This is a genomic window from Corynebacterium sp., assembly GCF_030532195.1.
Classification (GTDB): domain Bacteria; phylum Actinomycetota; class Actinomycetes; order Mycobacteriales; family Mycobacteriaceae; genus Corynebacterium.
The window spans coordinates 1-57,671 of sequence record NZ_JAUNLP010000007.1 but is presented as its reverse complement, the minus strand read 5'-3'; the positions used below and the strand labels follow the sequence as shown (position 1 = coordinate 57,671).

Below are 57,671 nucleotides of genomic sequence, written 5' to 3'. Positions count from 1 at the left end.
ACGGTTCAGGAACTCCGGACGGAAGTGCTTCTTCAGCTCATCGTTGACCTTGTCCTTCATCCGCTCGTACTTGCCCTGTTCATCGGACTCGCCGACGCCAGAGAAGCCCATACCAACGGCCTTGGAAATGTCACCGGTACCGAGGTTCGAGGTGAAGATCAAAACAGTGTTCTTGAAGTCCACCACGCGACCCTGCGAGTCAGTCAGACGACCGTCTTCCAGGACCTGCAGCAAGGTGTTGTAAATCTCCTTGTGAGCCTTCTCAATCTCGTCGAAAAGCACGACGGAGAACGGCTTACAGCGCACCTTCTCGGTGAGCTGACCGCCCTCCTCGTAGCCGACGTATCCCGGAGGGGCACCGAAGAGACGCGATGCGGTGAAGCGATCGTGGAACTCACCCATATCAATCTGGATAAGTGCGTCTTCGTCGCCGAAGAGGAATTCTGCCAGAGCCTTCGACAGCTCGGTCTTACCAACACCGGACGGACCGGCGAAGATGAACGAACCGGACGGACGCTTCGGGTCCTTCAGACCAGCGCGGGTACGACGGATTGCGCGGGAGACAGCACTAACGGCTTCGTCCTGGCCGATGATGCGCTTGTGCAGCTCATCTTCCATGCGCAGCAGACGCGAGGACTCTTCCTCAGTGAGCTTGAACACCGGGATGCCGGTCCAGGATGCCAGCACCTCAGCGATCTGCTCCTCACCAATCTCTGCGATGGTGTCGGACTCGCCGGCGCGCCACTTCTTTTCCTTCTCGCGGCGCTCTTCGCCCAGCTTGCGTTCCTTATCGCGCAGGCCCGCTGCCTTCTCAAAGTCCTGCTCGTCGATAGCAGCTTCCTTCTGGCGGCGCACATCAGCGATCTTGGCATCGATTTCCTGTAGGTCAGCCGGTGCGGTCATGCGCTTGATGCGCATACGTGCACCTGCCTCATCGATCAGGTCGACGGCCTTATCCGGCAGGAAGCGGTCATTGATGTAGCGATCCGACAGCGTAGCTGCGGCAACCAGAGCCTTATCCGAGATGGAAATGCGGTGGTGAGCCTCGTACTTGTCGCGTACACCGCGCAGAATCTCGATGGTGAGATCAACGCTCGGCTCCGGAACATTCACCGGCTGGAAGCGGCGCTCAAGAGCAGCGTCCTTCTCGATGTGCTTGCGGTACTCATCCAGAGTGGTAGCACCGATGGTCTGCAGCTCACCGCGAGCCAGCTTCGGCTTCAGAATCGACGCAGCGTCAATAGCGCCTTCTGCGGCACCGGCACCGACCAGCGTGTGAATCTCATCAATAAACAGGATGATGTCACCGCGCTGGTTAATCTCCTTGAGCACCTTCTTCAGGCGCTCCTCGAAGTCACCGCGGTAGCGAGAACCCGCAACCAGCGAGCCCAGGTCGAGAGAGTAAAGCTGCTTATCCTTCAGGGTCTCCGGCACACGACCGTTGACGATGTCCAGTGCCAGGCCCTCAACAACAGCGGTCTTACCAACGCCCGGCTCACCAATCAGAACCGGGTTGTTCTTGGTACGGCGAGAAAGAACCTGCATAATGCGCTCGATTTCCTTCTCACGACCAATAACTGGGTCAAGCTTGCCCTCACGAGCAGCGACCGTCAGGTTACGACCGAACTGGTCGAGCACCAGCGAACCGGACTGGTGGTTACCCTCCTGCACACGAGCACCAGAGGTAGCGCCGACCGGACGCTGCTCCGGGCCACCGTCGGACTCATCGCCCTGGAAACCGCTGAGCAGCTGAATAACCTGCTGACGCACGCGCGGCAGGTCCGCACCGAGCTTGACCAGCACCTGAGCGGCCACGCCCTCGCCCTCACGGATCAGGCCGAGCAGCAGGTGCTCAGTACCGATGTACTTGTGACCCAGCTGCAGGGCCTCACGCAGTGAGTACTCCAGCACCTTCTTGGCGCGCGGGGTGAACGGCACGTGGCCACTTGGCGGCTGTGCACCGCGACCAATAATGTCGACGACCTCCGAGCGCACAGCGTCCAGGGAAATACCCATGGACTCCAACGCCTTGGCTGCCACGCCGTCGCCTTCACTAATCAGGCCGAGCAGGATGTGCTCCGTGCCGATGTAATTGTGATTGAGCTCGCGAGCTTCATCCTGAGCCAGGACGACGACGCGACGTGCTCGGTCCGTAAACCTCTCGAACATCACTGCCCCTTCTAGTGTCTCGAGTCGATATTTGTCGTAATTTCCGTAAAGGTTGTTTCACCTAGCTTAAACGCGGTGTGCCGCAGAATAATCCTTATATCCGTACGCCATTAGCGAACAGGCTGGTCAACCGCAATACAGCGTGGAGTTGGCGGCGGAATTCGAGCTATAGCTCCACCGAAGCCAGCACCTCACCGCTGGGTGCCTGAGCCCCAGCCATCGGCTCCACCGTCACCTTCACTGCCATTGTGTCGGCGGGAAGCGGCATCCACACATCCTCATGCGGCTCTTGCCCAATGACTCCCGCCGAGCGGACTCGCCCGGCACGGTCAATCGACCACACCTGCGCGCCCATTCCCCTATCGAGTTTCGGCGTTCCGTTGACCATGGCTCCGCCCTTGTCCTTATCTTCCGATACGGCAACGTCGAGTCTGGCCCCATCTGCTGTAAAGGTTGCGGATACGGCGTCGCGGGCTTCCATAATTTCGTGCAACTGCTCCGCCCCGCTTGTCTGAGATCTGTCAGCACTGACCACCGCTTCTCGCCCGGCGCGGTCTGCTCCGTCCGGCCAAGCCACGACCACGCCTACGCCCGCGACAAGCACAAGCGCCGCTGCCACCGCCGTCAGCCCCATCCAGCCCCGCTGGAATCCGCCGTCTGTTTTCGCTTTACGACGGTCACCGAGTTCCACCATCTCAGCGACATTGGACTTCGCTGAGACCTGCTGAGGGTGATTATCCAGCTGGGAAAGGATTGATTCCTTGAGTTCAGCTGATGGCTCGACCGGTTTTGCGTACTGCGCCAGTGCCTCATCGAGTCCACTGTGCTGAGTGCCGCTTGCCCTATTGTTCATTGTCACAGCTTCCTCACCTCGGCCTTTGCTTTGGGTTCCGCACTCAGCTGAGCATTGTTGCCCTGCTCCTGGCGCACAAGCTCTCTGTGCAACTTGCGCAGCCCATCGCGGAGTCGAGTCTTTGCCGTTCCCAGCGCCACACCAGTGGCTTCGGCCAGCTCACGGTTGGTCAGGCCCTGGAAATATGCCAGCAAAATCGCGGTCCTATGCGGCTCACCGACTTTCTCGAGCGCCGCGCGAACGCTCTGCCGGTCCAAAATGGTGATTGTTTCCTGCTCAACCGATTCGACGTACTTCGCCGCTTCGAGAAAAGCATCCCGATCATCTCGAGTCACCGCAGCGCGATGAGAACGAAGCCGGTCAATTGCACGCTGACGGGTCAAGCGAAAAATCCAGGCTCGCGCGGTTCCCTTCGCCGGGTCGAAGGACTGCGCCTGTCGCCACAGCTCCAGGAATACTTCCTGCGCAATTTCTTCTGCCTGCGCGCGGTCGTGCAACACGTGCACAGCCAGGCCCAGAACCTGGGCGGCTGTGACGTCGTAAAGCGAAGAAAATGCTTGTCTATCGCCTTTTTGCACCCGCACGAGTAACTCGTTTAGGAGTTCGGGTTCGTGCATCACAGGGGTCGATAATAATTGACGCGCGCCCCTGGTGAGGAATGGAAAAATTAGTTGTTTACGCGATCGTCATCGTCCATGTCGTCGTCCATGTCGTCATCGTTGTCATCGCGATCATCATCCATGTCGTCACGGTCGTCGTCGCGATCGTCGCGATCGTCGCGGTCGTCGCGATCATCATCCATCCGCTCAGTGGCAGTCTCCGTAGCGGTCTGGGTTGGAGTCATGTCGGATTCGTCATCATTGCCACAAGCTACGAGGCCGAAAGCCGCGCCGGTGGCGACTGCACCGACTACAGCGACTCGGGCTGCCGAAGTGCGCAGAGAAACTCGGGTCTTGAGAGTGGAATTCACGGATACTCCTAAGTCATATTGAATGGCTTCACCCTGCTCTCCGGAGACGAGGGCGTAGTTGGATTGGAACATTTTTTGGGAACTTTTTCCACTGAAATAGCTCTCAATCGCAATCCGATTTCCATGGCGACTCCGTATTCACAGGTGCAAATCCACCTTGAAGGGGCACTATGATTACCGAATTAATACTGATTGGCATCGTCGGAGGCCTGGTCACAGGCATTTCGCCCTGCATTCTGCCGGTGTTACCCATCGTGCTGGCAGTCTCGGCCGACTCAAGACGCAAGCCCGCCCTGGTCGCGCTCGGCATCGCACTGAGTTTTGCCACCATTACGCTGCTCGGCACATTTGTACTCTCAGCGCTGGGGCTTCCCGGCGACACACTGCGTTGGGTCGGTGTCACGCTACTGGCGATCGTGGGTCTAAGCATGCTCATCCCAGCCCTGGGTGCATTCATCGAGCGCCCCTTTGCCGCCATTCGCGTGCCGACGTGGATCTATAACCGCACCAGCGAGCACACCGACTCCAATGGTGAGACCACTCAATCGAGCGGTTTTGGAATTGGTCTTGCCCTCGGTGCGGTCTACGCACCCTGCGCTGGCCCTGTGCTCGCCGCGGTAACGGTCGCAGGTGCCACGGGCAATTTCGGCTCGCACACCGTCATTTTGGCATTGTCCTTTGCTGTTGGTGCCTGCATTCCGCTGTTCTTTTTCGCGCTCGCGGGATCAGAGTGGTCCAAGCGCGCGGACTTTGCCGCAGCACATCGCACCGCTATTTCCCGCGTGGCCGGCAGCCTGGTTTTAGTTCTTGCATTGGCGATTGCCACCGATGTGCCAGCCAAACTGCAGCGCACACTACCGGATTGGACGGCCAGTGCACAGGAAAAATTCAATTCCTCATCGAATACGCAGGATGTGCTGGATGAAATCGGTCGGGCGAACGCGCACTCGATGTCGTCGAAAAGCCTGAATACCTGCCGCAATGGTGACCCGCACGTTGCAGCGGACTGCGGTGATGTGCCCGCGTTTGAGGGGCTGACACATTGGATCAACACGGATCATCCGGTCAATCCCGCGAGGCCGGAGAAAGTTGGGAATGTCCAAACAGTTACACTTGTCGATTTCTGGGCGTACGCCTGCATCAACTGCCAGCGCGCGAATCAGCACATCACCAAGCTCTATGACCACTACCGCGATTACGGTTTGAACGTTGTCGGCATCCACGCCCCGGAATACGCCTTCGAACGCGAGCCCGCCAATGTCGCCGCCGCGGTAGAGGCTCAGAATATTCACTACCCCGTTGCGCTGGACAATAACTTCCTGACCTGGTCCAACTTCACCAATCGCTACTGGCCAGCACACTATCTCGTCGATGCGCAAGGGCAGGTCCGACAAGTCCACGAAGGCGAGGGGGCCTACGCCGCCACCGAAAAGGTCGTCCGCGAGCTGCTTATCGACGCGAACCCGGGAGCAAACCTTCCTGCGCCGATTGAGCCAAAGGACGATGGCTCACCAATCGCGACGGAGAATCGAAACTTAGAGACCTACCTCGGCACTGACCGTGCCCAGTTCCACGCGAATCCGACACGGGAATACACACCGGGGCCTCATAACTTTGCATTTGTCGAGCCCGGTGACCGCGGCTACAGCTTGGAGGGGCCGTGGGAATTGCGCGGTCAATCGATTATTCCGACTGGCCCTGGCGCAAAAATTCACCTGAATTACTACGCTGCACTGGTTCAGATTGTGGTGTCGGGCGAAGGTGAGTTGAAAGTAACGGATCAATCCGGCGCGGTGACGCACTTCCCCGCCATGGCACTTCCGGGCACTATTGACCTACTTACATCGCCGGACGGTTCCCCGCTACAAGGACAGCTTTCCATTGAAGTTCCCGAGTCAATGACCGCATACTCACTGACTTTTGGATAACTTCACAGCCCACAAGCGCTGGTCATGAACACTTTCGTAAATATTTTGTGTTTTACACTAAAAAATTTTGCTAAAACAACACAAAACGTGAGCCACGCCACTTATTCTTACTGTGAAAGAAAGTATTCAGACCGCAGGAACCACGGAAGATGAGTGACAATGACAGCAAAGTCTCAGACCTCAATCCTTAACAAGGTCCGCAATGCCTCTCGGACAACCTCGGACATGATTCTCGGCCTCGGCACGGTGACACAGGCCGGAGTCCTTGGCACCATGGGGCCCGGCGCAATCGGCAAGGCACTGAATTCCATCTACCGATGGGACTTCCTGCCTGCGGGCCTGCTCGGCATAGCCGCTGGTCGCGATCCACACCACACGGCCATCATCGATGACGGTGGCTCGCTGACCTACTCGGAGCTGCATGAGCGCTCCATGGCTCTAGCTCGCGCGCTTCGCCACGGTGACATTCGTGAGCGAGACCGCATCGGTGTGCTGGCACGTAATCACCGTGGTTTCATCATGGCGCTGTGCGCACATGGCCGCCTGGGAACTGACTTGGTACTGCTGAACACCGGCGCTTCTGCTGAACAGACTCTGGCGGTTATTCGTGAGCAGAAGATTGACTTCCTGTTCATTGATGAGGAATTCACGCACATGCTCCCGGAGGACTTTAATGAGTGCCCGGTGGCTGTGTCCTGGTTCGAAAACTACAACGACACCTCCTGCGTGCGAGAGGGCTGGACCTCGATGCAGGAGATGCTGAAGACTGCGCCGCCTGCAAACTGGCCGACTGCTAAGCTGTTCACTCGCCCACGTCGTGGCCGTGTAATCATTTTGACCTCCGGCACCACCGGCACACCAAAGGGCGCGAAGCGTCCGGAGCCAAGCAGCTGGATGCCGGCCGCGTCGATCATGAGCCGCATTCCGCTGCGCCACCGCCGCCCGGCGTACCTGACTGCACCTATGTTCCACACCTGGGGTTTTGCCACAGTACAGCTGAGTATCGCACTGCGATCGACCATGATTATGCGTCGTCGCTTCAACCCGGAAGACAGCCTGCGCATCATCGAAGCTCACTCGCCAGACACCATTTACCTGGTGCCAACCATGCTGCAGCGCATGATGGAAGTCCTCCCGGATGACTACGACATTGGCGCTACTTCCCTGCGCGTGATTGCTTCGTGTGGTTCGGCGATTCCGGAGGGCATTGTGAAGAAGACTCTCGACCGCTTCGGTCCGGTTTTGTACAACCAGTACGGTTCCACCGAGGTCAGCTGGGCCACCATCGCCAATCCGGAAGACCTGAAGGCAAACCCAACTACCGCAGGCCGTGCGCCACTTGGCACCCGTGTTCAGATTCTGGATGAAGAAGGCAACCGTGTTCCGGACGGCGAGACCGGTCGCATCTTTGTGGGCAACGACATGCTCTACGAGGGCTACACTCGCCCCGGCGCAGACAAGCCAGTTATCGATGGCATGGTTTGCACCGGCGACCTGGGCCACATCGAAAACGGTTTGCTGTACATCTCCGGGCGCGAAGACGACATGATTGTCTCCGGCGGCGAAAATGTCTTCCCACGTGAGACCGAAGACGCTCTCAGTGAGCTCGACGGCATTCGCGAGTGTGCTGTTGCCGGTGTTCCGGATGAGCGCTTTGGTCAAGCCCTGGTCGCGTGGGTCGTGCGCGAGGATTCCCCGGAGGGCCGCGCCCTGACCAATGAGCAGATTCGTGCATTCGTCAAGCGTCGCCTCACCCGCTTCTCCGTCCCGCGCGAGACCATCTTCCTGGATGAGCTGCCACGCAACGCAGTCGGCAAGGTTGTCCCCCGCCAGCTGCCGAAGCCGTGGGAAAATGCCACAGAGGAAAAGGTGGCGTAACACCTCGCAAGTGCCGTCGTAAAGCACACCAAAACGTAAAAAGGACGCGGCGCTTTCCCGCCATCAGGGGGAAGTGACTGCGTCCTTTTTCGTAGTTTCGCACCAGCTAGCCGGCGTTCAGCACGCCGAAATCAGTGACGGAATCGCGGAAAATTTCCTCGCCATTCTTCGTCACCGTCACCGCGTTCGGAGTGATGGTGTAAGTGAAGTCCCCATTTTTCGCCTCAGCGCGATTCGTGGAGAAACTCTCAACCGTGTACGCATCCGGGTTAGCGGAAATCTCACCGAAATCACCAATGTAATGGCGCTGCTGCCGATTATTGGAGTTCTCGCAGATCACGGCCTTACCCGACGACGTCTCCGCCAACATCCGCGCGTAGTATCCGCCCGAGCAGTGCGCGCTACTGCCAACCCAACCGCCCGCATCGATATCGTTACGGTTCATACCGAAGGCTCGCTGCCCGAAATTACCGCGGGGCGTCGTCTTCGGCGCGCTGCTGGACTCCGGCTCAACGGTCTCGGTGTAGGTCTCCGTGTACGTCTCCTGCGGCGCCGGCGCCACAGTGTTTGACGTGCTTGACGACGACTCCCCTGCCGCAACCGGATTGGGAGACTGCGGGTCATTGTCGGAGGAATTGCTCAAGAAATATGCTCCACCAACACCGACCAGGGCGGCTAGCACGACGCCAGCGATGCCCACAGCCACGTACAAACCGGTGTTGCTCTTCTGCGCAGGAGCCGGGTTTTGAGGGTACGCAAAATTTTGCTGAGCGTATTCTCCCTGAACAGGCCCCTGTGGTTGTCCCTGAGGCTGCTGCCAGGCAGACGTTTCATTACTGTCCATCCCCCATTCATCTGGGTAGGACGAGTGCGGATTGTAGTCGTCAGCCATCGCTAAATTTCCTTATTACTTCAGGTTCGAACCAGTGCTTTACAAAAGCACCATGCGATGCCCAGCGTACCCGGGATCAAATTTAGTTTTAAGGCAATTGATGCCTTTTACTCACAGATTGCGTGCAGCGCTGGTGGCTGGTTAGTGCCAAGTGCTGCAGCCCTGAGGTAGATCCGCGGTAAGTCTGCGGTAGATCTGCGGTTGGTCAGAGTGCGACTTTGTTTTTGAAGAAATTGACGTAATTCCGATCCGAAATCTTGCCGAGCATGAATTCTGGTTCCAACCCGAACATGGACCAGCGTGTCTTTGTCGACCACGACAGCGATTGCGGCGTCATGGTGCGGTGATAGCTGATCTGATAGCCGTCGGTGTGGACACTGATCCGTGTGTAGCCTCCCGGATACCCCAGGGATGCGCCTCGCTCACAGAAGTCAGTTGCACCAACATCAGCGACACCACGGCGGCTACGGTGAGTGTGACCAGCGAAAACGCCCTTTGCGCCGGGGGTTGCGGCGAGGATTTCCTGGAAAATCTTTGCCTGCTGAGTCTCCATCATGAATGACTCACCACCGAGGTGCGAGCGCACCGCATCCTGTGTAAATGGGTGATGCGCGAAAAGAATCGTTGGCCGCTCTGGATCTTCTGCCAGCTCAGCGCGGATTGCACGCATTTGTCGCTCATTAATACGCCCACCCGCGTACCCAAATTCGGCAGTATCAACACCGATGAGGCGTACTTCGCCGACGTGGGTAGTCCAATGCTGCTGAGTTGGCACAAGGCGCTGGCTGAAGTAATCGGGCACAGCAGTCTTGCCCTTACGAATACCGCGTCCCCGGAAACCATTGATATTTGGCAGGCCCGGAGGGTGAACATCATGATTGCCGCGAGTTACAAACCAATCCTTACCAAATTCACCAAAGGTATTCAGGATGCCAATGAGCTCGTCATATTCCTCCGGCTGATTGCTGTCTGTGCAATCACCGTTAATGACCAAGGTCTCAATCCCCGCGTCCTTGACCGTATCCACAAGACCTTGGAGCTGCATAGATGCAAATGGCTGCTCCCCTGGGGCCGAGGACAGGCCGAGATTGCCAAACCGAATGCCGTCATGATTCGGCTTACCAATATGCGTGTCATTGGTCAGTGCGAAGGTGGCCAAGTGCTTTCCCACCAGTGCCGGCAAGGTGGTGAACACACCGGTTTTCTCCGGAGCTGTCTTGTGCATGGTGATATTCAACGAAGGAACCGCACGACAGTTGCGGGACCAACACTCAAAGCGGTATTCCCGCCCCGGTTCCAAGCCGTCAATGACCACGTGGTGGTAACCGGATTCCGAGTACCCTTCATGAACAAGCTCCAGCTCACCAGCGTCCACCGGGGCGAGCAGCACTCGCTCATCCGACGGGACAGTCGACTTAATAAAGCCATACGCTGTCTGCACCCCCGGAGCATATGTTGCCCACGTAAAAGCGACCGACGTATCCGTGACAGTGATTACTTCCAGGTCACTGGCCAGCACCTGCTGAGATTTGAAATCTGACTGAGATAGACCCAACCCCGACGAGACGTACTCCAAGCCATAGGCACCCGATGTTTTTGCAACCGCCATGGAGCTAGCGGCAAGTGTGGCAACAGACAGGTAAGCCCGACGGGAAATGCTCATAGAGACAAAGCGTAGAACGCGAAAATGAAGACTAGATTAATTTTCCCTCTAATCTCAGAAAAAAGAATGCGCGATTTTGGCCACACTTCGGAGGCACTGTGGACGTTCTTGGGTCGCGCTTCGGCCGCACTTCGGCCGCGATTGAAGGGAAACCAAATACCGCGCTGCCAATGACGGCAGCGCGGTATTCGACGAGTGTGGCGTGAGCATTTACGGTGAGCTTTTATGCGCTCACCTGCATGAATTCATGCTCTGAGGTAAATTACTTCAGTTCCTTGGAGGACAGCCCCAAGGTGCGGCGAGCCACGACGAGCTGCTGAATCTGCTGGGTACCTTCAAAGATGTCCAGGATCTTGACGTCGCGGGACCACTTCTCCAGCAGGTTGCGCTCAGAGTAACCGAAGGTGCCAGCAAGCTGAACAGCGCGCAGGCAGATGTCGGTACCGGCGCGGCCAGCCTTGGCCTTACACTCGGATGCCTCGAGGGTATTCGGCTGCTTGTTGTCTGCCATCCATGCCGCACGCAGTGCCAGCAGGTACGCAGCCTCCCAGTCGGACTCCAGCTTCAGGTACTCAGCTGCAGCAGCGCTCTGGGTGTGTGCCGGTGCATCGTAGTCAATCTCAATGCCAGCTTCTTCCAGGATGCGACGCAGCTCTTCAAGCGATGCGCGGGATACACCGATGGCCATACCTGCAACCAGCGGACGGGTGTTGTCGAAGGTTGCCATTGCACCGGCGAAGGACTTCTTCACGTCGATGTCCGGGGAACCCAAGAGGTTCTCCTTCGGAACGCGGACGTTGTCCAGGCGCAGAACAGCGGTGTCAGAAGCGCGGATACCGAGCTTCTCCTCCAGGCGCTCAACGGTGAAGCCCGGGGTGCCCTTCTTCACCAGGAAAGACTTAATAGCAGCGCGGCCCTTGGACTTGTCCAGGGTTGCCCACACAACGACGGAGTCAGAACGCTCACCAGCGGTGACGAAGATCTTCTCACCGTTGAGGACGTACTCATCACCATCGAGCTTGGCGGTGGTGGAAACGGCGGAGGAGTCCGAACCGAAAGACGGCTCGGTAATAGCCATGGAAGCCCAGGTCTTACCGAAGGATTCCAGCTGCTCATCGGTAGCAACAGCGGCAATAGCTGCATTACCCAGGCCCTGGTACGGAATCGACAGAGTCAGACCGACGTCGCCCCAGCAGGTCTCGATGACATTGAGCAGCGACGCCATGTTGCCGCCATTCTTGACACCTTCACGCTTCTTCTTTTTTGCGTCACCACGTCCGCCGGCAGCGCCGGAGAAACCGCGGCCGCCTGCAGCCATGCCGTCCATCATGGAGGCAAGGGTGTCGAGCTCCTTCGGGTACTCGTGCTCAGCGAGATCGTACTTACGGGAAATCGGTCGGAAGATCTCAGCGGCGGCCTGATGCGACTGGGACGCGCCCGCCTTGAGGAACTTCGGCAGTTCGAGGTTAATCATTTTCTTTCCTCTTAATTCTTTTCGGCTGAAGTATCTAGCGGTTTACAGAACGACGACGCCTTCGGCGACACCGATTGCACGGAGGTTGCGGTACCAACGCTCGACCGGGTGCTCCTTGGTGAAGCCGTGGCCACCGAGCAGCTGAACACCGTCGGAACCGATCTTCATACCCTTTTCGGTAGCAAAGGTCTTTGCCAGGCCTGCTTCACGGGCGAAGTTACGGCCCTGGTCAGCGCGGGAGGCACCACGCAGGGTGATCATGCGCAGACCGTCGAGCTCAATTTTGATGTCAGCGACCATGAAGGCAACTGCCTGGCGGTGGGAAATCGGCTCACCGAATGCCTGGCGCTCATTGACGTAAGGAATGACGTAGTCAAGAACTGCCTGGGAAGTACCCATGGCAAGCGCTGCCCAGCCCAGGCGGGAACGGCGCAGGATGTCCAGGTAGTTTTCCTCGCGCTCTTCAGCGGAGGTGTCAGCGCCACCGAGGATGTTCTCAGCCGGAACCTTGACGTCCTTGAGAACCAGGCGACCAAGAGCAGCACCGCGCAGACCCATCGACGGATCAGCCTCAACGTGCAGGCCCTCAGTGTCGGACTCGACGATAACGAGAGTCGGCTTGCCCTCGAGCTCAACGCCGACGATGAACAGCTCTGCTGCACCAGCGTTCGGAACGAAGGACTTCACACCGTTGAGGACCAGCGAGTCGCCCTCGCGCTTTGCAGTCGTTTCAAGCTTGCGTGCGTCGAAAAGCGGGCGTGGCTCGGAGATGACGACAGCCGCTGCTGGGACATCCTCACCAGCAAACGCCGGCAGGTAGGTCTTCTGCTGCGAGTCGGACCCGTGAGCGGTCAGGGTGGCAGCGACACCGGCCGGAGCCAGAACGGTCAGCGCCAGACCCATGTCACCGTAGGAGAGCGCCTCTGCGACGAGAGCGTTGGTGGTGACATCCTCACCGGTGGCAATACCTTCGAAGGCCTCCGGGACGTTGATCATGGTCACACCGAGCTCGGATGCCTCGGAGACGAGGTTCTCCGGCGGAGTTGCCTCGTGGTCGCACTTGTACGCAACCTCGCGCAGGCGGGACTCAGCGAACTGCTTGACCGTCTCGACGATCATCTGCTGATCATCGGTCGGAGTGAGGTCAAAGAGCTTCTTTGCCTTCTCCTCTGCAGCTGCTTCCTGCGCTGCCTGTGCTTCCTCAGCTGGGCGCTGCGGCTTGCCAGAGCTGGCAATCTTCTTAAACTGACGATTTGCTGCGCCAAGAGTCTTGAAACCGGACTTGGTGGACTGGTACACCACGCGGTCGATCTTGGGCTGAAGGTCGTACTTCTGGGCGAAGTCCGAACCAGTAATCGACGTGATGAACCGCATTGCCGCTCCGATAGCGTCGCGACCTGGGTTATTGCGGCCGACGGTCGAATCTTCGCGGTTCTTCTTCTCGCTCATGTGATCATGGCCTTTCGAGTCAGAACTATTACTCGGATAACAATAAAACAATCACGTGACCGCTGTCACAAGAATTGAGAAAACTATCTCAAGTAACAGAAAACTCTCAGGTTTAGACCAAATTAGGCAATTGCACGCTTTACGACGTAGTTGCGGTCGCCCAATTCACCCAGCAGCGCTTCAGGCTCAAAACCATACATTGCCCAGCGCGCACGAGCTGTCCAAGAAAGTGCATCATCGCTGCTCACGCGGTGGAAATTGACCTGGTAGCCGCCGGTGTAGACATGTAACAAGGTATAGCCGCCCGGATATGCCTTGCATGCGCCGGTCTCCACATAATCCACGCCGGCACCGATATCACCGCGCGTGCGCTTGGCTCGATGAGTGTGACCTGCTCCCGAGAAGAAGACACCCGGGGCGTCGTTAAGCAATCGCTGCAGACGTTTGCGATCGCGGCTATTGAGAATGAATGTCGGACCACCCGCATTCGTGAGCCCTGCTTCGGTGGTGACCGGATGGTGCGCGAGAACAACCGTCGGCTGCGTGGGATTGTATTGCAGTTCTGCTTCGAGCGCGACGAATTGCGCCTCATCGATCTCGCCGCCCGATTGATCGAGCTTCGACGAATCCAGGCCGATGACGCGCACTGGCCCCTGCTGCGTCACCCACAGCTGCTGGCGTGGCCGATTAAGAATCACACCGAACGGATCGCGGTGATCATCGGTGCCTTCCAGCACCTGGAATTCGTCGTAGCCTGCTGCGGGGTCGGCCTCCGGCTTGTGTGGGCGGTCGTGATTGCCGCGCGTGACAAACCACTGCTGCCCCTGCACACCAAAGGTGTTCATGATTTCCGCAAACCTGCGCACCTCAGCAGGACGCGCCTCAGAGGTGGCATCACCGTTGACAAAGACCTTGCCGATTCCCAATGCGCTGATCTCCGCCAGCGCCCCAGTCAGCATGACCTCTGGGTAGGGCGCGGCACCCGCCTCAGGGTAAATAGGTGCCGGGAAATTTCCGACGATAATGCCGTGACCGTTTTCGCCGATATGCGTGTCATTGACAATCGCAATGGTGGTCAGGTACTCCCCCGTCGGCGCCTCCAGCGTGGTGAATCGGCCGGTCTGCTCCGGTGCGTTAGGCAGATTGCGGGTAATCAGTCCCGGCTCCGCCACCAGGCCATTGGAACGGCACTCAAACTGGTACGTCGTGCCCGGCTGCAGATTTTCAATGGTGACGAAGTGATAGCCAACCTGGCTGTCATCCTTGTGCACCACGGGCAACTCACCGCCCGCGTCAGCCGGCGCGAGGGCCACCTCCGTGTCCGACGGCGCTAGCGGAGCCAACTTGCCCCAAGCCGGATGCGGACCGTCATATGTCGCCCACGAAAAGGTGACAGACGTATCAGTCACGGTCACAACTTCCAGATCCGTTACAACGAGTCCGCTGGTCAAACCAGTAAATGGGAACGGTGCTTGGTTCGGAGCCGCCAGTGCGACAGGTCGCGTGCCGACGCCATTTGCCACCACCGCAGTGGCACTTGCACCCGCAAGAGCACCGAACCTCAATGCAGTGCGCCGATTAATCTTCTTGTTCCCATATACCAAAGCCATGGGTGAAGAAATTACGGGATAAAGATAATCCCGGTGATAACACCGGGATAACTATTAGTGAATTCAGAAGTTATGCTTCCGGCTTCACAATCGGGAACAGCACGGTTTCACGAATGCCGAGGCCGGTCAGAGCCATCAGCAGTCGGTCAATGCCCATGCCCACACCGGTCGTCGGCGGCATGCCCTGCTCCATTGCATGCAGGAAGTCCTCATCCAGGACCATCGCCTCATCGTCGCCGCCGGCGGCCAGACGAGCCTGATCCTCGAAACGCTCCCGCTGGATAACTGGGTCAACCAGCTCGGAGTAGCCGGTGGCCAGCTCGAAACCACGAACGTAGAGGTCCCACTTCTCGGTCACACCCGGCTTGGAGCGGTGCTGACGAGTAAGCGGAGATGTCTCGACCGGGAAATCGCGGACGAAGATTGGGCCGTCCAACTGATCCTCGCAGAGGTGCTCCCAGATTTCCTCAACCAGCTTGCCGTGGCCCCAGCCGCCCTTTTCTGGAACCTCAAGACCGATCACATCGGCGATTGCCTTGAGCTCCTCGACGGTCGAATCAATGGTGACCTCTGGCTGACCAGGGAACTTGCGAGCAAGTGCCTCGTTCAGCGACGGGTACATCTCAATCTGCTTCCACTCTCCGCCGAAGTCGTACTCGGTGCCGTCGGCAAGCGTGACCTTCGTGGAACCGAAGACCGCGACGCAGATTTCCTGGATGACCTCGCGGACGGTGCGAGCGGAGTCATCGTAGGTGCCGTACGCCTGGTAGTACTCGAGCATTGCAAACTCCGGGCTGTGCGACGAGTCGATGCCCTCGTTGCGGAAGTTGCGGTTGATCTCGAAGACGCGCTCCATACCGCCAACCACGCAGCGCTTCAAGTAGAGCTCCGGGGCAATACGCAGGTAGAGGTCGATATCCAGAGCGTTGGAGTGAGTAACGAACGGACGTGCCGCAGCACCGCCGTGCAGTGTCTGCAGCATTGGGGTCTCGACCTCGAGGAAGCCGCGGCGCTCAAGCGCGTGACGCAGCTCGCGGATGACCTTGATACGGGTAAGAGCGTTGGTACGAGCCTGCTCACGCATAATCAGGTCCGTGTAGCGGTGGCGCACGCGAGTGTCCTCGGACAGATCCGCGAACGACACCGGCAGCGGACGCAGCGCCTTCGATGCCATCTGCCACTTGGTGGCCATGACGGACAGCTCGCCACGACGCGAAGAGATAACGCGACCGGTAATGAGGACAAAGTCACCCATGTCCACGTCGGCCTTCCACGCTGCCAGCGCGTCCTCGCCGACCTCAGCCTTGGAGAGCATCGCCTGCAAAGTTGTGCCATCCCCCTCCTGCAGAGCGGCGAAGCACAACTTGCCGGTGTTGCGAATAAACATGACGCGACCGATAACGGTCACGACATCCTGAGTCTCCTCACCCGCTTCGAGATGACCCCACTCCTCACGGACATCCTTCAGAGAGTGAGTACGGGGAATCTCAACCGGGTACGGCTCGATGCCAGCCTCAATCAGGCGGTCGCGCTTTTCGCGGCGAACGCGCAGCTGCTCGGGAACGGTGGCGTTGTTATCAGTGGTCTTCTTCGCGTCAGTCACGGCTATAGAGGTTAGCCGACGCTACCGCCGACCTGCTAGTTGGATGCCTTTTAGACGCCGATCTTGTCGCCGTCCTTGCGGACAACCTGGACAACGGCCGGACGTGGCTGAGCCTTGCCGCCCTCAGGCCAGTGGGAGGTCGGGTTGGTCGTCGGATCCGGGTTGTCACCGACCGGGTGACCCTGATCGGTCTCGATTTCACCTGGGTGCTGGACATTGACCATCACGCGGTTGGAGAAGACCTGCGGACCACAGGTCTCTGCAGCGATTGGGACAGTCAGGAAGCACTTGGTCTCACCGCGGCGATCACCTTCAACAGCGACAGCGAAGAGGCCATCGTTGGAGTCCAGGGCGTTGCCGTCAGTGGAAATCCACAGGTTGCCGTACTCGTCGAATGCCAGGTTGTCCGGGCAGGAAATCGGAGAGACCGAGTCCTTATCAAAGCCGCCGAAGTAGGTGTATGCCTCCTTCGGATCACCACAGACCAAAAGCAGGTTCCACTTGCCCTTGGTGCCAGCGTGATCATCTTCCATCTCCAGGACCAGGCCGTTCTTGTTCTCGGTCACCGGTGCGACCTCGACTGCGTCGGCAAGCGGACGACCTGCGCCGTCGGTGCGCTCCTTGCCCTTATCGTCCTTCTCGCCGGCCTTGCCGCGGTACTTGTTGTTGGTCAGTGCGGCGTAGACCTTGCCGGTCTTCGGCGATGCCTCGATGTCCTCTGGGCGGTCCATACGAGTTGCCTCAACCTTGTCGCCGGCCAGGCGGGTGTAGATGCAGACCTCTTCAGCGGTCATGCCATCGACGTGGGACTCGTGCTTGCCGTCGGCCTTGGCGGTCATCAGCGGCAGCCACTCGATGTCACCGTCGAAGCGACCATCCTTCGGCAGCTCGCCGGAGCCGTCGATTTCGGACTCGGAGTTGCCGGTGAACTTACCGACGTAGAGGGTGCCCTCGGACAGGATGCCCATGTTGTGCTTCAGGTCGCCCTCCTTAATCTTGCGGGAGGAGACGAACTTATAGATGTACTCAAAGCGCTCATCATCGCCCGAGTAGCACACGACGGTGCCATCATCGGTGACATAAATCTGGCCAGCCTCGTGCTTGAAACGACCGAGAGCAGTGTGCTTGACCGGGGTGGAGTTCGGATCAGACGGGTCGATCTCTACACACCAGAAGAAGCGGTTCGGCTCATTCGGCTCCTTGGAGACGTCAAAGCGGTCGTAGTACTTCTCCCATGCGCGGTCGGACAGTTCCTTGTTCTTCACCGAGTAGCGCTTGAGCTTCTTGACAGCTTCTTCGTCCTTCAGCTTTTCGACGTTGCCGAAGTACTGGTCAACATTTTCCTCGCCGGACAGGTAAGTGCCCCACGGAGTCACACCGCCGGAGCAGTTGTTCAGGGTGCCCTCAATCTTCATGCCGGTCGGGTCAGCCTTGGTCTTCAGCAAATCGTGTCCAGCAGCCGGACCGTCGACGGTGAACTCGGTGAAGCCGGTAATGCGACGGTTGCGCTTGTCACCCAGGATTGGCTTCAGGAAGCCCTTGTCGTCCTCTTCCACCGCGAGGATGGTCTGACCGTGAGCAGCAAGTCCGATGTCCACCTGCTCCTTGGTGGCATCTTCCTTCTTGTAAGCGCGGAACATCATCGGCTCAGTGGTGTACTCGTGGGAGCAGACGTAGAGCAGGGTGCCGTCTTCAGCCTCAATCAGGCCAGCGAAGTCATTGTTGAAGCCGAACTGCTGCTTCTGGTTTTCCGGGGTCTGCTTGTCGAAATCGAACTCCGGGCCACCTTCATGAATCGGATCGCCCCAGCGAATCAGCACATTCTGCTCGTAGCCATCCGGGATAACGACGGCATCTTCCTTATTCGGAGCGACCGGATCAAAGCGCATACCCTCCGGAGACTCACCCTTGTCGCCAGAGCCCGCGGTCTCAGAACCGGAGGCTGCAGCACCGCTGCCGGACTGACCGCCATTATCAGAGGAACAAGCTGCCAGGACAGCTGCACCGCCGACAGCGATGGCGCTGGCACCGGAGACTTTCAGTGCTGCGCGACGGGAATATGCGCGCTGAGAAAACGCCTGCTGTGCAACATCGCCGAAGTACTCGTTGTCAGAAAACTCATTGGGAGCATCTTCAGCACATGCGTTACCGCACTTGTAAGTACAGGTAAGAGAGCTACGAGAGGTAGCAAACGGATTTGTCAGCAGATTCTTGCCAATACGAACCACGGGGGAGACCGCCTTTATCTTGCTTCTTAGTTAGAGATAGAGAGATAACTATTAGTTCTCAATCCTCATAGAAGCTAAGTTTTTTATGTAAAGGTTTCCTTACCCTTAATCAACGGCGCGGTTAGCTTTGTGTGACGGTTTTATGGCAATTACTTGAACGATAAATGAACCTGCAGGAAGAAGCCCTGTTAATTCTTCGGGCTGCGTGGGTTCTTCAAATCCGACCCCGCCGGCACATCTGCCGGATCGTTGCCGCTTTCCAGAATCTTGTTGTCTTCATCGACGAAGATGACATTCGGCTGATAGGTACGCGCCTCAGCGTCCTCCATCATGCCGTAGCCGATGATAATGACCAGATCACCCGGGGAAATTAAACGTGCGGCAGCACCATTGATAGAAATGATGCCTGAGCCACGCTCACCGGTAATGCAGTAGGTGGTAAGACGGTTTCCGTTGTTGATATCGACAATGTCGACTGCTTCGCCCTCAAGCAAATCAGCCGCTTCCATCAAATCTGCATCAATCGTGCAGGATCCAACGTAGTGAAGATCAGCCTGAGTCACCGTGGCTCGGTGAATCTTTGACTTCAACATAGTGCGGAACATGAAAAAGGTAGGTCCCTTCCTAGATGCTTTGCCCTGGATGCTTCCCTACCGCGGCACCCCTTGGCGTGGCAGGTTATTGATTGGCAAACTATAATACGACAACTTGCCAACCACGAAAAATACTGCTTTTCTTCGTCGGCGATCCCGCTAGCAGTCGGCGGTCCCGCTGGCAGATCCGTCAGCCGACTCGCCAGCCTTCTCACCGCCAAAACCAGCATTCTTAAGCTTTTCGCGGCTGGCTTCATCCTTCAACCGAGCCTCACGCGCTGCATGAACCTTCTCCTGCAGCTCTGCCAGCTCCGCAGCTTCCTCCTCCGTCAGCTCTCCATCGAGCCCAGCGGCAGACAGTGCAGCCGAAGCAATCTCAGCGTCCTTCTGTCCCAGCATTCCGTGGCCATGAATGGCATCCGGACGAGGCGCGCCCAAAATGAGGCCGACATTATCAATCAGACGTGTAGTGCCGACCTTGGCGGCAATCAGCAGGCGTGCTTCGGTCTCCTCACCGTTTCCGCTCAGCACCTCGCTGGACAGCGGAGCGAGCGCAGCATCACGCAACTCCAGGTAATCCAGCTCTACCTCAGGCTGGCTGGCAAGGACACCACGGGCGGTCTCCAGCACGGCATCTGCACCGCGATCAGCGACAAAAGCACCGGCGGTCAAGGCTGCGGACAGGGTTACTGCCAGCCCGCGCTGCTCCTCAGAGAGATAACGGTTGCGCGAGCTCATCGCCAACCCGTCGGCCTCACGGATTACAGGAACGCCGTGCAGCTGCACTGGCATATTCAAGTCCGTGACCATCTGCTGCATCAGGCACAGCTGCTGGTAGTCCTTCTCACCAAACACCGCATCCGTGCAGTTGGTGATGTGGAACAGCTTGTTGACCACCGTGAGCGCGCCCGCGAAGTGTCCCGGACGAGTAGCACCTTCCAGCTCAGTGGCCAGCGGCCCCGGCTGCACCGTCGTGCGGAAACCGTTCGGGTACATCTCACGCGCACTCGGCGCAAACACCAGCTCCGCGCCGACAGCCTTCAGCTTTTCCACGTCCGCTTCGAGCGTGCGCGGGTAGGCATCAAAGTCCTCGCCCTCACCGAACTGCAGTGGATTGACGAAAATCGACACCACAACCACCGCACGCGGCAGAGTCTTCGCAGCCGCTACCAGTTCAAGATGGCCCTGGTGCAGCGCGCCCATCGTCGGCACCAGCACCACTGGACGGCCAGTTTTCCGCAACGCACGAGTAACCTGCGAAATTCCGGCAATAGTCTTGTGAACAGTCGTCTCTCCGGCGGTAAATCCCGTCATGTTTCCTCCGCGATAAAAAGTAACGGACCTAACTTTCGCCCGACGGCAATACCTTACGCCACCGCCCGGATTCCCCGAACCGCGGCTCCCCAGATCAATCGCGCAAGTACCGCAAGACCTCCGTAGCACCGCGCAATTCAGCTATCCGCTCTGCAAGCGCCACATACGCACCGCGTATCTGTGGTGCCGCCGCTTCAATTTCGCGCTCATGCTTGACGACGGTCCCAAGGTCATCACGCGTAACGGGGCCAGTCAGCCCCCGTGAGCCCCACTTCAAAGCATTGTCCAGGGATGCTTCCAGGAGCGGTCGCAGCAGCTCGGCGGCTTGGCCTCGGCGCAGCTCCCCCAGGTCGGTATCCTCCGCAGCGACATCCTCACCGATGGTGGCGGCCAGCATCTCCACCGCGTCAACCACAACCGCGCCGAGTCCGTTGGAACCGTGTGCCATGGCCGCATGATAGAGACTGCGGTGGCGTTCGTTAATAAATACCGGGCGGCCACCGAGCTCACCAATCAGCAGTTCACTGACGGTTTTAGCCAGTTCATCGCCAACTGTGATGCCCCAGGGACAACCGGGCAACAAATCGGCGTCGTCGGCAAGCCCTGCGAATGTCATCGCGGGATGTGCGGCGATGGTGAGTGCGCCGGTGAGCGCGACGGGATCGAGGACGGCGCGGCCGAGGGAACCTGCCGTGTGCAGGACGATTGTGCCGGGACCGACGTAGCGGGCGATTTCTTCGGCGACATCCGCAATGGCACGGTCAGGCACGGCGATGATGATGAGTTCGCAGGCGGCAGCGGTCTCTGCAACGCTGCTGATGTGAGCGTCGGGCAGACGAAGATGCGCGCGGGTGGTCGATTCGCTCGAGCGCGCGACGACGTGGGTGACGCGGTGACCGCATCGCTGAAGTGCTTCACCGAGGGCAACGCCGACTTTTCCGGCAGAAATAATCCCCACCGACAACCGCGGTGCGGATGTCTGGCGGGGATGGTGTGAATGCTGGCTTTGCGTCATGACTGACAAGGTTAGACCAAAGCCTGCAGCTGCGAAGAGTCGAACTCTTAGTTGTCCTGCTTCTTCTGTCGCATCTGTGCCATCAGCTCAGCGACAGTCAGACTGCCCTTGTTGTCCTCTGCGCGACGACGACCATGTGCTGGGGCCTCCTGCGCCGGCGACTCCTCCAGGTCCTCGTCCTCGATGGCCTGCAGCTGACGAGTCGGGGAATCCGAACCTTCGTCGGTCGGCCATGCAGCAGAAGTGTCCTGGCCGCCGCGCTGCTCGTGCGCACCGCGAGGCTGATTGTCAGCGGGAGTTTCCTGCCAGTTGATGGCGCGGAAGGAATTAGTGGAGAACTTCTCCCTGTCCGCGGTCTCCTCGCCGTCGTGGGAGTCGGCGACCTCAGAGACATCCACTGGCTGACCCGATGGCGAGAAAGTGCGCTGCATATCGGTAGCCTCCGCATTCTCCACTGGCGAATCCGAATTTCCGGAGCCCCCGCCGTGCTGCGTGTGCGCGCCGACGGTGCCATTAGCGGTGACCTCGACGCGGTGCGAGGTCGCACGCGGAGTCGGGCGATCATGGCCAGTCGGGTCCTTCAGCGGCGAAGCCTGCTGCGGGGAGTCCAACTCGCGCAGACGCTCTGCCTGAGCTCGCAGTGCTACCTGCTCATCGTCGAAATCCTCGCCCATGAACTCAGCCAGCTGGGCACGCAGCGCAAAAACCTCCGCGCGCAGCGCCGCAATGTTGTCGTCATTGCTGCCCTCGAGGGAGTCCAGGTAGTTCTGCTCCAGAATCAACTCCTGCTCGCGGTGAGTTGCCAACTCGCGATCGAGCTCGACCTTGTGCAGCTCCTCAATGGTCTCCAACCGCTTGCGCTCCAGCGCGATGGTCTTGCGGTAGCGGGTAACCAACACCGCACCAATCACGGCGGCCCACAGCGCCAACAGCACCGCAATCTTCATCCACCCCGCAGAGGAGGCAAAGAGCATGACAATGCTGGCAATTACAGCAAGCACCAGCAGCACAGCCATAAGGATGACCGCAGTCTTCTCAGTCATTCCATCCTTGGATTCCTGCTCTGCCGCATCCTGGGCCTGAATACCCGCCTGATTCACCGCGCCATCCGAGCCAAATTGGTCCGAATTATCAGCGGCGTTGGGCGATTGCGAGTTCGTGTCACCGTAGAAGTACGTGGCATCATCCGAGCTCGTCGGATCATTTCCGGCGTTGGAGAGGTCAGTCATAACTCCCACCCTACCGAGTTAGTTCCCAATTCCCCGTTAGGCGGTGAATTTTTTCGCCATCTGTCGGCAATTGGCATACTTTTTCCAGCCACAGGCCTGCTAGCGCAAGCAAAATCCCTGAGATTGTTCCGACAATCATGATAGGGCCGTCGTGCTGCGCCGCCGCCAATTCCGTCCACTTGGGCAATGCCCACAGCATGCCACCGGCGTACAGCCCACCGAGGATTGCCCCCAACCACGCCGACGAGGTGCCGACCACAAGCCAGCGCGACAGCGTCAACGGCTGCACTTGACTGCGGTCTTGGCCGACGCGACCTTCTTCAAGTACCGACTTAATCCACCGCGCCGCCGCCACGCAGACTGCCGTGAGCACCCAGGGAAAGCCCAGGTCCCACCAGCTTCGCGCGCCAAGGACACCGAAAAACCGCGCCAGAATCATCCACGACGCCAGCGCCAGCACAACTGCTGTGCCGATCAGAGCAATCGGCGAAGTCGGTTTCATCTCTAGGCCCCTTCTCCATCCTCGCGGCCATCTGCCAGGCGCACCGACGCCACATCCGATGGGTCCAGCTTATCGACGAGTGCCGCGACCGCCACCTCCCCAAGACGTGCATCCGGGTCGGCATCTAACCATGGCACCAGCACGAACGCGCGCTGCGCGGCCCACGGGTGCGGCAATGTCAGCGTTGGGTCATCAGAGATAATCTCCGTGCCATCTTCCAGATCAATGACCTGAACCACGTCCACGTCCAAAGAGCGCGGTCCCCAATGAATTTTGCGTACTCGACCGGCGTCATTTTCCAGTTTCCAACCGGCCTCGAGCAGCTCCCTGGGAGTGCGGGTGGTCTCCACAATCAATACGGCATTGAGGAAATCACCCTGCTCCACCCCGCCCCATGGCGGAGTTGCAAAAATCTGGGAGGCAGCTACCAGCTCATCGGCGAAGTAGTCTCGCACCGCGACCAAGTTCTCGCGTGCGTGGTCCATATTCGCACCGATGGAAAGGACTGCCCGAATCATGACAACCGCTTCTTTCGCGAACGGCGGGCCGTAACCGCGGCATCTTCAAACTCCAGCGGAATTGGTGCATTCGGCTTGTGGATGGTCACTTCCACTGCGTGCAGCAGTGGCGATAGCCCGCGTTCCGCCCGGGCATCGTCGTCGGCAAGCACTGCCTCAGCGATATCAGTGGCGACCGTTTCAATGAGATTGCGCGGTTCACCAGTCAAAATAGCGTGCGCGGTGGCGGCGACGTCGGCATAACTGACGGTGTCGTCGAGCTCATCGGAGGCCGCGGCAGCGCGGAAGTCCAGCCACAGGGTGACATCGCAGATGAAATCCTGGCCATCGCGACGCTCGAAGTCGAGGCAGCCGTGGTAGCCGTGCGCCTTTAAGCCTTTGAGTTCGATTCGATCCGCCACAGGTTATGCCCTTTCTGTCGTGGTAGTCGCCGAGTCGGCAGCGACGTTGCCCGAGTTGCCCGAGTTGTCGGCCGCACGGTTGCCGCCGCCTTCCGGGTAATCGCCAGCGGCACTGTAACCGGTGAGTGAGCGCCCCAGCCCCCATGCCTGTGCAACGCGCACAGCGTCGAGGTTATCGGCCACATTGTGGACACGCACTGCCCAGGCACCCGCGGCGGCGGAAAGCGTTGAGATAGCTGCAGTCGCGGCATCGGCTTCCTTTGGCGCACGAGCCTCACCGCCGATGGCAGCGGCGAATCGCTTGCGAGACGCACCGACGAGAACTGGGAAACCCAAGTCAATTAGCTCCGGCAGGCCGTGCAACAGAGCCCAGTTGTCATCGGCATTCTTGGCAAAGCCGAGACCTGGGTCGAGGACAATATTTTCCTCGACGATGCCGGCAGCCAGGGCGTCGTCGACAAGCCGGAGCAGGTGCTTACGGACATCGGCGACAATGCCGTCCGGGTGTGTTTCAGCGCGCCCCGATGCCGAGCCGAAGCGGTCGGTCTTCCAGTGCATCAGACAGATTGGAACCTCACCGTCGGCGCAGACGCGATACATATTCGGGTCGGCGAGACCGCCAGAGACGTCGTTAATAAAGACCGCGCCTTCGGCGATGGCGGCCTCGGCGACACTGGCGCGCATCGTATCGACGCTGACTAGGTGGCCTTCCTTGGCCAGCTCGCGGACGACGGGAACAACGCGGGAGATTTCCTCCTCCTCGCTCACACGGTGTGCACCGGGGCGCGTGGATTCACCGCCAATGTCGAGGATGTCGGCACCTTCGGCGGCGAGCTCATGTGCATGCGCGATTGCTGCATCGAAGGTCTTATACAGACCACCGTCGGAGAAGCTGTCCTCGGTGACGTTGACAATGCCCATCACCTTGCAGCGCTCACGCGCGTTTTCTGCAAGCATGCTCTGCATGCCCTGTACTTGCGCTGCCTGCGCTGCCGACCTCGCCTCAGTCACCTTGTTGTTCCAGCCTTTCCACTTAGTCCACTAATTCTTGCGAATCAGCGCCATTGCCTCCGCACGCGAACGAGCGTCCGACTTAAAGCCACCGCGCACTGCCGATGTCACCGTGCGCGCACCCGGCTTGCGGATACCGCGCATGGCCATGCAGAGATGCTCTGCTTCAATGACCACGATGGCAGAGGTCGGATTGAGACGCTCAACCAACGCATCCGCGACCTGGCTGGTCAAACGCTCCTGCACCTGCGGTCGCTTAGCGTAGAGATCAACCAGTCGAGCCAGCTTGGACAGACCGGTCACACGCCCGTCCTCACCTGGGATGTAACCGATATGGGCAACTCCGAAGAACGGCACCAAATGGTGCTCACAGGTGGAGTAAATCGGGATGTCCTTGACCAGCACGAGTTCCTGATGGCCCTCATTGAAGGTCTTTGCCAATACCTCAGACGGGTCGACGTGCAGGCCCGCGAAAATCTCTTTATAAGAGCGGGCCACGCGCGCCGGAGTTTCCCGCAGACCCTCACGGTCGGGGTCTTCACCGACGGCAATCAGCAGTTCACGGACTGCAGCTTCAGCCCGTGCCTGATCGAATTTATCCTCCATGATGTGTTTTTATCGCTCCTCGTTAGATTCCGACTCGCCAGTATTCTTTGGTTCTTCCGTGGAACCGTCAGCGGCATGCTTGCCCGCGTCATTGGCGGGTTTGTAGTCCGGCTGCTCATTTTCCGGCAGACGGAATCCACGAAGCTCCTGCGAAGAACCGACCGACGGAATCACCGAGGTGGGAGTCGCGTCGCTGTCGGAACTCTGATCGGCATGGCGGCCTGACGACGGCGACTGCGGCATCTGCGGCGGAGCCGGAATGTTGGCCGGGCCCTGTGCCGACGGGCCAGCTGGGTAATTGGCTGCACCTGGGTGCTGACCACGCTCGCGCGACTGCTGGGCGGAATCCTCCGGGCGCGGTGCCGGTGCCGGCGCCGGAGCCGGTGCCGGAGACTGCGCGTTGTTCGAGTCCTTCGGCGGCCAGCCCGGAGCGGTCCAGCCAGCCGGCGGCGGGGTGCCACCGTAGACCGGGACATTCGGACGGCTCTGCTGGGAACCGGCCGGTGGCAGTCCCTGGTTGCCGCGCCCATTCTGATCGACCTGGCCGCCCTGGTTGCCCTGCGCATTTTCCTGCTCGCTCGGCTCAGAACGGCGAACCGGAGCGAAGATGTTGACGCGGCGTGGCGGTTCCTCACCGCGCTCAATGGCCAACTCAACCGGAGTCTTAACCGGCTCTCGACCATCAGCTGGGTGCTTTGGATCGCTGTCGAAGAAGTTCAGACGCTCACGCGGCACAACATCGGTGAAGATAACTTCCAGATCCGGACGACGCAGGGTCTCCTTCTCCAGCAGCTTCTCCGCCAGCACGTCAAGGGTGTCGCGGTTTTCCTTCAAAATCGCGTACGCCTCATCATGAGCCTTGTTAATCAGCAGTCGAACCTGCTCATCAATCATCGCTGCCACATCCGGCGAGTAGTCGAGGCTGCCGCTTCCACCGCGGCCCACAAATGGGTCGCCCTGCTCTTCGCCGTACTTAACCGGCCCCAGCTTCGGCGACATGCCGTATTCGGTGACCATAGCGCGAGCAATCTTGGTGGCCTGCTCAATGTCGGCAGAGGCACCGGTGGTCGGCAGCCCGAAGACCAGTTCTTCGGCGGCACGGCCACCCATGGCGAAGACCAAGCGGGCAAACAGCTCAGGCAGGTTGTACATGCCCTTGTCATCTTCCGGCACAGTCAGTGCGTGACCGCCAGTGCGGCCACGAGCCAGAATGGTCACCTTGTAGACGCGCTCAATATCCTTCAGCGCCCAGGCGGCCAGCGTGTGACCGCCCTCGTGGTACGCGGTAACCTTCTTCTCCTGCTCAGAAATCACCTTCGAGGTACGACGCGGACCACCAATCACGCGGTCGACCGCTTCTTCCAGTGCATCCGCAGTAATGATGTTGCCGTTGACGCGGGCGGTTAGAAGAGCAGCTTCATTGAGCACGTTCTGCAGATCCGCACCACTCATACCGGCGGTGCGCTTGGCCAGCGACTCCAGGTCCGCATCCGGTCCCAGAGGCTTGTTGCGGGCGTGAACCTTCAGGATTGCCTCGCGGCCCTTCAAGTCCGGAGCACCCACCGGAATCTGGCGGTCAAAACGACCCGGACGCAGCAGCGCCGGGTCCAGAATGTCCGGGCGGTTGGTAGCGGCCATGATGATGACACCCTGGCGGTCACCGAAACCGTCCATCTCCACCAACAGCTGGTTCAGCGTCTGCTCACGCTCATCGTGGCCACCACCCATGCCGGCACCACGCTGGCGACCGACGGCATCAATCTCATCAATGAAGATGATGCATGGGCTGTTTTCCTTGGCCTGATTAAACAGGTCACGAACACGAGAAGCACCGACACCGACGAACATCTCAACGAAGTCCGAACCGGAGATGGTGTAGAAAGGCACACCGGCCTCACCGGCGACTGCGCGCGCAAGAAGCGTCTTACCGGTACCGGGTGGACCGTAGAGCAAAACACCACGCGGAATCTTCGCGCCCAGTTCCTCATAGCGAGACGGGTGCTGCAGGAAGTCCCTAATTTCATCGAGTTCCTGAACTGCCTCGTCGGCACCAGCAACATCGGCGAACGTATTCTTCGGCGACTCCTTGCTCAGCAGCTTGGCGCGGTTGCCGCCAAAGCCGAACATGCCGTTCTTGCCACCCTGCATACGGCTGAAGAAGAACATGATGACGAAGAAGAAAATCACCATCGGCAGCAGGAAGCTGAGCGTGGACATCAGGAAGGATTCCTGAGTGACCTTGGTGTTGTACTTCTCCACGCCCTTGGCGCCTGCGACCTTGTCAAAGACCTGGTCGGTGGCACGTGCTGGGTACTTGGCCATCACCTTGGTGACGTCCTCCGTACCCTTGACCTCCACGCCCTTCTTTAGCGTCAGACGGACTCGCTGCTCACGATCATCAATCTGAGCTTCCTTGACGTTGTCCTTATCCAGCTGGGTAAGCGCGACGGAAGTATCGACTTCGCGGTAGGACCGAGAATCATCCGTCAACGTGGTGATGCCAAAGAGGATGATCAGGATAATGCCGGCAATGGTGGCAAACCGGAATACCTTTTTCTTATCCATACAGTGGGTTCGCTTTTCGCTCTCTACAATCTATTAGTTGCTTTTATTAATTGTACGCATCAACGACTGCGAGCCGAAGATACGTCAAAAGAGGGGCCAGGGCTCACAGCACCTGACCCCACACTAGGTTTAACGATGCACTACCTAAAAGAGTTTCCACCGTGAGGAATTCGTAGGTTGCACTCGCAATGCTCGTCGTAAAGCATCGGACACTCTGTACCGGTGCCGCGCGATACTAGTTCTGGTACACGCGCGGGTGGAGCGTGCCGACGTACGGCAGATCGCGGTAACGCTCTGCGTAGTCCAGGCCGTAGCCGATGACGAACTCATTCGGAATGTCGAAGCCAATGTCGGCGACCTCGATGTTAGTGCGCACAGCCTCAGGCTTGCGCAGCAGCGTGATGACCTCCAGCGAACGCGGATTGCGGTTGCGCAGGTTCTTCATCAGCCAAGTCAGGGTCAGACCGGAGTCAATGATGTCCTCCACAATCACGACATCACGATTTTCAATGTCGCGGTCCAGGTCCTTCAGAATTCGCACCACGCCTGACGACGAAGATGAGTTTCCGTAACTGGAAACGGCCATGAACTCCATCTGGCTGGGGATGGTGAGATTACGAGCAAAGTCGGTCAGGAAGAACACCGCGCCCTTGAGCACTGCGACCAGAATCAAGTCACTATCAGCGTCCTTGTACTTCTCGCTGACTCGCTGTGCCATTTCGGCAATGCGTGCATGCAACTCCTCTTCAGAGATGAGCACTGCCTCTACGTCATCGCCGTAGGGGTTTGCGGGGACGTTGAAATCCTTCACATCATGCATCGCAATTCCTTTCCGCGCTTTACTTGGCGGTGTGTCGAAGGAGCCGTGCGGACTCCCAATTTTAGGCACCACAATTTAGGTCCATTACCAATTTTAGAGTGCCATCTTTTCGCTCGACGACCAACCTGACATCTCTGGGCTCGCCGGTACCAGCTCGTTTGCTACGACTGACAGCCACCCCGCCCTGCCCGTGATAGTCCGTCACCAGCGCCAGCACCTGCTCAATCTGCACGCTCGACGGTGCCGCACCAGCACCACGCAGCCAGCGCGCAATCACCCGCGTCGCCACAGCACGCGGAAGCTTGCCGACGTCCCGAGTTTTCAACCTCGGCGCTGCTAGCGGTTGCTGACTTGTGACCGGCTTTGCGGTGCCGTCGGCGTTCCCGGCGGTGAGCCCTGCCAGCTCTGTCAGCGCCTCCTCGGCCATGTGATCGAGCGCGTCGTTGTCAGCGGCGGCAATCTGCGCGGTCTTGGCCAGATTTTCGGCAACTCCTGGCCCAAGTTGCTCCTCCAACATGGGAAGCAGCAGCTCCCGCACTCGAACCCTGGCAAAACGATGCTCCCGGTTGTGCGGATCATGCCAGGGGTCGAGGTTCAGTTCCTCGCAGCAGCCGAGAGTATCGGCTCGCCGGACGGTGAGCAGTGGCCGCACAATCCTGGTGCCATCGGACCAGAGGGAGTCCCCGCGAATGGCCGATAGCGCCTGCGGGCCACCACCGCGCGCCAGCCGAAGAATCACCGTTTCGGCCTGGTCATCGAGAGTGTGCGCTAGCAGCAGCGGCGCCTTTCGCTTAGCTGCCACGGCACGCAGTGCTTCGTGTCTGTGCAGCCGCGCCGAGGCCTCAGGCCCCGCAGGGTCGTCTTCGTCGATGTCTACCTTGATGACCTCGGCGCTGGCACCGAGTTTCTTCACCTTTGCGACCGCCTGCTTGGCCACCTCATCCGAGCCTTCTTGCAGCCCGTGGTCAATCACCACGGCATGGACGGGGCTTAGCGGTCTCGCGCCACTTCCCTGCCCCAGCTCCCGCTCCTGCCCCAGCGAATACAGCAACCCCCGCGGGCTAACTGCCTCCGCACATGTGGCAGCCACCAGCGCCAGCGAATCCGCGCCACCGGAAAGCCCGATGACCACGCCATGAGTGACATCCACGCTCCGCAGTGCAGCTTTTACGGCATTGCGAACCTTCACAAAGTGCGGACTCGGCTCTGGCCAGAACGGCTCCACACGCTTGCGGCGTGCGGATTCGGTGGAATTAGCCAATGCGTCCACCAGAGGCGATGGTTTCCATTGCGGTGAGCAAGATGTGTTCCTGAGTTGGTCGAGCGATGAGTTGAACCGGCAATCCCGTGACCGGCTCCACCACGATTCCCGCTGGGAAACCGAGGTAGTTCCACGTCGAGACAAAAGGCGTGAAGTACAGGTTGGATACCAAGTTGGCAATCCAGGGCAAACGATGCCACGGCCTGTTTTTCACGGGCTCATGTGCGAGCGCCGGGGTAATCAAAATTGTGTCACCTGGAAGCTGCTTTTCCAATCGTGCCCGGTCGCGCACCACGTGTCGATCATTGATGATGTACCTCAAAACCCGCCCCAGATAGGCATGCACGCGGTTACGCCACTCCAGATGGTCGGGCTTCGGCCCCGACCGCAGTTCATCCGCAACGCCCGCAGTCCACCGCGCCACCATCGGCAGCGGATTGAGCGGATACGGCATCTTCTTTTCCGTAACCGCAATGCCGTTATCAGCGAACACTCTCGCCGCCTGGCGAGCGGCCTCCGCATATTCATCGGCCGCCGAAATACCGAAAACTGGCGCCGAGGTATCGACATTGACTGCGAAATTTTCGGGCAACGTTGTCGCGGGATTGTAGGCGTCGACGAGACCGTCGGTAAGCACCTTGGTGATAAGGCGAAGGTCGGAGTTGTTGGTGGTCAGTACGCCGTGCACCGACATGCCGTACCAATCGTTGCCGCCCACGCGCCCGGGCATGACGCCGGGCGTGGCCTTGAGAGTGGAAAGATGGCAGCACGCGGCTGGAATGCGCAGCGACCCCATGCCGTCATTGCCCTGTGCGAAGGGCACCATGCCCGCCGCCACTGCAGCCGCTGAACCACCCGAGGAGCCGCCCGCAGTATGACCGGGCTTGATGGGGTTATTGACCGCATGCCCCGGCAGCGTCGTTGTACCCCACGTGCAGAATTGCGGATTCACCGTCGTGCCCACCGGAATGGCACCGGCCGCGGTGAGCGTGCGGATGAAAATATTCTCCGAGCTGGTGTTTTCCTTGATAGCGAAGGGCACACCCGCCAGCGGCAGCTCCGCCACATCCGCGCGCTGCGCAAGTTCCTCGGCCTGCGCCAATGCGCGCTCACGCCAGACCTCTCGGAATGCCCCAATCTCGCCATCGAGTCGATCAATCGCCTCGAGACTCCGCTCCACTACCTCAACAGCCGGCACATGCCCGGCGCGGACCTGTTCGGCAATTTCATGGACCGGCAGATTGTGGGTCAAGAAAGAGGGCTGAGTTTTCGCATGCTTCGGGGCCATGGCGTCGGGAACTCCTCACAAAATCACACAAATATGTGATTCCTGAGATTACCTTTGCCAGGTGAAATACACGGCCGTTTGCGCTAAATTTCCGCCAACTTACTAGCCGCCTTGTCCGCCGCCGCCCTCGCCGGCAGCAGGCTGGCCTCATTGGAAATCAGCACGAACGTGAGCACCTGCCCACTTTCCGTCACCACATATCCCGCCAGCGCCGATGCCTTGTTCAGCGTGCCCGTCTTCGCACGCACCACACCGGCACCCGGCGTTCCATCAAAGCGCGTGGTCAGCGTGCCCGACACCCCAGCTACAGGCAGACAATCCAGCAGCGGACGCAGGGCTTTGCTTTCCGACGTCTCCCCTGCTTCCTGTGACCCCTCCGGACCAGCTGCCGCATTCAACACTTCTGCGAGGTGTTGCGGTGTAATCCGGTTGTCCGTGCTGAGCCCACTGGAGTCCGACAGCACCGCGCCATCGAGAGGAAAACCATGCTCGGTGAGGGTATCGCGGACAGCCTGCGCCGCCCCGGCAAATGTCGGCGGCAGGTGGCGGGCAATGGCCAGCTCACGGGCAATGGACTCTGCCAGTACGTTGTCACTGAAGTTCATCATGTCGTGGACTCGAGTAATCAGCGGAGCCGAATCCACCGTGGCCACTGGGCTGGGATCCAGTGGCAACTGCGCGCCGTCCTTTTCCGCCTCGGCGAGATTGCCACCATTTTTCGCGCCCAATGCCGTGGCGAGAGCCGCACCCGCATCCGCTGCCGGCGTGGCACTGCGCTGCGAGTCCTCATCGGTCGGGTCAATGCGGCCAGCATCGACCATGACTGACTCGACCGGTGCGATATAGCCGTCCGCGAGCCCCTCGCGCTCCCACTTGTCGTGGAAGGTCTCCGTAAACAACGAGGTATCCACATAAACAGTGCCGACTCCCTCCGGAATGGCCTTAGATACCTTCTCCGCCAAATCCGCAATGGAGGCCGCGTCGTTGAAGAAGCCCTCGCCGTCGACACTCAAGGTGGGGTCGCCCGCGCCCTGCAATACGACGTCATTGGTGCCTGTGACCCGCGAAACCGAGGTGGCCACGCGATGATTCTCCCCCAGGCCCAACAGGGCTGCAGCGGAGGTGAGAATCTTCAGGCTCGACGCGGGCGTGGCCAGCGCTTTGTCATCCTTAGCCCACAACTGCTGGCCGGTGGACGCATCAGAGACAACCGCGTGCAGCTGGCCGAAGGCCGGATCCGCCGCGGAGGCCTCCATGATTTCAGTGACTTTTTGCCGCAACGTACCGTCGTCAAGCGAAGACTGCGCAGCAGCGGCAGGTGCGGCGACGTGACTGACGGCGGGTGGTGCCTCGACGACAATTTGGCGGTTGTCATTGATGACTACCGCCGCGCCGCCGCCCAGTGCGAGCACAATCACACCGGCGATTCCGCCGCCAATGCGCAGCGCGCGCGACCGCTTGGGCTTAGCCGACTTGGCCGACTTTTCCGTGCCCTTGGAGGTTTTCGAGTCGGTTGAGGCGGATTTTCCCACGGTCACAAACACCTTCTTCCTAAAAACAAAACCCCGCTTAAGGTGCACGGATGAATGATTTTGAGCGGGTTTCGCATAAGATAGCCGTCAGAGAAGTGTACACCGATTATAAGGAGTCATCGCTGTGAGCGTTGAGGTCACTATTGAGATCCCGAAGGGCCAGCGCAACAAGTACGAAGTCGACCACGAGACCGGCAAGGTCTACCTCGACCGCTACCTGTTCACCCCAATGGCCTACCCGGCCGACTACGGCTTCATCGATGAGACTCTCGGCGAAGACGGCGATCCGCTGGACGCTCTCGTGATTCTGCCGGAGCCGGTTTTCCCGGGCGTTATTGTCAAGGCTCGCCCGCTCGGCGTTTTCAAGATGACCGATGAGGCCGGTGGCGACGACAAGCTGCTGTGCGTCCTGGATGACGTTCGCTTCGATAACTACCAGGATATCGACGATGTCTCCCAGTTCACCAAGGACGAAATTGAGCACTTCTTCGTCCACTACAAGGATCTGGAGCCGGGCAAGGAAGTTTCCGGCTCGGGCTGGGGCGACAAGGCAGAGGCTGAGAAGATTCTGGCTGAGGCTGTCGAGCGCTTCAAGTAAGGCGTTTGGGCTTTTGGGGCTCGGAGAGCTTGGGCCTCTGGCTGGCGTGGATTGAGCTAAAGCTGGCGAGGGCTGGCGAAGTACGGCCAGGCCGAGGCAGCCCCAGACCCACAACAGCGGCGAAACCGTCGGAGTTTTATGCTCCGGCGGCTTTCTTTTATGTAGCACATGTGAAACTGATTAGTTTTATGGCATTTTTCAGCCAATAATCGCCCCTAAACTGCCTTAAAGGTAATCACTTTCTTAAGGGCGGCGCCGGTGTGCAGGCAAAAGCGCAATGCACCATCCCGCACCGCCACTCCAGGTTTGCCGATGCCTCGCCGCTTTTTAACCACCCCTCACCGGTTGCGTATAGTGCGCACTATGGAATCTGTAAAAGTTACTGAAGTACCTGAGGGCGCACAGATCATCGACGTTCGCTCCCAAATGGAATGGGATGACGGCCACGCAGCTGGCTCCATCCATATCCCGATGGAGGAAATCCCAGTCCGCTACGGCGAGCTGGACCTGGACTCCGACATTTACCTGATGTGCCGCTCGGGTGGCCGCTCCGCGCAGGTCGCTTCCTGGCTGGAGAAGAACGGTATCGACACCATTGTCATTACCGGCGGCATGATCGACTGGGAGCACTTCGGCCGACCAATCGAAAAGGCCAACTAGGGCCCAACTAAGAGCCATCTAGGGGTCAGAGGTTAACAGCCTTCCCAAATACAGTGAGCAAACCGGCGGTGACCAACCATTTGGTCACCGCCGGTTTATCTATCCGCAGGAAATCGCGCATTAAATGATTGGGCATGTCCCATTATTGGGTTTTCCTCAGATTGTCTATGATAGGAAGTATGTCTGATTCATCCGTACTTCCATCGGGGGAGCCTGCACCTGCAGAATCCCCCGACATAAAGGCCGACAGACCGGCCACGAAAGCTCGCAAGAGCTCGAAATCTAAAGGCAAGAACAAGTCCGCGACCACAGAGCCCGCTGTAGCTCCGGCAGCGCTGCGCAAGTCTGCCTCATGGTGCATCGCACAGCTCGACTCGATGGTGCGAACCAGCGTCAATGCCGCACTCGCTCGCACTCAGATTGAGTCCATGACCATCCGTGGTTACTGGGTGCTCGAAGCGATTGCCGACGGCGGCGACATGGCACAGACCGAGCTCAGCGCACTGCTGGGCATGGACCGCTCGGACATGGTCCGCCTCATCGACTCGCTGGAGGCCGCAGATCTGGTTGCACGCACGCGTGATGCCAAGGATCGCCGCCGCCAGCTCATCGCGCTGACGCAGGCGGGCAACACCACTCGCGCATCGCTGCGTCGCTCGCTGCGCCGAGCCGAGCGCGCCGCAGTTGCCGAATGCTCACCCGAGGTGCGCACGTTGCTCGCATCGCTTGCCGACGGCTCCGCTGCCGACCAAACCGTGAGCAGCGATAATGATGCTGAGGATGCAGCTTCCGCTGAGGACTCAAAGGTTGCCAAAAAGTCTGAGACCAACTCGGATGCCGAGGTTACTGGGACCGTCGTGAAGCAAGAGCAGCAACCCAAGCGCAAGAAGTCGAAGAAGAAAAAGGGCAAGAAAAAGAAGAAGGGAGCTGCAAAGTGATCAGCACGGAGCAGAAGTTCCTGCGCGCCACGGAGCAGCCGCTTGAGCGCACGCTGATTGATATCGTGCGAGCGACTGCACGGCGCTTCCCCGAGGCTGAGGCGATTGATGACGGCGAGGTTGTCGTCACGTATGCTGACTTGGTCGCCGAAATGGATGCAACGGCGGCCTGGCTCTATGAGCAGGGCATTCGTCGTGGTGACCGTATTGGTGTGCGGATGCCGTCGGGAAGCCGCGAGCTCTACCTCGCTATTTTGTCCATCATGGCGGCCGGTGCTGCCTACGTTCCGGTGGATGCGGATGACCCCGACGAGCGTGCAGAGATGGTCTTCGGCGAAGCGGATGTCGCCGGTTACTTCGATGCCGACGGCCTGCACCTGTCGGGCTCACTGGCGGGGCATCGCCCGAAGAACGACAGCGACTCGGACGACGAGGACGATGAGGACGATGAGGACGATGAGCCGAAGCATCCGAGTGCGCACGACGTGATTTCGCAGGAACCTACACCTGACGATGACTGCTGGATTATCTTCACCTCCGGTTCCACCGGCAAGCCCAAAGGCGTGGCCGTAACGCATCGCAGTGCAGCAGCGTTTGTTGATGCTGAGGCCCGCTGGTTCCTCGCCGATCACCCGGAGGGCCCGCTCGGCCCGGATGACCGTGTGCTGGCCGGCCTGTCCGTCGCCTTCGACGCCTCCTGTGAGGAAATGTGGCTGGCCTGGCGCAATGGTGCCTGCCTGGTGCCGGCTCCGCGCTCGCTGGTGCGCTCCGGCGTGGACCTGGGCCCGTGGTTGATTTCCCGCCACATCACGGCTGTCTCCACCGTGCCGACGCTGGCTGGCCTCTGGCCGGCAGAGGCACTCGATAGCGTGCGCCTGCTCATCGTCGGCGGCGAGGCCTGCCCGCAGGAGCTGGTTGAGCGCCTGTCCACACCGGAGCGTGAGATGTGGAACACCTACGGCCCGACCGAGGCCACGGTGGTTGCCTCCGGCACCAAGCTGGAGCCGGGCAAGCCTGTGACCATTGGTTTTCCGCTGGACGGCTGGGATCTCACGGTTATCGATGAGGAAGGAAACCCAGTACCTCCGGGAACGCAGGGTGAGCTGGTCATCGGCGGTGTGGGCCTTGCCCGCTACCTGGATCCGGAGAAGGATGCCGAGAAGTACGCACCGCTGCCGGCTCTGGGCTGGAAGCGCGCTTACCGCACGGGCGACCACGTCATCATGGACGATGCCGGGCTGATTTTCTCCGGCCGTGTCGATGACCAGGTCAAAATCGGCGGTCGCCGCATTGAGCTCGGCGAGGTCGAAGCACATCTGGCGGCACTGCCGGGTGCTACGCAGGCCACTGTTGTCGTGCAGAAGACCGGCGCTGGCGACTCCATCCTGGTCGGCTATGTCGGCGCAGGTGGCGACGCGGACGCCATGGACTACGACAAGTGCATGGCCACCCTGCGCGAGGCCATGCCCGCCGCGATGGTGCCGCGCCTGCACATCATGGATGAGCTGCCGGTGCGCACCTCCGGCAAGGTCGACAAGGCGGCTCTGCCGTGGCCACTGCCGGCACGAGCTGGTGAAGAGAACGTCGACAAGCTGAGCCCTGTCGAAAAATGGCTGTCGGATATCTGGGCGGATGTGCTCTCCGTGCCGTCGCCAGGCGCGGCATCGGACTTCTTCGCCCTCGGCGGCACGTCGCTGGCGGCGGCGAGCGTGATTGCGCGCATTCGTGAGCGCGCGCCGCAGGTCGCCGTGCGCGACCTCTACGACCACCCGCGCCTGGGCAATCTCGCCGAAGAACTGATCAGCCGCGGTTTCGTGAGCGACGAATCGCTGGCCGACGGCACCAGCGACGCCACCGCCAACCTGGAAACGGTGCCCGAGCCGACACCAGTGTCCCGCAAGACCCGTTGGGCGCAGGTCGCGCTTATGGTGCCTCTGCAGTGGGCGCGCGGTGTGCGCTGGGTGACTTGGCTGGCAATTATCAACTGGGTCATCGGTGGGCCCCTGACGGTGCCGGGTTGGTTGGTTGCGCTGCTGGCCGTGCTTTTCCTGACTCCGCTGGGTGTTATGCCGGTCAATGCGCTGATTACGCGCATGCTGACGCACAACCTCACCCCGGGCGACTACCCACGCGGTGGTTCCGTCCATCTGCGCCTGTGGGCGGCAGAACGCCTGGCCGAGAGCTCAGGCGTGCGCTCGGTTGCGGGTGCGCCGTTTGTGCTGTGGTACGCCCGAATGCTCGGTGCAACCATTGGCAAGGGCGTGAACCTGCACGCACTGCCGCCGGTGACAGGTCTGGTCAAGCTGGATGATTACTGCTCCGTCGAACCAGAGGTGGACCTGTCCGGCTATTGGGTCGATGGCGATGTCGTCCATGTCGGCGAGGTGACTGTGGGCAAGCATGCCCGCATTGGCGCGCGCTCCACGCTGTTGCCCGGCGCGCGGATTGGCAACGGTGCGCACATTGAGGCCGGCTCGACGGTCACCGGCGAGAAGAAGGTCAAGTCCGGCGCACGCTGGTCGGGCTCGCCGGCGCGCAAGGTCGGTCGCTCAAAGCACCGCTTCCCGCAGGAGGTGCCGCCGGCGCGTCGCCACTGGGTCGCAGTCTATGGCCTCACCGCTATTTTGCTGACGCTGGTGCCGCTTTCCGCCGCGGTATCGATGGCTGCGGTCATCGGCCTGGGCACGGGGCTTATCGACGGCTCCACCCAGGTGACCACCACAACTCTCTGGCCAACTGTTGGCAGCGCCCTCCTGTGGGCCATCCCTGCGGCCGTGGCTGGCATCGCGGTCTACGCGCTGCTGACCTTGATTCTGGTTCGACTGTTCAGCATCGGGCTCAAGCCGGGTGTGTATCCAGTGCGTTCACGCGTGGGCTGGCAGGCCTGGGCGACCATTCGCCTGATGGATGCAGCTCGCCATGACCTGTTCCTGATTTACGCATCCATGCTGACCCCGGTGTGGCTACGTGCGCTCGGTGCTCGTATCGGCCACGACAGCGAGGTCTCCACCGCGATTGGTATTCCAAAGTTCTTGCATGTCAAGGACGAATCCTTCCTGGCTGACGACACGATGGTCGGCAGCTACGAGCTCGGCGGCGGCTGGATGCTGGTGGGTGACTCCCGCATTGGTAAGCGCGCCTTCCTGGGCAACTCCGGCATCACGCTGCCCGAGCGCAAGCTGGCGAAGAACTCGCTTGTCGCCGTACTGTCCTCTACTCCGAAGAAGACCAAGGCCGGCTCCAACTGGTGGGGCTCCCCACCGGAGCGCATGCGCCGCGTGGGTACTGTCACCAGCGATGAGTCCGCGAATACATACCGCCCGACCAAGGGCCTGAAGTTCGCCCGCGGCGTGGTGGAGACTCTGCGCCTGCTGGCGCCGATGGTCTCTCTCATGCTGGCGGTTCTCACGCTGTTTAGCCTGCAGTGGATTGGCGTGTTCACCACAGAGCTGATTGCTGCTGGTGGCGTTGGCGCTGCTCTGCTCGGCCTGCTGGTCGCGTGGCTGCTCTCCCCTGCCGTACTACTGATTGCAGGTGTGCTGGGGCTGCTGGTCACAATCCTGGCCAAGTGGGTGTGCGTCGGCAAGCACAAGCCGGGCGATCACCCGCTGTGGAGCAAGTTCGTCTGGCTCAATGAGCTGCAGGATGCCTTCGTCGAGATGGTGGCCGCACCGTGGTACATGAACCCGGCGATGGCCACCGGCGGTATCGCCCGCGCTATGCGTCTGCTCGGCGCGAAGGTCGGCCACGGTGTGTGGCTGGAGACCTACTGGCTGCCGGAGACTGACCTTGTCACCATCGAACGCGGTGCGACGGTTGGTCGCGGTTGTGTTGTTCAGACGCACCTGTTCACCGACCGCGTGATGACGCTGGACACCGTCCGCATCGGCCGCGGCTCCGTCCTCGGCCCGCACTCGGTCGCGCTGCCGGCGTCTGTGCTTGACGACGGCTGCCGCGTCGAGCCAGGCTCCCTGGTCATGCGCGGTGACCACGTTCCTGCGCACACGTCCTGGCGCGGTAACCCGATTGAACCGGTTGTGGCCAAGAAGAAGTAGGCACACTCTGGAGAGCTCGAACTCCTTCCAAAAGGGGCGGATGCAGCACAGCATGGACTGTGTTGTGTCCGCCCTCTTTTTTGTTGCCAGGTCAACAACATTCGCTATGGTGGAGGTATGAACTCCGCGGCTTCCCACACAGACGTCGATGTCCTCATCATCGGTGCCGGTCAAGCAGGCCTTTCCGCTGCCTACAACCTACAAAAGCGCGGATTCGAGCAGACCAAACTCCGCCCGGACACGAGCACCCAGACCCCCACCTTCGACATTGTCGACGCCAACCCCGGCCCCGGTGGCGCGTGGCAGCACCGCTGGGATTCGCTGACCATGGAAACGGTCAACGGTATCTACGACCTACCTGGCATGCCACAGAAAACCATCTCCCCGCATGCCAAGGCCTCCACGACCTTGGTGGAATACTTCAGCGAGTTTGAAAAGCGCAACAATCTGCGCGTTCGCCGTCCCATCACCGCAATGTCCGTGGAAAACGCAGCCGACAACCGCCTGCTCACCTCGCTTGACGACGACTCCACCATCACCTCCTCCTACCTCATCAACGCCACCGGCACCTGGACTCGCCCACACGTGCCATATATCCCCGGAATGGAAACGTTTCAGGGACGCATAATCCATACACAGACCTACACACGCGCGGAGGATTTCCGCGACCAAAAGGTCGCCATCGTCGGCGCTGGTATCTCCGCGACAGAGCACCTAGCCGAGGTCTCGAAAGTCGCCACGACCACGTGGTTTACTCGTCGCCCACCCGAATACAACGACAACTTTGATGGCCGAGAATCGGTGGCTGCCGTCGATAAGCGCGTGCATGACGGTCTGCCGCCACAGTCCGTTGTGTCGGTGACGGGGTTGGTGTGGAACCCCTATCTCATTGACGCTCGCAAACGCGGCGTACTCGTACCACACCCCATGTTCACGCGCATGGATGCCACTGGCGTTTTCACTGCCGAGGGTGAGCATCTGGATTTCGATGCCGTTATCTTTGGCACGGGTTTTCGCTGGGAAATGCGACATCTTGCGCCGCTTCGCCTGCGCAATAGCTCCGGCGGGATTGCGATGGACCCACCGCGAGTCGTCGCCGATCCGCGGATTTTCTTGGTGGGCTATGGCCCATCGGCCTCGACGGTTGGCGCCAACAGAGCTGGCCGCGATGCGGCGATTGCCATTCGCCGAGAGCTCAACAACCACAACTGAAAACCTGTGAACACCAGTGAATTTCGGGCCTATTCTGAGAAAACCCTCGCGTCTCTAGCCTGAAACATTTACTCTTGTTCACATGTCTTATTTCCCTAACAAAAATGGTCTAGATTTGCCCGTTACACCACTGCGATTCCTCGAGCGCAGCGCCCGCGTCCACCCGAACAAGGTCGGCTTCGTCGACGGCCCTCGCCGCATCACCTTCGCCGAGATGGCAGCGGATGCTCAGGCATTCGCGCACGCGCTTATCGACGACGGCCTGAAGAAAAACGACCGCGTCGGCGTATTGGCAGCCAACAGCTACGAAGCCCTGTTGGCACAGTTTGCCATTCCACTGGCCGGCGGCGTGGTGGTAGCCATTAACACTCGCTTGGCAGCCAAAGAAGTCGAGTACATTCTCAGCCACTCCGAGATCACTACCCTGCTCGGTGAAAAACCGCTGATTGACAAGGTACTACCGACGATTGGTCACCTGCTGAGGCAAGTCATCTATATTGCCGATGAAAAGGGCATCGAGCCCGATGTGACTGACACCGCCGGTCACCAGGCGGAGAATATTCAGGCGGCGACTTTTAGTCAGTACTTGGCTGGCGACGGCGTCGTAAAGCGTGAAAAAGATCGCCCCAACCTGCCCTACACCGTCGATGACGAGCATGACCCCATTGCCATTAACTACACCTCGGGCACGACGGGCAAGCCGAAGGGCGTGGTCTACACGCACCGCGGCGCGTACCTGAATGCGCTGGGGCAGGTGCAGACGATGCACTTTGACCACTACACCGTCTACCTGTGGACGCTGCCGATGTTCCACTGTTCTGGCTGGTGTACGGGCTGGGCTGCGATGTCGACGAGCGCGCGCCAAGTGGCGATTCGCGCCGTTCGCGGCCCCGAGATGTGGCGCCTGATTCTGGAGGAGGGTGTCACGGCGATGTGCGGTGCGCCGGCGGTGCTGACCACACTTGTCGACGATGACAACAAGCGTCGCGTGACCAACCTGCGCATCATGACCGCCGGCGCGCCGCCGAGCCCGACCATCATCACGCGCTGCGAGAACATCGGTGTGGAAATCACGCACGTCTACGGCCTGACTGAGTCCTACGGCCCGTTTACCGTCTGCGAATCGCAGCCGGACTGGAAGGACATGACCGTGCGCCGCCGTGCCGTGCTGAAGGCGCGCCAGGGTGTGGCCACCGTGACGAACCAGGACGTGCGCATCGTCGGACAGACAGACGCACTCGACGCGCCGCTGATTGACGTGCCTCACGACGGTGCCACGATTGGTGAAATCATCATGACCGGAAACGGCGTCATGAATGGATATTTCAAGGATCCCGAGGCCACTGAGTACGCCTTCCGCGGTGGCTGGTTTCACACCGGTGACCTGGGAGTTATGCATCCCGATGGCTATATTCAGCTGCTCGACCGTGCCAAAGATGTCATTGTCTCCGGTGGTGAGAACATCTCCACCATCGAGGTAGAACAGGCGGTGGTCAGCTACCCAGATGTATCCGACTGCGCCGTCATCGGCGTCCCGGATGACAAGTGGGGTGAGCGGCCACGTGCCTACGTGGTGCTGCGGCCGGAAGCTTGCTGCAATGGCACCGAGGAGGAAGTCGCCGAGCACAACAAGCGGGTGGCCGATGTTGTGATTGCGCACTGCCGCGCCCACATCGCGGGTTACAAGATTCCCCGCGATGTGGTGGTGATTGATGAGCTACCGCGCACCTCCACGGGCAAGGTACGCAAGAACGAACTGCGCGACCTGGCCTGGGAGGGTGAGAAGGTGCGGATTAAGGGGTAGTTGAGTTACCGGGGGATATTCAAAAGTTCGAACAAAATCGTTCACTTTTGTGCCCTCCGCACCTGCACAAATGTGATTATGCTCGTAGTCATAAAGGCAATTCATCCCACCTCTTTTTCTAGGAGTGACCTCGAATGACACAGGCTTCCGAAACCCCGCTGAAGGGTGCCAAGATTCCGTTCGATGCCCCTGTTCAGTCCGGCATTGAGCAGCCAGGCCAGGCACATCTTCGCCTCATCGCATTCGATCTCAAGGACGGCGTCGACGCAGCAGGCCTAAAGGATTTGTTCTCCACGCTTACCGACGTCGCCCGCCGCCTCACCCAGGGCCAGGACATCGAGGGGTACCTGGAGCCGGAGATGGTCGCAGCCACTGCCAACCTGACCATTACCGCCGGTTTTGGTGAGCGCATCTTCGACATCCTGGGCAAGCCAGAGCGCAAGCCGGCTGGCCTGCATGATATTCCGGCATTCCAGCACGACATGCTTCGCCCGGAGTGGGGTCAGTCCGACTTCGCTCTGCAGCTGTGCTGTGATGACCTCGCCACTACCTCTGCCGCAGCCCGCCTGCTGGAAAAGAGCGCTGCCCCGTGGGCAACCGTGAAGTGGTTCCAGAAGGGCTTTTCCTACGCGTGGGGTTCGCAGCCGCACGGCGCTACCCCGCGTAATCCGCTCGGTCAGCTCGACGGCACGGTCAATCCCTCCACTGAAGAAGAGTGGGCCGAGCAGGTGTGGATTGACTCCGAGGACAAGGCCATCAACAATTCCTGCATCATGGTCGTTCGCCGTATTGCGCTTGACCTCAATGGCTGGGATGAGCTCGACACTGACGAGCGCTCCATTGTTATCGGCCGTGACTTCCACACTGGTGCACCGCTTTCCGGCGGCGATGACGAGTTCGACGAAGAGGACATGGACGCCGTCGATGAAAATGGCGAGTACCTAATTCACCGCCAATCTCACCTGGCACTTTCCCGTGAGCAGGAGGGCCAGCCTGACGACGCTCTGCGTCGCCGCGCCTTTGCCTACGAGGACCAGCCTGGTGAGCCGGCCTTCCCATTCGAAGGGCCAAACGTTGGCCTAGTCTGGATTGCATTCCAGAAGAACCCGGACAACCAGTTCAGCGCAATTCAGGCTCGCCTGGACCGCGGTGACCTGCTCAATGAGTGGAACCGCCACATCGGCTCTGCTGTGTACTGGATTGCCCCCGGCACGACCCCGGATTCCTACTGGGGTCAGGAACTGATTGAGGGGTAGGAGCCACTTTTACTCTCAGCGTCTGTTCTGCGTTCAGCTGGCGACGCTAAGAGCAAATGTGAAACTGGGTGGTCATCGGCCTATTTCGTTCATACGCAGTGCCCTCCCCCCCTCCCAGTTCGGCGTGGTCTACAAAGGGATAAACAAGTACCAAAAAAGAAAGTGACTAGGTTTATGGCATTTGAACTGCATTTTTTATGCAGCTTCCTGCCATAAACCTAGTCACTAACTTGGGGCGTATTGCTCGCAAACGCCTGATAGTTCCAACGCGCCTCAATTTTCAAAGGAGCAATCAACGCTTTGTGGCCAATCAGCGCTATCTGCAGATTTGGGGATGTTCAACGGTCAAAACCTGAGTCGTTCCACAACTGACAAGTAATGTTTCCTGACCGCGATTTCACTGCAGCGTAATAGTACTTTCCGTCAGAACCATGCCCGAGGCTCATTACCGGCATGGCATCGACTGAGCGGTGAAGGAGCTGCGGAGGCATCCCACACCACATCTGATGGAGGAGTGGGATTCGACATAGCAGTAGCACAGGAGCCTGCTCAACCTGCGTGGCTTACTAACACCAACCGATTGCGCCTCTGCCGTTTCCCCGCCAGCGCCACAGCCTGAAATCGGCCCGAAATGAATAGGCCACAACCTACAACGATCGCAATCGCTGAGCCGATTAGAAGTTGTAACTAGTCACCAATCTGGTCACGGCCACGCTTCACAATCTTCGGATCCGGAGTACCGACCAACTCGTGGTCCTTCTCCGTGTACTCGAACTTGCTGAGCACGTAACGCATTGCGTTAATGCGGGCACGCTTCTTGTCGTTGGACTTAATGGTGATCCATGGAGACTCATCGGTGTCCGTGTAGCGGAACTGCTCTTCCTTGGCGCGGGTGTAGTCATCCCAGCGATCCAGCGAAGCGAGATCCATCGGAGAGAGCTTCCACTGACGCACTGGGTCAACCTGGCGGATTGCAAAGCGGGTGCGCTGCTCCTTCTGAGTCACGGAGAACCACAGCTTGGTCAGCGAAATGCCGGAGCCCAAAATCATGTTCTCCAGCATCGGAACCTCACGCAGGAACTCTGCGTGCTGCGACTCAGTACAGAAACCCATCACGCGCTCAACACCAGAGCGGTTGTACCAAGAGCGGTCAAAGAAGACAATCTCACCAGCACATGGGAAGTGTTCAATGTAACGCTGGAAGTACCACGAAGTGGACTCACGAGGAGACGGCTTTTCCAGTGCAACAGTGCGAGCACCACGCGGGTTCAGGTGCTCATTGAAACGCTTAATAGTACCGCCCTTACCGGCGGCGTCACGGCCTTCGAAGAGGATGATGTGCTTCTGACCAGTTTCCTTGGTCCAGTTCTGCCACTTCAGAAGCTCAATCTGCAGCTTCCTCTTAATCGACTCGTATTCCTTGCGAGTCATTCGCTCATCATACGGGTAGCCATCGCGCCAAGTATCAACCCGCTCACCGTCTGGGGTGACCAGTACCGGATCGTCCTCATCAGAGTCATCGACGACGTAACCTTCGGTCTTCGCCAAATCGACGATGTGGAATTCCTCTTCATTCTTGTCAGCCATACCGTTAATCTTACTGAATAATTCCGCGATACGTCCCCCAAGAGGGTGTCCTTACCAGCAATTTCCCAGCATTCATCAAGATTCATTCCCGATTATGAGGGGAGATTTCCGCCCCTGTTCAGGCTCCCGATGTCTACAGTGAAAAGTATGTTGTTATCCGAAGCACTTGCCTCACGGGCAGAGACAGCCGACCGGCTTGCAGAAGTTAAGCGTCGTCTAGCACTTGTCGCGCAGGTGCAGGAAGGCGATACACCTGATGAAAATCCGCAGGAGCTCATCGCCGAGGCCGAACGCCTGATGGTTCGCTTCGAGTGGCTGGTTCGCTCCATCAACACCACGAATTCCGCCACCGCATTCGACGGCACGACGCTTAGCGACGCACTTGCGAAGCGTGATCACTTGCTCTCCCAGCGGCAGTTCTACACTTCCGTGGCCGACGAAGGTTCAGCGCGACGCGACCGTTACTCGGCCTCCGAAATCCGGTATGTCTCCACTGTGGACATTCAGTCACTTCGCAAGAAGGCTGACCAGGCAGCAAAGGAATACCGCAGTTTGGACACTCGTGTCCAGCAGGTGAACTGGTCGACTGAGCTTATCGAGGCCGACAACAAACCAGCCGAGTAAGCCAGAGATCTGACGCAGCGGTCTTGCGCTGCGGCCTAGCACTGAACAGTTTTCCGCTACATTCGAAGTAAGTCGGTAGTTGCAACTAGATTGTCGGCGAGCGTGACGGCCCGTCTCTGGCCCTAAAAGAGACACCGAGATCTCACTCACCTGTACTGAGGCGGCAGGATCCTATTACTGACAGTCCTCAGAATCGCGTACATGAGTAAAGATTATCGATTATTTGTCACTACCGAGCGCTGAGGCATCTGTTGCAACGAGGGTGGGTTCGGGGACTTAATACTTCTTTTTCGCGGGATGACTCTCCCCCACCTGGTACACCTCATTAACTGTTAATTTGAGCCCTACCGGCGCCGCCACAGACCCCAAAGTATCGGTTAAAGCCGTCCACAAACCAGTAAATGACGCAGACTCGCATGTTTGGCGCTGTTTTCACGCTTTACGACGGCCGCGACCTGGGCTTTTAGCGAGCCAAAACAAAAGCGCCGATGGAACCAAATTGATCCCATCGGCGCCCCAAAAGCTCAGCCAGCCAGCAACCAGCTGGATGTCAGCTAGGTACTCCTAGATTAGAAGCCCATGCCGCCCATCTCGTCGCCACCCGGCATTGCCGGCGCAGCCGGTTCCGGCTTGTCAGCGACAACAGCCTCGGTGGTCAGGAACAGAGCTGCAATGGAAGCAGCGTTCTGCAGTGCGGAGCGGGTGACCTTCACCGGGTCGTTGATGCCAGCTTCCATCAGGTCAATGTACTCACCGGTAGCAGCGTTCAGGCCCTCGCCCTTCGGCAGGTTGGCAACCTTCTCGGTGACGACGCCGGCCTCGAGACCAGCGTTGAGTGCAATCTGGCGCAGCGGAGCTGCGAGGGCTGCACGGACGATGCGGACACCGGTTGCCTCGTCGCCGGTCATCCCCAAATCGTCGTCAAGCACGTGCGAGACCTGCAGCAGTGCGGAACCGCCACCTGCGACGATGCCCTCTTCCACAGCGGCCTTTGCGTTGCGGACGGCGTCCTCGATGCGGTGCTTGCGCTCCTTGAGCTCAACCTCAGTTGCGGCACCAGCCTTGATAACGGCAACGCCGCCAGCCAGCTTAGCCAGGCGCTCCTGCAGCTTCTCCTTGTCGTAGTCAGAGTCGGAGTTCTCGATCTCAGCGCGGATCTGGTTGACGCGGCCTTCGATAGCGGACTGCTCGCCAGCACCCTCGACGATGGTGGTCTCGTCCTTGGTGACGACGACCTTGCGAGCGCGACCCAGCAGCGGCAGGTCAGCGGTCTCAAGCGACAGGCCGACCTCCTCGGAGATGACCTGGCCGTTGGTCAGGATAGCCATATCCTGCAGCATTGCCTTACGGCGATCGCCGAAGCCCGGAGCCTTCACAGCGACGGACTTGAAGGTGCCGCGAATCTTGTTGACGACCAGAGTGGACAGAGCCTCGCCCTCGACGTCCTCAGCGATAATCAGCAGCGGCTTGCCGGACTGCATGACCTTCTCCAGCAGCGGCAGCAGCTCCTTGATGTTGGAGATCTTGCCGGAGACCAGGAGGATGTACGGATCCTCCAGGACTGCTTCCTGGCGCTCCATGTCGGTGGCGAAGTAACCGGAGATGTAGCCCTTGTCGAAGCGCATACCCTCGGTCAGCTCCAGGTCGAGGCCAAAGGTGTTGGCCTCTTCCACGGTGATGACACCTTCCTTGCCGACCTTGTCCATAGCGGTGGCAATCAGCTCACCGATAGCCGGGTCCGCAGCGGAGATACCAGCGGTAGCAGCAATCTGCTCCTTGGTCTCAATATCCTTAGCGGACTCCAGCAGCTTCTCAGTAACAGTGGAGACGGCCTTCTCGATGCCGCGCTTGATACCCATCGGGTTGGAGCCAGCAGCGACGTTGCGCAGGCCCTCAGAAACCAGAGCCTGAGCCAGCACAGTAGCGGTGGTAGTACCGTCACCAGCGACGTCGTCAGTCTTCTTGGCGACTTCCTTGACCAGCTCTGCGCCGATCTTCTCGTAAGGATCCTCAAGTTCAATTTCACGTGCAATAGAGACACCGTCGTTGGTAATCAGCGGTGCGCCCCACTTGCGCTCGAGGACGACGTTGCGGCCCTTCGGACCCAGCGTGACCTTAACGGCGTCGGCCAGGGTGTTCAGACCCTTTTCGAGACCGCGACGGGCCTCCTCATCGAATGCAATCATCTTAGCCATGAGGTTTGAAGAACCCTCCGTATGTTTAAGTGGCACTTACATGGAAAGTTGACCCAGGTGCCCGCGACGGCATGTGATTTGAGGGAAGCGCCGCCCTCTCCATCACCGGAGTCAACACTGTACTTGTATCAACACGACTTGTATCAACACGTTTGTCGTTGAATTTGTTAGCACTCAGTTAAAGCAAGTGCTAATTCACTTTTCTAGCACTCAACCCCTTCGAGTGCAAGGTTTACGAGCCTGACAGCACGACTATTGTGCGCCTAGACTGGTCGCTCATGAGCATTATTAATAAGGAACTCACGGACTCGCTGCGCGACCACATCAGCGCGCAGCGCGACACCATCCGCACCCAGCTGACCAAGCTGGTGTCCTACCCTTCCGTGCACGGCACCGCGGAAACGAAGCAGGCCTGCATCGACGCTGCTCAGGCCGTCACCGACATGTACGCCGAGCTCGGCATTGAGCTCGAGCACCATCACACCGTCGACGGCTCGATTGCGCTGTCGGGTTTCGTCCCCGGATCGTCGGAAAGCGCGAAGACCGTACTGCTCTACTCCCATTACGACGTCCAGCCGGCCGGCGACGAATCCGCGTGGACGGCCGACCCGTGGACGCTCGATGAGCGCGATGGCCGCTGGTACGGCCGCGGTACCGCAGACTGCAAGGGCAACGTCGTCATGCACCTCGCCGCACTTCGCGCGCTGCGTGACGACGCTATATCCGACCAGGTCGAGATGCCGAACATCAAGATTATTGTGGAGGGCTCGGAGGAGCGCGGTTCTGCGGGCCTTAATAATCTCATCGCCACGCAGCCGGCGCTTTTCGACGCCGATGTCATCCTCATTGCGGATGTCGGCAACGCGGAAGTTGGCCAGCCGACTCTGGTGACCACTCTGCGTGGCACTGCCGATGTCGAGGTTCGAGTGGACGCCCTGGAGGGGCCTGTGCACTCCGGCATGTTCGGCGGCGCTGCCCCGGATGCGCTGGCGGCACTTATTCGCATGCTCGATAGTCTGCGCGATGAAAACGGCTTTACCTCTATCGACGGCCTGGACTGCAGCCAGCGCTGGGAGGGCCTTGAATACGATCCGGAGACCTTCCGCGCTGATGCGGGCGTGCTGGACAGCGTTGACCTAATCAGCGATGACAACACCTCCGTATCGGACCTGACATGGGCACGCCCCTCCGTCATTGTCACCGGCATCGACTGCCCGCCGGCGACGAATGCTGTCAATGCCATTCCGGCGACGGCGAAGGCGCACATTAACTTCCGCATCCCAGGTGGCGTTGACCCGGCCGAGGCTCAGGAGGCACTGGAAAACCATCTGCGTGCACATGCTCCGTGGGGTGTGAAGGTCACGGTCGAGCGCGATGAGCTGGCCAATCCGTTCCGCGCGAATGTGGAGGGCGAGGTTGTCCAGCTGGTGTCCGACAGTCTTTCGGCAGCCTACGGCAAGGAGACCGCCACCTTGGGCGAGGGCGCTTCCATCCCGCTGTGCGCCACTTTGCTTGAGGCTGTTCCAGACGCTGATATCGCTCTCTACGGCGTAGAGGAACCGCAGGCTCGCATTCACTCCGCCGATGAATCGGTCGATCCAAATGAGATTCGCGATATCGCCATTGGTGAGGCCATCTTCCTGGCTTCGATCAACGGCATTTAGAGATTTAGAGGCATTTCTATACGTAGTTACTGACTCGTTTCACCAGCAGACTCGAAGATACGTATTTACCCTGTTCACGGCCGCTAGGATCAACCTGGCGGCCGTTGCCATTTCTTCGAAAATTGTCAAGAAATTTGCCGAATTGACTTGTGTCACAACTTTTGCCTGTAGTACAGTGCGACTCATGCAGACGAACATTCTTAAGCGAGTAGCGAAGGCTACGAACCCCGGTGGAGGCCGACAGGACTAACCCCTCCACACGGGGTCTCTGGCCGCAACTTTTTAAAGCACCTGGTTGGTCCGCCACTTAACCGCCACAGCAACCAAGCAAAGGACCACAAAGAATGTTTACCGCTCGCACCTCCAAGAACATGTCCACTTCGACGACATTCACGGGTAAGCGCCCATCGTTGGAGAATCAGGACGAAGGCAATGTGCGAACTTATTCCGACGATCCGTTTAGGGCTCGTTTCGGCCACCGCCTCCCTCGTGGTTTGAGGCAAGAAGCTCGCGGAATGAGCTGGCGAAATTTCAAGGAAACTTATTCGCCGACCAACGGCCCGGTTCAGATTAAGAACTTCGAGGCAACTCGCGGCACTCTGGGGCGCTGGAACTGCCACGCTGATTTGTCCATTACGGACGAGGACGGCAACACCCGCACCTTCACGCAAGAAATCACCGCTATGGGTCCGGTGTCGGCTTGCACCAACCTGCTGGCTGACGCTGGCTACCGCGTAGAGATTGTGGAATTCCACCAGTTCGAGATCTTCGAGGCTACAGCTACCTTCGTCTACGCTGGCCACAACAATGACCATGTGTGGACAATGGGCTTTGGCCAGACCCCGGAGGACTCGGTGCTTACCGCTCTGGTCTGCGCTGCTAACCGCCTGCACGGTTAAGCCGCTGCAATTACCCCCGAATTTGCAGTCCATTCGGGCGGTAATTGCCCATTTCCAAAAATATAGACTCGTCCCCAGCTCAGCACATTTTCCCCCGAACGGGGTTGCACGATGGTTCGTTTTTCATCCATGATGAAATAGTGATTACTCTCCTGTGCATCCTGTTTGCGACGGCAGCGATTGCACCATGGACGATTAAGTGGTTTGGAACCCGTGGTTTCCTCCTTCTCAGCCTTCCGCTGGCAGGTGGTGCTATTTACACCGGCACGCACCTGGTGCGCATAGCGCAGGCAGGAGCAGCGGAGGTAACACCAGCTGTCACGCATTTTTCGTGGATGCCACGAATCCATTTGGACGTGACGCTTCGGCTGGGGCCAATTGAATCGCTTTTTGGCACGCTGGTTTTGACCATCGGCTTTCTCGTACTGGTGTATTGCTCCGGTTACTTCGTCAATCCGCCGCCTGGCAAGCGCCGCAGAATCGGCGCGTTTGCCGCTCAGATGGTCGCCTTCGCCGCGGCAATGTACGGCCTGGTCATCAGCGACAACATCCTGTTGATGTTCGTCTTTTGGGAAATCACGTCGGTACTGTCCTTCCTGCTGGTTGGCTACTACGCCGAACGTGCCTCCTCCCGCCGCGCCGCTGGCCAGGCACTCCTGGTCACCACACTGGGCGGCCTTGTCATGCTGGTCGGCATTGTGCTGATGGGCGTGACCACCAACTTCTGGAATTTCTCCGACCTGACCGCCCCGGATGTACTCACCACCGCACAGCTAAACTCCCCGGCTATCGCCACGGCGGCTGTTCTGCTGGTCATCGGTGCCCTGTCCAAGTCCGCTATCGCGCCCTTCCACTTCTGGCTGCCCGGCGCGATGGCGGCGCCGACTCCGGTGTCGTCCTTCCTGCACTCTGCCGCAATGGTGAAAGCTGGCGTGTTCTTGGTCGCCCGACTCGCGCCAACTTTTAGTGCCACAAACGCGTGGCATCTCACTATCATTCCGCTCGGTCTTTTGACCATGATTATGGGTGGCTGGATGGCGCTTCGCCAAAAGGACCTGAAGCTGATCATGGCGTACGGCACTGTCAGCCAATTGGGCTTCATTATCACGGTGTCGTCGATAGGCACGCGTGCGACGATGCTCGCGGCGCTGGCGCTGACACTCGGCCACGCGATGTTCAAGGCCGCGCTGTTTATGGTCGCGGGCACGATCGACAGGCTGACGGGTACGCGCGACATTCTGAAACTGTCCGGGCTTGGTTCAAAGGCACCGCAGCTGTTGATTATTTCGATTCTCGCTGCGGCGTCGATGGCGGGTGTGCCGCCATTCTTCGGCTTCGTCGCTAAAGAAGCTGCGCTCGATGCAACGCTGAAGGCATCGCCACTGCACGGTATGCCGTCGGTGTTTACCACGCTCGGCCTGGTGGTTGGCTCGATTCTCACCGTCGCTTATTCGCTGTATCTGCTGCGCGCCGCGTTCGGCACCAAACCGCGCACGCACGCCAGCGGTGGCGGCACCTCGCAGGCCGTCGCGGAGATGGACTCGCCCACGTGGGCGCAGGTCGGCCCCGCCTGGCTGCTGGCGATTTCGGGGCTTGTCTTTGGCCTGGTGCCGCGCCTTCTTAACGGCATCATCTCCCCCTACCTGGCCGAAGCATTCCCGCAGTCGGACAATCGCTCCGAACTCGCACTCTGGCACGGATTCACGCTGCCACTGGCGCTGACCGCCCTCATCCTGCTCACCGGTGCCATCATGCACTGGCAACGCAAACTGGTCCGCCAGTTGCAGTTTGATCAGCCCGCACTGGGCAATGCCGATGCGCTTTACGACGGCATCCTGGACTTCGCCCGCCGTCTTTCTCTCCGTGTCACTGCGTGGACGCAGCGCGGTTCCCTGCCTCTTAATGAGGCCGTCATTTTGCTGGTTCTCATTGCCCTGCCTATTGGCGCTCTGCTGCTCGGTGAGCGCGATGAGCTGCGAATGGAGCTGTGGGACTCCGCCCCGCAGGGTGCGGTTGCTCTGATTATGATTGTCGCGGCACTTGCGGCAACGCGTCTGAGCAACAGGCTCTCGGGTGTGATCATGGTCGGTGTCACTGGCTATGGTCTGGCCATCATTTTTGCTATGTACGGCTCTCCGGATCTGGCGCTGACACAGCTGCTGGTGGAGACGGTCTCCATGATTATTTTCGTGCTGGTACTGCGCACGCTGTCGCCAAAGGCCCCGGCATCGAATCCGAAGTGGACTCGCCAGCGCGCCTGGCTCGCCATCGCAGTGGGTGTCACGGTTCCCATTCTGGCTGCGTTTGCCATGGGGTCCCGTCGCACGGACACCATCGCCGGTGATATTCCCGCGCTGGCCCACGATATTGCACATGGCCAAAACGCGGTCAATGTTTTGCTGGTGGATATCCGTGCCTGGGATACCTTTGGTGAGATTACGGTGCTGGTAATGGTCGCTGTCGGCATTACCTCGTTGGTGTTTCGCACCCACACGGTCTATGCCCGTTCTAAGATCAAGCACAAGTCGCAGCCACGCCTCGGTAATCGCTGGTTGAAGACCACAGATACCTCCGGGCAGGCCGAGCGGATGCGCTACCCCATCATGGTTTTGGTCGCCGCACGTCTGCTCTTCCCCGCCATGATGGTGTTGGCTCTGTACCTGTTCTTCGCTGGCCACAATGATGTCGGCGGTGGTTTCGCAGGTGGCTTGGTGGCTGCATTGGCACTGACTATGCGCTACCTCATCGGTGGGCGTCATGAGTTGGCCGCCACCTTGCCAGTCAGCGCCGAGTTTTTGCTCGGCGGTGGTTTGCTGTTGGCCGTCGTCAGTGCTGTCGGGCCGCTGTTTGTTGGCTGGGCACCGCTGAGTTCGTGGTACGGCTCGGCGGAGATTCCGCTGTTCGGCGAGGTCACGGTGGTCTCCCCCATGCTGTTTGACCTCGGTGTCTTCCTCATCGTGGTGGGCACCATTGTCTACATCCTGCGCAGCTTGGGTGGCCGCATTGACGTCGAGATGCAGCGTCGCGCTGAACGCAACCGTTCACGTCGCGTCTCGCGCGCAGCCATCGGGCACTCTCGCCACCTGCGCAACAAGCTAGCTGCAACGCAACCGAAGGCAGAGCCTGCGGAGGCGGCGAAGTCAGCTATTAAACAGGCCACTTCTAAAACCGAAGGAAAGGACGCACCTCAGTGATTCTCAACTCTGTGCTTCTGGCAACCGTCGGCACGCTCCTGGCCGCCGGGGTGTATCTTTTCCTCGACCGTTCCCTGACCAGGATGCTGATGGGGCTGCTGCTGATGGGCAACGGCATCAATCTGCTGATTTTGCTCGGCTCGGACGAACCCGGGCAGCCGCCCATCTGGGATCGAAATTCGCTGGTGAGCAACGCACAGGCTGACCCGCTGCCGCAGGCATTCATCCTCACGGCAATTGTTATTTCCATGGGTATGACCGCATTCCTGCTGGCACTGGTCTACCGCCAGCATGTCTACCGCGTCACCGACCACGTGCAGGATGACCATGAGGACCGCAGCCTGGCCAAGCGAAGCGTGAGCGATCCAGCGGCCGCACCGGACCACGACAAGTCCGACGACCCCATCACTGGCCGTCCAACGGAGGCCGGCGACAAGTTCGGCCCGAAGAGCTTCGAAAAGCCGATTAGCGCCGTGCCACCGCACTCCAAGGGAGGCGACGACGATGACGACTGAGCAACTCATTCTCACTCTGATTCCGCTGCCGATTATCGTCCCGGCAGCCACCGCGGCTATCGCGCTGCTGTTTGCGCGCTTTCCCCGCTTCCAGCAGGCGCTGTCGCTAGCTTCGCTCGGCGGACTGCTGATCATTTCGGGGGCGTTGGTCTACCTGATTCACGTCCACGGCATTCACACCGTCCAAGTCGGCGGCTGGGATGCACCGATCGGCATCACTCTGGTGGCCGACAACCTCGCGGTGCTCATGATTACCGTCTCGCAGCTAGTGCTCTTTGCGGTCATGTGGTTTGGCATCGGTCAGGGTATTAGCGATGGTGACGAAGATGAGCCCATCGCGGTCTTCGTTCCGACATACATGCTGCTCAACATGGGTGTCTCCATGGCCTTTCTGGCTGGCGATCTGTTCAATATGTATGTCGGCTTCGAGGTCCTGCTCGTGGCCTCCTATGTGTTGTTGACGCTGGGGGCATCGTCGTCACGCATCCGCGCAGGCGTGTCGTACGTGATGGTCAACATGCTGTCCTCCATGGTGTTCCTGCTGGCGATTGGCCTGGTGTACCAGGCGGTCGGCACGGTGAACTTCGCGCATATCTCGCTGCGTATGGAGGACATCCCCGACGGCACCCGCACCGCGATTTTCGCGGTCCTGCTGGTCGCGTTTGCGGTGAAAGCCGCAGTGTTCCCGCTGTCGTCGTGGCTGCCGGACTCCTATCCGACCGCCCCGTCGCTGGTCACCGCTGTCTTCGCGGGTCTGCTGACGAAGGTGGGTGTATACGCGATCATCCGCACGCGCAGTGTCGTCTTCCCCGACGGCAGGCTTGACAACGTCCTGCTGTGGGCCGGTCTGGCAACCATGCTGATGGGCATTCTCGGCGCCATGGCCCAAAACGACATCAAGCGACTGTTGTCATTTACGCTGGTGTCGCACATCGGCTACATGATTTTCGGTATTGCGATTGGCAATACGCTGGGGCTTAGCGGTGCGATTTTCTACATCGTCCACCACATTCTGGTGCAGACGGCACTGTTCCTGGTCGCCGGACTCATCGAGCGCCAGGCGGGCTCGTCGTCACTACGCCGCCTGGGAGGACTGGCCAAGGCCTCGCCGCTTCTGGCCGCGCTCTACCTGATTCCCGCGCTGAACCTGGGCGGTATCCCGCCATTTTCTGGCTTCCTGGGCAAGGTCATGCTCATCGAAGCCGGCGCCCACAACGGCTCGACCACTGCGTGGATTCTCATTGCCGGATCCATCATCACCAGCCTGCTAACCCTCTACACCATGGTGATTGTCTGGTCTAAGGCCTTTTGGCGCGACCGCTCGGATGCCCCCGACGGCGACGTCGTGCTGGCGCAGCCGGCCGCACTTCGCGAACGCACCAAGATGGTTGCCATCGAAGAGCGTGACGACGTCGGTCGGATGCCAATCGGCATGGTAATGCCAACAGCCCTGCTAGTCATTGCCTCTGTCGGCGTGACCGTGCTGGGCGGCCCACTGTCCAATGTGACTTCCCAGGCCGCCAGCAATGTAGCCAATGTAGATGAGTATCGCGCGGCGGTGCTCAACATTGACACCACGGATGCTGACGGCTTGCAAGAGTTGGAAAACCCCGGTCGTAACACGCGCCCGTGGGATCCTGATTCGAAGACACAACGCCCAACAAGCGCTATCGACGAGGCGGTGACAACTCATGAGTAACGAAACCACCAGTTCGACGGCCACTTCGACGGCTTCCCCGAAAACAAGCAGGAAGACGCGCCGCCCACCGCGGATTTCAGTGATGATCTTCCTGTTCACCCTGGTTATCTGGGTAATGCTCTGGGGCGAGTTGACGATTGCCAACGTGGTCACCGGCATTATTGTGGCCACGCTGCTCAACCTCGCTATGCCGGTGCCGCCGGCCACTGACCTGGATTTGAACGTCGGCGGGCTGGTACGACTGTTCGGCTCCTGGGCCATCGACTTCGTTGTCGCCTCGGTCCACGTGGCCTACCTGGCCATTCGCCGAGCAGATCCGCCACCGACCGCAATTATCAAAGTGCCGATGCGTACAAATGCCGACATTTCGCTGGCGACGGCCATGGCCCTTATCAACCTGCAACCGGGCGGCATCATTGTGGACGTCGACAAGCAGAAGAAAATCCTGACCATGCATTTGCTCGACGCTTCTTCCACGGGCAATATCCAGCGCCAAATTGCGCAGTTGACCAGGATGGAACGGCGAGTGATTCGCGCATTTGAAAACCGTGATGTCCATGAGCCGCCGAAATCCAGGGCGGCGCAGGCCGCGCAGGCCGAAAGGAGTAACCGATGAACCCGGAAGTTTTTAACACTCTGCTCGGTGTGGCTGCTGCGGGCTATTTCATTGCGGTGCTCATCACGCTTGGCCGCATGATTGCGGGCCCGAATTCACTCGACCGCCTGGTGAGCCTCGAATCCATGGCCGCAATGCTGCAGGGCATGCTCGCGGCGTTTATGGCCTGGACGCTGGACACTTCAGTGGTCTACCCCATGCTGGTCATGGCGCTGCTGGGATTTTTGTCCTCGCTGGCAGTGGCCAAGTTCCGTGTCCCCGATGAGCGCGGTAAAGCTAGCGGACCGACTGCTGCGAAGGGAGAAACAAAATGATTCTGGTGGCAGACATCATCGCTATTGTGCTCATCCTCGCCGGTTCACTTTTGTGCGTTGCGGCATCGGTGGGCCTGGCGCGCTTCCGAGACACCATCAGCCGCATGCACGCCTCGGGTAAGCCACAGACCCTTGGGCTGATGCTGACACTGACCGGTGCGCTGATTTACGTGCTCGTCCACGGGGCCGACAGCGTTCCGACCTACAGTGACCTGGCTCTTCTTGTGCTCATCATCTTCTTCGCCGTCGGCACGTCACCGGTTGTCAGTAATCGCGTGGGCCACGAGGCGTTCAAGGAGCGCCTCGTCGACGAAGACTCTCTTGCTCGCGATGACAGCCGGGAACCGCGGGAGAAGGCCTGATGCGACACAGTTAGTGACTGCGTTTATGGCAAAGTGACTAGGTTTATGCACGGGTAGGTTCTAGCGGTGAATGCATCACCACTTTTCGACCAGGAGAAGTAGTGAAG

Annotated in this window: 44 protein-coding genes and 1 pseudogene (1 of these 45 running past the window's edge); 18 read left to right on the top strand and 27 right to left on the bottom strand. The window is 59.5% G+C overall.

Features of this window, described 5'->3' with window-relative positions; all coding sequences use genetic code 11:
- The 4 genes from Q4E11_RS08495 to Q4E11_RS08480 form a co-directional block, all read right to left on the bottom strand.
- Window positions 1-2,169, bottom strand: partial view of an ATP-dependent Clp protease ATP-binding subunit gene (locus Q4E11_RS08495; protein WP_303165181.1) — the 5' portion only. The gene continues 540 nt to the left of window position 1, outside the view; only the first 2,169 of its 2,709 coding nucleotides appear in the window; the start codon lies at window positions 2,167-2,169; its stop codon lies off the left edge, out of view.
- Between the two features lie 166 nt (window positions 2,170-2,335).
- Window positions 2,336-3,022 (bottom strand): anti-sigma factor, encoded by a 687-nt coding sequence (locus Q4E11_RS08490; RefSeq protein WP_303165179.1) that lies wholly within the window; start codon window positions 3,020-3,022, stop codon window positions 2,336-2,338.
- A gap of 2 nt (window positions 3,023-3,024) precedes the next feature.
- Window positions 3,025-3,639, bottom strand: a complete 615-nt coding sequence (locus Q4E11_RS08485) for a sigma-70 family RNA polymerase sigma factor (protein WP_303165282.1) — start codon at window positions 3,637-3,639, stop codon at window positions 3,025-3,027.
- Window positions 3,640-3,689: 50 nt separating this feature from the next.
- Complete coding sequence (locus tag Q4E11_RS08480) at window positions 3,690-4,064, bottom strand: hypothetical protein (RefSeq protein ID WP_303165177.1); 375 nt, start codon at window positions 4,062-4,064, stop codon at window positions 3,690-3,692.
- A gap of 101 nt (window positions 4,065-4,165) precedes the next feature.
- On the opposite strand from Q4E11_RS08480, the gene Q4E11_RS08475 reads away from it, so the two are divergent.
- Together Q4E11_RS08475 and Q4E11_RS08470 are read left to right on the top strand one after the other, a co-directional pair.
- Window positions 4,166-5,920 carry a cytochrome c biogenesis protein CcdA gene (locus tag Q4E11_RS08475; protein ID WP_303165281.1) on the top strand — a complete coding sequence of 585 codons (1,755 nt, stop codon included), beginning with the start codon at window positions 4,166-4,168 and terminating at the stop codon, window positions 5,918-5,920.
- 159 nt (window positions 5,921-6,079) lie between these two features.
- Window positions 6,080-7,798, top strand: a complete 1,719-nt coding sequence (locus Q4E11_RS08470; protein WP_303165175.1) for an AMP-binding protein — start codon at window positions 6,080-6,082, stop codon at window positions 7,796-7,798.
- 106 nt (window positions 7,799-7,904) lie between these two features.
- Here Q4E11_RS08470 and Q4E11_RS08465 read toward each other — a convergent pair whose 3' ends face one another.
- The 21 genes and pseudogenes from Q4E11_RS08465 to dacB form a co-directional block, all read right to left on the bottom strand.
- Complete coding sequence (locus Q4E11_RS08465; RefSeq protein ID WP_303165173.1) at window positions 7,905-8,690, bottom strand: hypothetical protein; 786 nt, start codon at window positions 8,688-8,690, stop codon at window positions 7,905-7,907.
- A gap of 205 nt (window positions 8,691-8,895) precedes the next feature.
- Window positions 8,896-10,353, bottom strand: coding sequence for a metallophosphoesterase (locus Q4E11_RS08460; RefSeq protein WP_303165171.1), 1,458 nt, complete (start codon window positions 10,351-10,353; stop codon window positions 8,896-8,898).
- Between the two features lie 262 nt (window positions 10,354-10,615).
- A complete protein-coding gene (locus Q4E11_RS08455; protein WP_303165169.1) occupies window positions 10,616-11,827 on the bottom strand; it encodes an acyl-CoA dehydrogenase family protein in 1,212 nt (403 codons plus the stop codon).
- A 42-nt stretch (window positions 11,828-11,869) separates the two neighbouring features.
- Window positions 11,870-13,276 carry an acyl-CoA dehydrogenase family protein gene (locus Q4E11_RS08450; protein ID WP_303165167.1) on the bottom strand — a complete coding sequence of 469 codons (1,407 nt, stop codon included), beginning with the start codon at window positions 13,274-13,276 and terminating at the stop codon, window positions 11,870-11,872.
- 122 nt (window positions 13,277-13,398) lie between these two features.
- A complete protein-coding gene (locus Q4E11_RS08445) occupies window positions 13,399-14,886 on the bottom strand; it encodes a metallophosphoesterase (RefSeq protein ID WP_303165165.1) in 1,488 nt (495 codons plus the stop codon).
- A gap of 70 nt (window positions 14,887-14,956) precedes the next feature.
- Window positions 14,957-16,489 (bottom strand): lysine--tRNA ligase, encoded by a 1,533-nt coding sequence (gene lysS, locus Q4E11_RS08440; RefSeq protein WP_303165163.1) that lies wholly within the window; start codon window positions 16,487-16,489, stop codon window positions 14,957-14,959.
- Between the two features lie 50 nt (window positions 16,490-16,539).
- Window positions 16,540-18,717: a PhoX family phosphatase gene (locus Q4E11_RS08435; RefSeq protein WP_303165161.1), complete on the bottom strand. Its 2,178-nt coding sequence runs from the start codon at window positions 18,715-18,717 to the stop codon at window positions 16,540-16,542.
- 188 nt (window positions 18,718-18,905) lie between these two features.
- Window positions 18,906-19,322: an aspartate 1-decarboxylase gene (panD, locus tag Q4E11_RS08430; protein WP_303165159.1), complete on the bottom strand. Its 417-nt coding sequence runs from the start codon at window positions 19,320-19,322 to the stop codon at window positions 18,906-18,908.
- A 360-nt stretch (window positions 19,323-19,682) separates the two neighbouring features.
- Window positions 19,683-20,624: pseudogene (gene panC, locus Q4E11_RS08425) on the bottom strand (pantoate--beta-alanine ligase); the annotation flags it as partial.
- Between the two features lie 94 nt (window positions 20,625-20,718).
- A complete protein-coding gene (locus tag Q4E11_RS08420; RefSeq protein WP_303165154.1) occupies window positions 20,719-21,639 on the bottom strand; it encodes a Rossmann-like and DUF2520 domain-containing protein in 921 nt (306 codons plus the stop codon).
- Between the two features lie 47 nt (window positions 21,640-21,686).
- Window positions 21,687-22,868, bottom strand: coding sequence for a DUF6779 domain-containing protein (locus Q4E11_RS08415; RefSeq protein ID WP_303165152.1), 1,182 nt, complete (start codon window positions 22,866-22,868; stop codon window positions 21,687-21,689).
- A 10-nt stretch (window positions 22,869-22,878) separates the two neighbouring features.
- Window positions 22,879-23,370: a DUF3180 domain-containing protein gene (locus Q4E11_RS08410; RefSeq protein ID WP_303165150.1), complete on the bottom strand. Its 492-nt coding sequence runs from the start codon at window positions 23,368-23,370 to the stop codon at window positions 22,879-22,881.
- A 2-nt stretch (window positions 23,371-23,372) separates the two neighbouring features.
- Window positions 23,373-23,888: a 2-amino-4-hydroxy-6-hydroxymethyldihydropteridine diphosphokinase gene (gene folK, locus Q4E11_RS08405; protein WP_303165148.1), complete on the bottom strand. Its 516-nt coding sequence runs from the start codon at window positions 23,886-23,888 to the stop codon at window positions 23,373-23,375.
- Entirely contained in the window at window positions 23,885-24,289 is a 405-nt protein-coding gene (folB, locus tag Q4E11_RS08400; protein WP_303165146.1) for a dihydroneopterin aldolase, read from the bottom strand. The genes folK and folB overlap by 4 nt, the downstream gene beginning before the upstream one ends.
- A 3-nt stretch (window positions 24,290-24,292) precedes the next feature.
- The gene (gene folP / locus Q4E11_RS08395; protein ID WP_303165280.1) at window positions 24,293-25,246 is read right to left on the bottom strand and encodes a dihydropteroate synthase; all 954 of its coding nucleotides are present in this window, start codon (window positions 25,244-25,246) and stop codon (window positions 24,293-24,295) included.
- Window positions 25,247-25,330: 84 nt separating this feature from the next.
- Window positions 25,331-25,906: a GTP cyclohydrolase I FolE gene (folE, locus tag Q4E11_RS08390; protein ID WP_303165144.1), complete on the bottom strand. Its 576-nt coding sequence runs from the start codon at window positions 25,904-25,906 to the stop codon at window positions 25,331-25,333.
- A 9-nt stretch (window positions 25,907-25,915) separates the two neighbouring features.
- Entirely contained in the window at window positions 25,916-28,471 is a 2,556-nt protein-coding gene (ftsH, locus tag Q4E11_RS08385) for an ATP-dependent zinc metalloprotease FtsH (protein WP_303165142.1), read from the bottom strand.
- A 235-nt stretch (window positions 28,472-28,706) separates the two neighbouring features.
- A complete protein-coding gene (gene hpt, locus Q4E11_RS08380; protein WP_303165140.1) occupies window positions 28,707-29,291 on the bottom strand; it encodes a hypoxanthine phosphoribosyltransferase in 585 nt (194 codons plus the stop codon).
- A gap of 61 nt (window positions 29,292-29,352) precedes the next feature.
- Window positions 29,353-30,552, bottom strand: a complete 1,200-nt coding sequence (tilS, locus tag Q4E11_RS08375) for a tRNA lysidine(34) synthetase TilS (protein ID WP_303165138.1) — start codon at window positions 30,550-30,552, stop codon at window positions 29,353-29,355.
- The gene (locus tag Q4E11_RS08370) at window positions 30,545-31,840 is read right to left on the bottom strand and encodes an amidase family protein (RefSeq protein ID WP_303165136.1); all 1,296 of its coding nucleotides are present in this window, start codon (window positions 31,838-31,840) and stop codon (window positions 30,545-30,547) included. Before Q4E11_RS08370 ends, tilS begins: the two co-directional genes overlap by 8 nt.
- An 83-nt stretch (window positions 31,841-31,923) precedes the next feature.
- Window positions 31,924-33,378 (bottom strand): D-alanyl-D-alanine carboxypeptidase/D-alanyl-D-alanine-endopeptidase, encoded by a 1,455-nt coding sequence (dacB, locus tag Q4E11_RS08365; protein ID WP_303165134.1) that lies wholly within the window; start codon window positions 33,376-33,378, stop codon window positions 31,924-31,926.
- A 118-nt stretch (window positions 33,379-33,496) separates the two neighbouring features.
- Between dacB and Q4E11_RS08360 the strand changes: the two genes are divergently transcribed.
- The 7 genes from Q4E11_RS08360 to Q4E11_RS08330 all read left to right on the top strand — a co-directional run bounded on the left by Q4E11_RS08360 (window position 33,497) and on the right by Q4E11_RS08330 (window position 43,895).
- A complete protein-coding gene (locus Q4E11_RS08360) occupies window positions 33,497-33,970 on the top strand; it encodes an inorganic diphosphatase (protein WP_303165132.1) in 474 nt (157 codons plus the stop codon).
- Window positions 33,971-34,333: 363 nt separating this feature from the next.
- A complete protein-coding gene (locus tag Q4E11_RS08355) occupies window positions 34,334-34,630 on the top strand; it encodes a rhodanese-like domain-containing protein (RefSeq protein ID WP_303165131.1) in 297 nt (98 codons plus the stop codon).
- A 179-nt stretch (window positions 34,631-34,809) separates the two neighbouring features.
- Window positions 34,810-35,568 carry a MarR family winged helix-turn-helix transcriptional regulator gene (locus tag Q4E11_RS08350; protein ID WP_303165129.1) on the top strand — a complete coding sequence of 253 codons (759 nt, stop codon included), beginning with the start codon at window positions 34,810-34,812 and terminating at the stop codon, window positions 35,566-35,568.
- Window positions 35,565-39,623, top strand: coding sequence for a Pls/PosA family non-ribosomal peptide synthetase (locus Q4E11_RS08345; RefSeq protein WP_303165128.1), 4,059 nt, complete (start codon window positions 35,565-35,567; stop codon window positions 39,621-39,623). Before Q4E11_RS08350 ends, Q4E11_RS08345 begins: the two co-directional genes overlap by 4 nt.
- A 117-nt stretch (window positions 39,624-39,740) precedes the next feature.
- Window positions 39,741-40,835, top strand: coding sequence for an FAD-dependent oxidoreductase (locus Q4E11_RS08340; RefSeq protein ID WP_303165127.1), 1,095 nt, complete (start codon window positions 39,741-39,743; stop codon window positions 40,833-40,835).
- Between the two features lie 82 nt (window positions 40,836-40,917).
- Window positions 40,918-42,639, top strand: a complete 1,722-nt coding sequence (locus tag Q4E11_RS08335; protein ID WP_303165126.1) for an AMP-binding protein — start codon at window positions 40,918-40,920, stop codon at window positions 42,637-42,639.
- A gap of 134 nt (window positions 42,640-42,773) precedes the next feature.
- The gene (locus tag Q4E11_RS08330) at window positions 42,774-43,895 is read left to right on the top strand and encodes a Dyp-type peroxidase (protein WP_303165125.1); all 1,122 of its coding nucleotides are present in this window, start codon (window positions 42,774-42,776) and stop codon (window positions 43,893-43,895) included.
- A gap of 687 nt (window positions 43,896-44,582) precedes the next feature.
- Here Q4E11_RS08330 and ppk2 read toward each other — a convergent pair.
- Window positions 44,583-45,482, bottom strand: coding sequence for a polyphosphate kinase 2 (gene ppk2 / locus Q4E11_RS08325; protein ID WP_303165123.1), 900 nt, complete (start codon window positions 45,480-45,482; stop codon window positions 44,583-44,585).
- Window positions 45,483-45,629: 147 nt separating this feature from the next.
- Here ppk2 and Q4E11_RS08320 point away from each other — a divergent pair, with 147 nt between their 5' ends.
- Entirely contained in the window at window positions 45,630-46,106 is a 477-nt protein-coding gene (locus Q4E11_RS08320; protein ID WP_303165121.1) for a DIP1984 family protein, read from the top strand.
- Between the two features lie 569 nt (window positions 46,107-46,675).
- Here the strand turns inward: Q4E11_RS08320 and groL are convergent.
- Window positions 46,676-48,301: a chaperonin GroEL gene (gene groL / locus Q4E11_RS08315; protein WP_303165119.1), complete on the bottom strand. Its 1,626-nt coding sequence runs from the start codon at window positions 48,299-48,301 to the stop codon at window positions 46,676-46,678.
- 278 nt (window positions 48,302-48,579) lie between these two features.
- Between groL and Q4E11_RS08310 the strand changes: the two genes are divergently transcribed.
- The 8 genes from Q4E11_RS08310 (at window position 48,580) to Q4E11_RS08275 (ending at window position 57,564) form a co-directional block, all read left to right on the top strand.
- Window positions 48,580-49,965, top strand: a complete 1,386-nt coding sequence (locus Q4E11_RS08310; RefSeq protein WP_303165117.1) for a dipeptidase — start codon at window positions 48,580-48,582, stop codon at window positions 49,963-49,965.
- Between the two features lie 344 nt (window positions 49,966-50,309).
- Window positions 50,310-50,864, top strand: coding sequence for an acetyl-CoA acetyltransferase (locus tag Q4E11_RS08305; protein ID WP_303165115.1), 555 nt, complete (start codon window positions 50,310-50,312; stop codon window positions 50,862-50,864).
- Window positions 50,865-51,004: 140 nt separating this feature from the next.
- The gene (locus tag Q4E11_RS08300) at window positions 51,005-54,058 is read left to right on the top strand and encodes a Na+/H+ antiporter subunit A (RefSeq protein WP_303165114.1); all 3,054 of its coding nucleotides are present in this window, start codon (window positions 51,005-51,007) and stop codon (window positions 54,056-54,058) included.
- Window positions 54,055-54,573 (top strand): Na(+)/H(+) antiporter subunit C, encoded by a 519-nt coding sequence (locus Q4E11_RS08295; protein ID WP_303165113.1) that lies wholly within the window; start codon window positions 54,055-54,057, stop codon window positions 54,571-54,573. The genes Q4E11_RS08300 and Q4E11_RS08295 overlap by 4 nt, the downstream gene beginning before the upstream one ends.
- Window positions 54,563-56,272, top strand: coding sequence for a Na+/H+ antiporter subunit D (locus Q4E11_RS08290; RefSeq protein WP_303165112.1), 1,710 nt, complete (start codon window positions 54,563-54,565; stop codon window positions 56,270-56,272). Before Q4E11_RS08295 ends, Q4E11_RS08290 begins: the two co-directional genes overlap by 11 nt.
- The gene (locus Q4E11_RS08285; protein ID WP_303165110.1) at window positions 56,265-56,888 is read left to right on the top strand and encodes a Na+/H+ antiporter subunit E; all 624 of its coding nucleotides are present in this window, start codon (window positions 56,265-56,267) and stop codon (window positions 56,886-56,888) included. Before Q4E11_RS08290 ends, Q4E11_RS08285 begins: the two co-directional genes overlap by 8 nt.
- A complete protein-coding gene (locus tag Q4E11_RS08280; protein ID WP_303165109.1) occupies window positions 56,885-57,202 on the top strand; it encodes a monovalent cation/H+ antiporter complex subunit F in 318 nt (105 codons plus the stop codon). The genes Q4E11_RS08285 and Q4E11_RS08280 overlap by 4 nt, the downstream gene beginning before the upstream one ends.
- The gene (locus tag Q4E11_RS08275) at window positions 57,199-57,564 is read left to right on the top strand and encodes a monovalent cation/H(+) antiporter subunit G (RefSeq protein ID WP_303165107.1); all 366 of its coding nucleotides are present in this window, start codon (window positions 57,199-57,201) and stop codon (window positions 57,562-57,564) included. The genes Q4E11_RS08280 and Q4E11_RS08275 overlap by 4 nt, the downstream gene beginning before the upstream one ends.
- Window positions 57,565-57,671 lie beyond the last annotated feature (107 nt).

Bases quoted from the DNA above. Each gene is read 5' to 3' on its own strand.
- Q4E11_RS08470 (WP_303165175.1), top strand. From the start codon at position 6,080: ATGACAGCAAAGTCTCAGACCTCAATCCTTAACAAGGTCCGCAATGCC.
- folK (WP_303165148.1), bottom strand. From the start codon at position 23,888: ATGATTCGGGCAGTCCTTTCCATCGGTGCGAATATGGACCACGCACGC.
- Q4E11_RS08415 (WP_303165152.1), bottom strand. From the start codon at position 22,868: ATGACTGACCTCTCCAACGCCGGAAATGATCCGACGAGCTCGGATGAT.
- Q4E11_RS08455 (WP_303165169.1), bottom strand. From the start codon at position 11,827: ATGATTAACCTCGAACTGCCGAAGTTCCTCAAGGCGGGCGCGTCCCAG.
- Q4E11_RS08330 (WP_303165125.1), top strand. From the start codon at position 42,774: ATGACACAGGCTTCCGAAACCCCGCTGAAGGGTGCCAAGATTCCGTTC.
- Q4E11_RS08420 (WP_303165154.1), bottom strand. From the start codon at position 21,639: ATGACGCAAAGCCAGCATTCACACCATCCCCGCCAGACATCCGCACCG.
- Q4E11_RS08370 (WP_303165136.1), bottom strand. From the start codon at position 31,840: ATGGCCCCGAAGCATGCGAAAACTCAGCCCTCTTTCTTGACCCACAAT.
- Q4E11_RS08350 (WP_303165129.1), top strand. From the start codon at position 34,810: ATGTCTGATTCATCCGTACTTCCATCGGGGGAGCCTGCACCTGCAGAA.
- panD (WP_303165159.1), bottom strand. From the start codon at position 19,322: ATGTTCCGCACTATGTTGAAGTCAAAGATTCACCGAGCCACGGTGACT.
- hpt (WP_303165140.1), bottom strand. From the start codon at position 29,291: ATGCATGATGTGAAGGATTTCAACGTCCCCGCAAACCCCTACGGCGAT.
- Q4E11_RS08460 (WP_303165171.1), bottom strand. From the start codon at position 10,353: ATGAGCATTTCCCGTCGGGCTTACCTGTCTGTTGCCACACTTGCCGCT.
- Q4E11_RS08335 (WP_303165126.1), top strand. From the start codon at position 40,918: ATGTCTTATTTCCCTAACAAAAATGGTCTAGATTTGCCCGTTACACCA.
- Q4E11_RS08275 (WP_303165107.1), top strand. From the start codon at position 57,199: ATGATTCTGGTGGCAGACATCATCGCTATTGTGCTCATCCTCGCCGGT.
- Q4E11_RS08465 (WP_303165173.1), bottom strand. From the start codon at position 8,690: ATGGCTGACGACTACAATCCGCACTCGTCCTACCCAGATGAATGGGGG.
- Q4E11_RS08410 (WP_303165150.1), bottom strand. From the start codon at position 23,370: ATGAAACCGACTTCGCCGATTGCTCTGATCGGCACAGCAGTTGTGCTG.
- Q4E11_RS08445 (WP_303165165.1), bottom strand. From the start codon at position 14,886: ATGGCTTTGGTATATGGGAACAAGAAGATTAATCGGCGCACTGCATTG.
- Q4E11_RS08450 (WP_303165167.1), bottom strand. From the start codon at position 13,276: ATGAGCGAGAAGAAGAACCGCGAAGATTCGACCGTCGGCCGCAATAAC.
- Q4E11_RS08310 (WP_303165117.1), top strand. From the start codon at position 48,580: ATGAGCATTATTAATAAGGAACTCACGGACTCGCTGCGCGACCACATC.
- Q4E11_RS08490 (WP_303165179.1), bottom strand. From the start codon at position 3,022: ATGAACAATAGGGCAAGCGGCACTCAGCACAGTGGACTCGATGAGGCA.
- Q4E11_RS08290 (WP_303165112.1), top strand. From the start codon at position 54,563: ATGACGACTGAGCAACTCATTCTCACTCTGATTCCGCTGCCGATTATC.
- Q4E11_RS08305 (WP_303165115.1), top strand. From the start codon at position 50,310: ATGTTTACCGCTCGCACCTCCAAGAACATGTCCACTTCGACGACATTC.
- Q4E11_RS08340 (WP_303165127.1), top strand. From the start codon at position 39,741: ATGAACTCCGCGGCTTCCCACACAGACGTCGATGTCCTCATCATCGGT.
- Q4E11_RS08355 (WP_303165131.1), top strand. From the start codon at position 34,334: ATGGAATCTGTAAAAGTTACTGAAGTACCTGAGGGCGCACAGATCATC.
- folP (WP_303165280.1), bottom strand. From the start codon at position 25,246: ATGCTTGCAGAAAACGCGCGTGAGCGCTGCAAGGTGATGGGCATTGTC.
- ppk2 (WP_303165123.1), bottom strand. From the start codon at position 45,482: ATGGCTGACAAGAATGAAGAGGAATTCCACATCGTCGATTTGGCGAAG.
- ftsH (WP_303165142.1), bottom strand. From the start codon at position 28,471: ATGGATAAGAAAAAGGTATTCCGGTTTGCCACCATTGCCGGCATTATC.
- folE (WP_303165144.1), bottom strand. From the start codon at position 25,906: ATGGAGGATAAATTCGATCAGGCACGGGCTGAAGCTGCAGTCCGTGAA.
- Q4E11_RS08485 (WP_303165282.1), bottom strand. From the start codon at position 3,639: ATGCACGAACCCGAACTCCTAAACGAGTTACTCGTGCGGGTGCAAAAA.
- Q4E11_RS08320 (WP_303165121.1), top strand. From the start codon at position 45,630: ATGTTGTTATCCGAAGCACTTGCCTCACGGGCAGAGACAGCCGACCGG.
- Q4E11_RS08285 (WP_303165110.1), top strand. From the start codon at position 56,265: ATGAGTAACGAAACCACCAGTTCGACGGCCACTTCGACGGCTTCCCCG.
- groL (WP_303165119.1), bottom strand. From the start codon at position 48,301: ATGGCTAAGATGATTGCATTCGATGAGGAGGCCCGTCGCGGTCTCGAA.
- Q4E11_RS08280 (WP_303165109.1), top strand. From the start codon at position 56,885: ATGAACCCGGAAGTTTTTAACACTCTGCTCGGTGTGGCTGCTGCGGGC.
- Q4E11_RS08480 (WP_303165177.1), bottom strand. From the start codon at position 4,064: ATGTTCCAATCCAACTACGCCCTCGTCTCCGGAGAGCAGGGTGAAGCC.